At 74.1% G+C, this 43,037-nt stretch carries 40 protein-coding genes and 1 pseudogene (1 of these 41 cut by a window edge); 15 read left to right on the top strand and 26 right to left on the bottom strand.

Translation table 11 applies throughout. The annotated features are described in order from the left end of the window. Positions 1-121 precede the first annotated feature (121 nt). Both ACZ52J_RS01190 and ACZ52J_RS01185 read right to left on the bottom strand, forming a co-directional pair. Positions 122-286, bottom strand: a complete 165-nt coding sequence (locus ACZ52J_RS01190; RefSeq protein ID WP_465614931.1) for a hypothetical protein — start codon at positions 284-286, stop codon at positions 122-124. 86 nt (positions 287-372) lie between these two features. Then, entirely contained in the window at positions 373-747 is a 375-nt protein-coding gene (locus ACZ52J_RS01185) for a low affinity iron permease family protein (RefSeq protein WP_465614930.1), read from the bottom strand. 241 nt (positions 748-988) lie between these two features. Between ACZ52J_RS01185 and ACZ52J_RS01180 the strand changes: the two genes are divergently transcribed. Then, positions 989-2,041 (top strand): YihY/virulence factor BrkB family protein, encoded by a 1,053-nt coding sequence (locus tag ACZ52J_RS01180; protein ID WP_465614929.1) that lies wholly within the window; start codon positions 989-991, stop codon positions 2,039-2,041. Positions 2,042-2,131: 90 nt separating this feature from the next. Here the strand turns inward: ACZ52J_RS01180 and ACZ52J_RS01175 are convergent, their stop codons facing one another. The 3 genes from ACZ52J_RS01175 to ACZ52J_RS01165 all read right to left on the bottom strand — a co-directional run bounded on the left by ACZ52J_RS01175 (position 2,132) and on the right by ACZ52J_RS01165 (position 3,802). Continuing rightward, the gene (locus ACZ52J_RS01175) at positions 2,132-2,644 is read right to left on the bottom strand and encodes a hemerythrin domain-containing protein (RefSeq protein WP_465614928.1); all 513 of its coding nucleotides are present in this window, start codon (positions 2,642-2,644) and stop codon (positions 2,132-2,134) included. 121 nt (positions 2,645-2,765) lie between these two features. Then, positions 2,766-3,185: a hypothetical protein gene (locus tag ACZ52J_RS01170; RefSeq protein ID WP_465614927.1), complete on the bottom strand. Its 420-nt coding sequence runs from the start codon at positions 3,183-3,185 to the stop codon at positions 2,766-2,768. A 158-nt stretch (positions 3,186-3,343) separates the two neighbouring features. Then, on the bottom strand, positions 3,344-3,802 hold the full coding sequence (locus tag ACZ52J_RS01165) for an SRPBCC family protein (RefSeq protein ID WP_360510051.1): 459 nt from the start codon (positions 3,800-3,802) through the stop codon (positions 3,344-3,346). A 294-nt stretch (positions 3,803-4,096) separates the two neighbouring features. Between ACZ52J_RS01165 and ACZ52J_RS01160 the strand changes: the two genes are divergently transcribed. The 3 genes from ACZ52J_RS01160 to ACZ52J_RS01150 all read left to right on the top strand — a co-directional run bounded on the left by ACZ52J_RS01160 (position 4,097) and on the right by ACZ52J_RS01150 (position 6,138). Further along, complete coding sequence (locus ACZ52J_RS01160) at positions 4,097-4,984, top strand: Rieske (2Fe-2S) protein (protein WP_465614926.1); 888 nt, start codon at positions 4,097-4,099, stop codon at positions 4,982-4,984. Positions 4,985-5,225: 241 nt separating this feature from the next. Beyond that, positions 5,226-5,882 carry a HemK2/MTQ2 family protein methyltransferase gene (locus ACZ52J_RS01155; RefSeq protein ID WP_465614925.1) on the top strand — a complete coding sequence of 219 codons (657 nt, stop codon included), beginning with the start codon at positions 5,226-5,228 and terminating at the stop codon, positions 5,880-5,882. Next, entirely contained in the window at positions 5,866-6,138 is a 273-nt protein-coding gene (locus ACZ52J_RS01150; protein WP_360510048.1) for a CDGSH iron-sulfur domain-containing protein, read from the top strand. The genes ACZ52J_RS01155 and ACZ52J_RS01150 overlap by 17 nt, the downstream gene beginning before the upstream one ends. Here ACZ52J_RS01150 and ACZ52J_RS01145 read toward each other — a convergent pair. From ACZ52J_RS01145 to ACZ52J_RS01135, 3 genes are all read right to left on the bottom strand, one after another. Then, a complete protein-coding gene (locus ACZ52J_RS01145; RefSeq protein WP_465615282.1) occupies positions 6,076-7,155 on the bottom strand; it encodes an iron-containing redox enzyme family protein in 1,080 nt (359 codons plus the stop codon). The genes ACZ52J_RS01150 and ACZ52J_RS01145 overlap by 63 nt on opposite strands. A 303-nt stretch (positions 7,156-7,458) precedes the next feature. Further along, positions 7,459-8,136, bottom strand: coding sequence for an HAD family hydrolase (locus ACZ52J_RS01140; protein ID WP_465614924.1), 678 nt, complete (start codon positions 8,134-8,136; stop codon positions 7,459-7,461). A gap of 80 nt (positions 8,137-8,216) precedes the next feature. Further along, the gene (locus ACZ52J_RS01135; protein ID WP_465614923.1) at positions 8,217-9,245 is read right to left on the bottom strand and encodes a SigB/SigF/SigG family RNA polymerase sigma factor; all 1,029 of its coding nucleotides are present in this window, start codon (positions 9,243-9,245) and stop codon (positions 8,217-8,219) included. 266 nt (positions 9,246-9,511) lie between these two features. On the opposite strand from ACZ52J_RS01135, the gene ACZ52J_RS01130 reads away from it, so the two are divergent. Continuing rightward, complete coding sequence (locus tag ACZ52J_RS01130; RefSeq protein WP_360510044.1) at positions 9,512-9,835, top strand: plasmid stabilization protein; 324 nt, start codon at positions 9,512-9,514, stop codon at positions 9,833-9,835. Between the two features lie 100 nt (positions 9,836-9,935). Here ACZ52J_RS01130 and ACZ52J_RS01125 read toward each other — a convergent pair whose 3' ends face one another. Next, the gene (locus tag ACZ52J_RS01125) at positions 9,936-10,424 is read right to left on the bottom strand and encodes an ATP-binding protein (protein ID WP_465614922.1); all 489 of its coding nucleotides are present in this window, start codon (positions 10,422-10,424) and stop codon (positions 9,936-9,938) included. 301 nt (positions 10,425-10,725) lie between these two features. On the opposite strand from ACZ52J_RS01125, the gene ACZ52J_RS01120 reads away from it, so the two are divergent. After that, on the top strand, positions 10,726-11,961 hold the full coding sequence (locus ACZ52J_RS01120; protein ID WP_465614921.1) for a carboxylate-amine ligase: 1,236 nt from the start codon (positions 10,726-10,728) through the stop codon (positions 11,959-11,961). 13 nt (positions 11,962-11,974) lie between these two features. Then, the gene (locus tag ACZ52J_RS01115) at positions 11,975-12,976 is read left to right on the top strand and encodes a PHP domain-containing protein (protein ID WP_465614920.1); all 1,002 of its coding nucleotides are present in this window, start codon (positions 11,975-11,977) and stop codon (positions 12,974-12,976) included. A 68-nt stretch (positions 12,977-13,044) separates the two neighbouring features. On the opposite strand, the gene ACZ52J_RS01110 is transcribed toward ACZ52J_RS01115, so the two are convergent. Further along, positions 13,045-13,914, bottom strand: a complete 870-nt coding sequence (locus ACZ52J_RS01110) for a hypothetical protein (RefSeq protein ID WP_465614919.1) — start codon at positions 13,912-13,914, stop codon at positions 13,045-13,047. Positions 13,915-14,047: 133 nt separating this feature from the next. Beyond that, positions 14,048-14,989: a TIGR01777 family oxidoreductase gene (locus ACZ52J_RS01105; RefSeq protein WP_465614918.1), complete on the bottom strand. Its 942-nt coding sequence runs from the start codon at positions 14,987-14,989 to the stop codon at positions 14,048-14,050. A gap of 181 nt (positions 14,990-15,170) precedes the next feature. Here ACZ52J_RS01105 and ACZ52J_RS01100 point away from each other — a divergent pair, with 181 nt between their 5' ends. Then, entirely contained in the window at positions 15,171-16,430 is a 1,260-nt protein-coding gene (locus ACZ52J_RS01100; protein ID WP_465614917.1) for a cytochrome P450, read from the top strand. 110 nt (positions 16,431-16,540) lie between these two features. Here the strand turns inward: ACZ52J_RS01100 and ACZ52J_RS01095 are convergent, their stop codons facing one another. Next, positions 16,541-19,765, bottom strand: coding sequence for an ATP-binding protein (locus ACZ52J_RS01095; protein WP_465614916.1), 3,225 nt, complete (start codon positions 19,763-19,765; stop codon positions 16,541-16,543). 352 nt (positions 19,766-20,117) lie between these two features. Between ACZ52J_RS01095 and ACZ52J_RS01090 the strand changes: the two genes are divergently transcribed. Beyond that, positions 20,118-22,544 carry an RICIN domain-containing protein gene (locus ACZ52J_RS01090; RefSeq protein ID WP_465614915.1) on the top strand — a complete coding sequence of 809 codons (2,427 nt, stop codon included), beginning with the start codon at positions 20,118-20,120 and terminating at the stop codon, positions 22,542-22,544. A 190-nt stretch (positions 22,545-22,734) separates the two neighbouring features. Here ACZ52J_RS01090 and ACZ52J_RS01085 read toward each other — a convergent pair whose 3' ends face one another. Beyond that, positions 22,735-23,157, bottom strand: a complete 423-nt coding sequence (locus ACZ52J_RS01085) for a hypothetical protein (protein ID WP_465614914.1) — start codon at positions 23,155-23,157, stop codon at positions 22,735-22,737. Positions 23,158-23,334: 177 nt separating this feature from the next. Between ACZ52J_RS01085 and sigJ the strand changes: the two genes are divergently transcribed. Beyond that, entirely contained in the window at positions 23,335-24,330 is a 996-nt protein-coding gene (gene sigJ / locus ACZ52J_RS01080) for an RNA polymerase sigma factor SigJ (protein ID WP_465614913.1), read from the top strand. A gap of 219 nt (positions 24,331-24,549) precedes the next feature. After that, a complete protein-coding gene (locus ACZ52J_RS01075; protein ID WP_465614912.1) occupies positions 24,550-25,293 on the top strand; it encodes an SOS response-associated peptidase in 744 nt (247 codons plus the stop codon). Positions 25,294-25,432: 139 nt separating this feature from the next. On the opposite strand, the gene ACZ52J_RS01070 is transcribed toward ACZ52J_RS01075, so the two are convergent. From ACZ52J_RS01070 to ACZ52J_RS01020, 11 genes and pseudogenes are all read right to left on the bottom strand, one after another. Then, positions 25,433-26,206: a GNAT family N-acetyltransferase gene (locus ACZ52J_RS01070; RefSeq protein ID WP_465614911.1), complete on the bottom strand. Its 774-nt coding sequence runs from the start codon at positions 26,204-26,206 to the stop codon at positions 25,433-25,435. Between the two features lie 133 nt (positions 26,207-26,339). After that, a pseudogene (locus ACZ52J_RS01065) lies at positions 26,340-26,465 on the bottom strand (hypothetical protein); the annotation flags it as partial. 188 nt (positions 26,466-26,653) lie between these two features. Beyond that, on the bottom strand, positions 26,654-27,097 hold the full coding sequence (locus ACZ52J_RS01060; RefSeq protein ID WP_465614910.1) for a YcaO-like family protein: 444 nt from the start codon (positions 27,095-27,097) through the stop codon (positions 26,654-26,656). A gap of 164 nt (positions 27,098-27,261) precedes the next feature. Then, complete coding sequence (gene lanL / locus ACZ52J_RS01055; RefSeq protein WP_465614909.1) at positions 27,262-29,910, bottom strand: class IV lanthionine synthetase LanL; 2,649 nt, start codon at positions 29,908-29,910, stop codon at positions 27,262-27,264. Between the two features lie 78 nt (positions 29,911-29,988). Continuing rightward, positions 29,989-30,156, bottom strand: coding sequence for an SflA family class IV lanthipeptide (locus ACZ52J_RS01050; protein WP_465614908.1), 168 nt, complete (start codon positions 30,154-30,156; stop codon positions 29,989-29,991). Positions 30,157-30,481: 325 nt separating this feature from the next. Further along, positions 30,482-31,738: a sugar ABC transporter permease gene (locus ACZ52J_RS01045; protein ID WP_465614907.1), complete on the bottom strand. Its 1,257-nt coding sequence runs from the start codon at positions 31,736-31,738 to the stop codon at positions 30,482-30,484. Further along, positions 31,735-32,523 carry an ATP-binding cassette domain-containing protein gene (locus ACZ52J_RS01040; protein ID WP_360501970.1) on the bottom strand — a complete coding sequence of 263 codons (789 nt, stop codon included), beginning with the start codon at positions 32,521-32,523 and terminating at the stop codon, positions 31,735-31,737. The genes ACZ52J_RS01045 and ACZ52J_RS01040 overlap by 4 nt, the downstream gene beginning before the upstream one ends. A gap of 163 nt (positions 32,524-32,686) precedes the next feature. After that, a complete protein-coding gene (locus ACZ52J_RS01035) occupies positions 32,687-33,781 on the bottom strand; it encodes a sugar ABC transporter substrate-binding protein (RefSeq protein WP_360501968.1) in 1,095 nt (364 codons plus the stop codon). Between the two features lie 451 nt (positions 33,782-34,232). Next, positions 34,233-35,144 (bottom strand): phytoene/squalene synthase family protein, encoded by a 912-nt coding sequence (locus tag ACZ52J_RS01030; protein ID WP_465614906.1) that lies wholly within the window; start codon positions 35,142-35,144, stop codon positions 34,233-34,235. 138 nt (positions 35,145-35,282) lie between these two features. After that, complete coding sequence (locus tag ACZ52J_RS01025) at positions 35,283-35,828, bottom strand: hypothetical protein (protein ID WP_360501963.1); 546 nt, start codon at positions 35,826-35,828, stop codon at positions 35,283-35,285. A gap of 130 nt (positions 35,829-35,958) precedes the next feature. Continuing rightward, positions 35,959-37,197, bottom strand: coding sequence for a styrene monooxygenase/indole monooxygenase family protein (locus tag ACZ52J_RS01020; protein WP_465614905.1), 1,239 nt, complete (start codon positions 37,195-37,197; stop codon positions 35,959-35,961). Between the two features lie 213 nt (positions 37,198-37,410). Between ACZ52J_RS01020 and ACZ52J_RS01015 the strand changes: the two genes are divergently transcribed. Continuing rightward, on the top strand, positions 37,411-38,124 hold the full coding sequence (locus ACZ52J_RS01015) for an SMI1/KNR4 family protein (RefSeq protein WP_465614904.1): 714 nt from the start codon (positions 37,411-37,413) through the stop codon (positions 38,122-38,124). A gap of 132 nt (positions 38,125-38,256) precedes the next feature. On the opposite strand, the gene ACZ52J_RS01010 is transcribed toward ACZ52J_RS01015, so the two are convergent. After that, positions 38,257-39,294: an ArsR/SmtB family transcription factor gene (locus ACZ52J_RS01010; protein ID WP_465614903.1), complete on the bottom strand. Its 1,038-nt coding sequence runs from the start codon at positions 39,292-39,294 to the stop codon at positions 38,257-38,259. 126 nt (positions 39,295-39,420) lie between these two features. On the opposite strand from ACZ52J_RS01010, the gene ACZ52J_RS01005 reads away from it, so the two are divergent. Continuing rightward, positions 39,421-40,632, top strand: a complete 1,212-nt coding sequence (locus ACZ52J_RS01005) for an MFS transporter (protein ID WP_465614902.1) — start codon at positions 39,421-39,423, stop codon at positions 40,630-40,632. An 81-nt stretch (positions 40,633-40,713) separates the two neighbouring features. Here ACZ52J_RS01005 and ACZ52J_RS01000 read toward each other — a convergent pair whose 3' ends face one another. After that, the gene (locus ACZ52J_RS01000) at positions 40,714-41,364 is read right to left on the bottom strand and encodes a helix-turn-helix domain-containing protein (protein ID WP_465614901.1); all 651 of its coding nucleotides are present in this window, start codon (positions 41,362-41,364) and stop codon (positions 40,714-40,716) included. Between the two features lie 383 nt (positions 41,365-41,747). Here ACZ52J_RS01000 and ACZ52J_RS00995 point away from each other — a divergent pair, with 383 nt between their 5' ends. Both ACZ52J_RS00995 and ACZ52J_RS00990 read left to right on the top strand, forming a co-directional pair. Beyond that, positions 41,748-42,563, top strand: coding sequence for a slipin family protein (locus ACZ52J_RS00995; RefSeq protein WP_360502020.1), 816 nt, complete (start codon positions 41,748-41,750; stop codon positions 42,561-42,563). Between the two features lie 187 nt (positions 42,564-42,750). Further along, positions 42,751-43,037, top strand: the start of a protein-coding gene (locus ACZ52J_RS00990; protein WP_360501950.1) for an FAD-dependent oxidoreductase. It continues 1,078 nt past the right edge of the window; only the first 287 of its 1,365 coding nucleotides appear in the window; the start codon lies at positions 42,751-42,753; its stop codon lies off the right edge, out of view.

Raw genomic sequence — 43,037 nt, 5'->3', positions numbered from 1 at the left:
CGGGGCGAAGTCGGGGGGGGGCATGGGGGGCACCCCTCCCCTTGGAAGGCCCCCCCCCCCGCCCGTGCCGGGGGCGACGGTCCTGGCCGGGGCGGCCCCGGCCGGCGCGGGCGCGGGTCTGTCACGGCGCCCGGGTGTCGGCTGCGGGCGGCTCGGGCTCGTCGTCGTCCTCCCCCTTGGCCCGGACGTCCGGCGGTGTGGGGGCGGTGATGTTCCGCTGCTCCGAGGACCGCTCGCGCGTCTCGTCGTCGACCTGCGGGGTTTCGTTCGCCTCGGGAACGCTCATGGCAATCGTCCTTCCGTCAACGTGTCGGCCAGGGTGGCCTCCACCAGGGTGGCCTTCAGTGGTGCGGTGACCGCCGGGCTCAGGGCTCAGACCTCCTCCTCCTCCATGCCGATGGCCTTTTCGAGTGCGCTGCGGGCATCGCCCGGGTCCTTCCCGTCGGCCTGCCGCAGCAGGGCGGTGGCAATGGCGTCGAGTTTGCGCTGAACGGCGTGCTCCGCTCGGCGTTCGGCGTTCTTGAGCAGGGTCAGGAGCAGGAGGTTCAGCGCGGTCATGGTGTCCCCGACCAGGATCTGCCACTCCAGGGCCAGGCCGGCGGCGTGCACCGCCACGAAGGCCAGCACCAGGAGCACGCAGGCCGCGTAGAAGGCCGGGGAGCTGGTGAGGTTGGAGGCCGCCTCCGCCAACCGTTCGAACCGGCCCCGGCCCGTACGGCTGCGCTCGGATGGATGCTGGAAGGCCATGACGCCGTTCCCGTCGCCGGACCGGTCAGGACGCCGGGCGCGGCCGGCGACGCGGCGGCACCCTTCGCGCACCGCCCTGGGGGATCCCGTTCACGGCTGCCTCCTCGTCCCGTGCTGTGTTCTGCTGTCCCGTGCTGCGTCCGCTGTCGCTTCGCGCGTGCCCGGCCCACGGCGGAGCAATCCGTGCCGACGACCGGAGATCCGCGGGTGTCGGCCCGCGCGGCGGGGGCAGACGCCGGATGTGAACCCGATCGAACGAGCCCTGCGGGGCGTGGACGGTTTCCAGCAACGCCACCGGGCTTCCGGCGTGGTGGTAGGCGTCGTACGCAAGTACGGGGACGACCGCGGCGGGCTGCTGTCCGCCCTGATCACGTACTACGGCTTCGTCGCCCTGATCCCCCTGCTGCTCCTGCTCAGCACCGTGCTCGGATTCGTCCTGCACGGCCATCCCGGCGCCCAGCGCTCGGTCGTGGACTCCGCGCTCGCCGACTTCCCGATCATCGGCGACCAACTGCGCCAGAACGTCCACTCCCTCCAGGGCAGTGGCCTGGCCCTGCTCATCGGCGCGCTCGGAATGCTGTACGGGGCGCTCGGCATCGCGCAGGTCCTCCAGCACGCCATGGCCGAGGTCTGGAACATCCCCGGGGTGCAGCGGCCCGGCTACTTGCCCCGGCTGGCGCGCAGCCTGCTGCTGTTCGCCGTGCTGGGCACCGGGCTGGTACTGGGCACGGCGGCCGCCTCGCTGCTCGGCACCGCCCTGGGCGGGGTGCCCGCCCGGATCGGGGGCCTGATCGTCTCGGCGCTGCTGAACACCGCCCTGTGCCTGGCCTGCTTCCGGGTGCTCACCCCACGCGAGGTCCCCACCCGGGCACTGTGGCCCGGCTGCGCGCTCGCCGGGCCGCTGTTCACCGCCCTCCAGGCCAGCGGCTCACTCCTGGTCACCCACGAGCTGCGCCACGCGAGCCAGATCTACGGCTTCTTCGCGACCGTGATCGGTCTGCTCTTCTGGCTCTACCTGGCCGCCCAGGTCACCGTGTACGCGGCCGAGACCAACGTCGTGCTCGCCCGCCGGCTCTGGCCGCGCAGCCTGCTGCAGCCGCCGCTCACGGACGCCGACGAGGCGGTCCTGTCCTCCGTCGCCCGGCAGGAGGAACGCCGCCCCGAACAGCACGTCGACGTGTCCTTCCAGGAGGAGGAAGGGCCCGAGGGCGACGGGAAAGAGCCCGGAGACGGGAAGAAGTCGGGGGGCGGGAAGAAGTCGGGCGGCGGCGGCCGGGGCCGGGGGGACGGATGACCGGCCTCCCGGCCCTCAGACCTCGAGAACGGACCCCTCACCGGTGAGGCTCACTGGTGAGGGGTCGATTCCTTCCGCGTTCCCGGGCGGTCAGCCCTCCAGCGCGTCGGCGATGCGGCGCAGCACACCACCGGAGGTCGGTCGGCGCGGTGCGGTCTCGCGCACGGCCTGCATCCGCTCGCCGATCTCCCGCAGCTCATTGCGGCCGAGGGCGGCCCGGACCTTCGGGAACCAGTCGTCCTCTTCCTCTTCGATGTGCCGCTCGACGGCGTCGATCAGGACGGCGGTCTTGGCGTCGTAGCCGTCGTCGTCGGGGGCCATCCGGCTCAGCTCCTCGCAGAGCAGGTCGGCGACGTGGTGTTCCTCCTTGGCACGGTCCATGGTCTCGGCGAGCCCGGGCACCTCCTTGCGGATCCTGGGGTAGACCAGCTCGTCCTCCAGGTAGGTGTGGACGGTCAGCGCCTCGACGATCTGCTCGACCTTCTCGTGCCGCGCCTGCGCGCCGCCGTCGCCGTCGCCCTGGACGAGTCCCCGGTACTCGCGGAACAGGCGGCGGACTTCCTTGTGGTCCTCCCGCAGCAGGACGATGGCATCGTTCGACATCGTGTGTCTCCTTGTCGATGGTCTTCCCCCATCGCCCGGGCGTGTCCCCGGACGGCTCCCGGCCAAACGCGGCCCGGCGACGGGGGCAGCGCCCGCCCCGGACCGTTCCTCCGCGTTGCGGTCAGTGCTCGCCGTGGCCGCCGTAGCGCTTCTGCCACTCCCGGGCGCGGGCGTTGTGCCATTCCACGCCCTGCACCGCCTGGTGTTCGGACAGGCCGCTCAGTCGGGCGACCACGCTGATCGGGACGGGCTCGTCGCTGTCCGCGATGGCTCGGCAGACCTTGCCGGCCCACTGCTCCTCCTGGACGAAGGGGCGGTGGCGGTAGTCCTCGATCAGGGCGGCCAGGTGGTCGACCGAGCAGGCCATGAGGATGCGTTTGCCGTCCAGGTCCGGGTCAGTGGGGTGCAGCGCGGAGGAATCCGGCACCAGGGCGCCGAGCAGGTCGGCGTTGGCGACGGCCAGTCCGCAGTGGTCGCACAGGTCCAACTGGTCCGCGTCGTCGCCGGCGGGATCGCCGGTCGGTGGTCCGATGTCCTCCATGCCGCCGCGCCTACCCCGCGTGGCCGAGGCCAACCGGGCCGGTGTGGGCGGCGGCCCGGGAAGCGGCTCGTCGGTCCCCGGGTGTCGCGCACACCCGTGCGGCTCCGCCCCTGGGGACGGAGCCGCACGGGATGCTGCCGCACGGGACGGAGCCGGGATCAGCCGGGGCTGATCCGCCCCCGCCAGCCGCCTTCCTCCTGGCCGCGGTGCTCGATGAACTCCTTGAACCGCTTCAGGTCCCCCTTGACCCGCCGGTCGACCGCACCCATCGCGGAGCCGGCCTTCTCGACCATGCCCTCGGGCCGGAAGTCGATGGCCATGTTGATCCGGGTGCGCCCCTCGTCGAGCCGCTGGAACGTCACCACGCCCTTCTGCTCGACCTCGCCGTCCGTGGTGCGCCAGGCGATCCGCTCGTCGGGCAGCTGGTCGACGATCTCGGTGTCGAACTCGCGGCTGACGCCGCCGATGCTGGTGCGCCAGTGGTTGTGCCGGTCGTCCAGCTGGGTCACCGCTTGGACGCCCTCCATGAAGCGCGGGAACTCCTCGAACTGGGTCCACTGGTTGTAGGCGGTGTGCAGCGGGACGTCGACGTCGACCGATTCCTTCACGATGCTCATCCGTGGCCTCCTCGCTGGTACGGGCCGGGTCATTTCCCGGCCGACCGCGCGTCTGCCCGGAGGGCCCCGGTGTAACCGTCCCGGCCCCGGTCGGGTCCGGGAGGGCCGAGAGGGCCGAGAGGGCCGAGAGGGCCGGGACGGTGGTCAGCCCGCCAGGATCGCGACCGGGTCCCCCAGGCCGCCGACCCGGCCCGGCCTGCCCCGCGCGGCTACCCTGATCGGCTCATGACACCACCCGGCTGACACCACCCGGCTCCGGGGTTTGGCCGGCCCGTGCCCGGCTAGCCGCTCGGTATGGACACCTCACCCCTGCACACCCACCGCTGGTCCCGTCGGCTGCGCCGCGCCCTGGAGGCGCCGGAGCACTGGGACTTCCTCGACGCCCCGGCCCAGCCGCTCGCCGACGCGGCCGAGGCACTCCCGCTCGGGCCGTACCGCGACGCCCTGCACGGTGTGTGGCTCGGCCATCCGCTCCACCCGGCGCTGGTCCAGCTCCCCCTGGGCTGCTGGACGTCCGCCGCCCTGCTGGACTTCACCCCGGGCGGGCGCCGGTCGGCGGGCACCCTGGTGGCGGCCGGGCTGCTGGCCGCCGGACCCGCCGCGCTCGCCGGCTGGGTGGACTGGGCGCGGCTCGATCCGCCGCGCCGCCGCACCGGCCTGGTGCACGCGCTCTCCAACACCACCGGGGTACTGCTCTACGCCGGGTCGCTGCTGGCACGCTGCCGGGGGCACCGCGTCCGCGGCCGGGCGCTCGGCCTGGCCGGGCTGAGCGCCGTCTCGGCCGGGGCCGCGCTCGGCGCGCACCTGTCCTACCGGCAGGCCGCCGGACCGGACCGGGCCGCCGCCGTCCCCCGGTTGGCGCCGGCCGACTGGGTCGGCCTCGGCCCGCTGGAGGACTTCCCGGCCGACCGGGCCGTCCGCCGGACCGCCGGTGAGCTGGCCGTGGTCGTGGTCCGGGACGGCGAGAGCTGCCACGTGCTGGCCGAGCGCTGCGCCCACCTGTCCGGGCCGCTGTCCGAGGGCACCGTCGCCGACGGCTGCCTGCGCTGCCCGTGGCACGGCAGCGAGTTCCGGCTGCGGGACGGCCAGGTGGTGCACGGTCCGGCCACCGCGCCGCAGCCGGTGCTGGAGACCCGGGTGCTCTCGGGGCACCTGGAGGTGCGGCTGCCGGGGGCAGGGTGACCGGCGCCGGTTGGCTGGGGCAGGTGACTGGCGCCGGTTGGTTGGGGCCGGTTGACCAGGGCTGATTGGCTGGAGCCGGTTGACCGCGTCACCGGGCGGCGTTTCGCGCCCACGACCGGGGGGCAGCCGCCCGGGGAGCACGCCTGGAGGAAACGACCGCCGTCGTCCGATGGCCCGACCCGCGCCGCCGCGCCTGCCCGGGCCTGACGGTGCGGACGAAACGACCGGAAAGACACTCGTCATGCTGGTGCTTCGACCACCCGGGGTCTATCCCCCGCAGGGGGACACCCGGCTGCTGGCCCGGTGCGTGCGCCGGGAGCATCTGGACGCCTCCGGGCGGGTGCTCGACCTCTGCACCGGAACGGGGGCGGTCGCGCTGGTGGCCGCGCGGACGGGGGCGCAGGTCACCGCGGTGGACCTGTCCGCCCGCTCCGTCGCGACCGCCTGGCTGAACAGCCGCCTGCACCACCTCCGTATCCGGCTGCGCCGGGGCGATCTGCTGGCCCCGGTGGCCGGTGGGCGGTTCGACCTGATCACCGCCAATCCCCCGTACGTCCCCGTCGATCCCGCCGCGGGCGCGGCCGGCCGGGGCGCCGCGCTGGCCTGGGACGCCGGGCCGGACGGGCGGCTCGTCCTGGACCGGATCTGCCGGACGGCCCCCGGCCTGCTCGCCACCGGCGGTGTGCTGCTGCTCGTGCAGTCCTCGCTCGCGGACGTCCCCGCCACCCTCGCGCTGCTGCGCGCGGCGGGGCTGCGCGTGCACGTGGCGGCCCGGCGGCGGCAGCGGTTCGGGCCGGTGATGACCGCACGGGCCGCGCTGTTCGAGCGGCGCGGGCTGATCCGGCCGGGTGAGCGCGAGGAGGAGCTGGTGGTGGTGCGCGGTGTCCGCGAACGCTGACCGGGACGCGACCAGGGTGGTCGTCGTGCCGGGCGGTCCCCTGCTGGTCGAGGGCCCGGTGGAGGTGGTCCTGCCGGACGGCACGGTCCGGGTCTCCGAGCGCCCCGTGGTGGCGCTGTGCGCCTGCCGCCGGAGCCGGATCTACCCGTTCTGCGACACCAGCCACCGCAGGCGCGGCCGGCCGGGGCGGGGCTCAGGACGGACCGGCGGCCAGGGCGGGGCCGTCGGGCAGGGCGGGGCCGTCGGGCAGGGGTGAGCGGAGGGAGGTCCGCCCGGCCCGCCAGCAGTCGAGCAGGTGGTCCGCGAAGCGGCCGTCCACGACCGCGGCGGCGGCGATGCCGAACGCCACGTCCTTCGCCGACTCCGGCTCCGCGGCGACCAGTTCCTCGATGACCCCGCGCCGCACCAACTGCTCGTGGACGGCGTCCGCCTCGACGTGCTCGCGGTAGAAGAGGGTGCCGTCCGGGCCGCCGCCGAGCCGTTCGAGCGCCGCGGCCAGCCGGGCCGATCCGGGCGAGGAGGTGATCTCGATGGTGGCGAACTGCCCGACCGCCGCGAAGCGCAGGGCCCGGTGCAGGCCGAGGAGCGTCATCAGGTTGACCACCGCCAGGGTCGGCGCGGGAACCAGGTCCAGGTAGTGCCGGTAGCCGGGGTCCAGGCCGAAGGCCGTCATCATCCGGGCGAACAGCAGGGCGTGCGCCCGTTCGGGCCGTCCGGCGCCGTACTCGTCGTACAGGATCGCCATCAGCGCCGCCTGCGCGGGGCCGTGGATCCTCGGCAGCATCCACAGCTGCGGGTCCGCCTCCTTGAGGTGGTACAGCGAGCGGTGCACCAGGTACTCGCGGGCGTGCCGGAGTTCGCCCTCGGCCAGCAGGAAGTGCGAGGGACCGGTGCCGTCTGGGGGATCCGTCAGCGCCCGCTCCAGCGCCTCCCCCAGCGGCGGGACGGGGTCCGCCTCCGCGCGCACCTCGGCGAGGAACGGCCGTTCCAACGAGCGTCGCAGCGAGAGGAGTTCGGGGTCCCACTCCCAGCCGGGGTCGACGCCCGGCAGGCCCCGGTCGTGGAGTTCGTAGCAGAGGTGGAGAGCGAGCTGGTGGTCCTCGCCCCAGGGGTGGGTGAAGGGCCCGGGCGGCGCGAGCAGGCGTCCGGCGCCGGGCGCTCCCGCGCCCGCCAGCGCGAGCACCGCCGCCGACAGGGGCCCGCGCGGGGCGGGCGGGCCGCCCGTCGCCGCCGGGTGGTCGCCGAACCGTACGTCCCGCTGCCGCCCGTCCATGCCCTTCGCCTCCATACGCTTCGCCTCCATACGCTCCGCCTCCATACCCTCCGCCTCGTCGCCGCGCAGTACTCCGGGTCTGCGCAGTGCTCCGGGTCTACGCAGTACTCCCGGTCCGCAGGGTGCTTTCGGTCCGCCGTAGCGGGTGCCCGGGGTGCGCGGCCGCTAACGCGACGGGCGGGCCCCAACCGGACGGCGAGCGACCCGGATGCCCCGGCGAGCACGCACCTGCCCGCGAGCAGGGAGCCCCTGGGCGGCTCCCCCGCCGTACCGAGGGCCGGCGACAGGGCGGCCGTGGCGCCGTCAGCCCACGGGCCGTTGCACGAGCAGGCTGCTGTCGAGGTCGGCAAGCAGCTCGGCGGTGTCGCGGTGGACCTCGGCGGCGCCCGCGCCGAGGAGTTCCTGCGCGGAGAAGCCGCCGCTCTCGACAGCGACGCAGGGCACCCCGGCACGGTCGGCGGCGGCGATGTCCCAGACCGTGTCGCCGACGAACACCGTGTCCCGGGGGGCCGCGCCCGCACGGTCCAGGGCGGCTCGGACGAGGTCGGGCGCGGGTTTGGTGGCGGCCACGTCGTCCGCGGTGGTGGCGGCCGCGATCACGTCGTCGGCGTCCAGTGCGCGGCGCAGCACGGTCAGTTCCCGCTCGGAGGCGGAGCTGGCCAGGACGACCCGCAGGCCCCGGGCGGCGCAGGCGTGGAGGAGGTCGGCAGCGCCGGGCAGTGGCGTGATCGCGGGCCAGTGGGCGGCGTAGAGGGCGTCGTGGGCGGCGGTGATCGCGTCGTCGTCGCCGTGGTCGCGGTCCTCGCCGAGCAGGTGGTCGAGCAGTTGGTCGGCGCCCATGCCGATCGCCCGGTGGACCCGGGCGGTCGGGACCGTCCGGTCGTGCTGTCGCAGGGCTTGCCACCAGGCGAGCGCGTGGAAGTAGGCCGTGTCGAGCAGGGTCCCGTCGACGTCGAAGAGCGCCGCCGCGGTCGTGGTCACCTGGTCCTCCTTCGGTCCGCCGGACGTGGCCGTACGCTCGGGACGCTCTCGCTTAGCGCCCTCGGCGCCGGCCGACGGTCTCAGGCCGGGTCGTGCGGTCCGTCCGGGTCGTGCGGTCCGTCCGGGTCGCGAGGCGAATCGGCTTCCTCGGCCTCGTCGGCTTCCTCGGATTCCTCGACTTCGTCGGTCCAGCCGGGGGCCTCGCGGTCCTCCAGCTGTTCGCGCAGCCGCGTGAGGGTGGCGCTGAGCAGTCGGGAGACGTGCATCTGCGAGACGCCTATGCGTTCGGCGATCTGGGACTGGGTGCAGCCGTCCCAGAAGCGGAGCTTGAGGACGATCTGCTCGCGTCGCGGCAGGTCGGCGAGCAGCGGGCGCACGGCGGTGCGGAAGTCGACGAGTTCGATGCCCGGGTCGTAGCTGCCGAGCCGGTCGAGCAGGGCGCTGCCGCTCTCGTCGGCGTCCTGGTCGCGCAGCGCGTCCAGGGAGTTGGGGCGGTAGACCCGGCCCGCGAGCAGCCCCTCGGTGGCCTGTTCGACGGTGAGGTGCAGGCCCTCGGCGAGCTCCTCGGGCTGCGGCAGCCGGCCGAGTTCCTGTTCGAGGCGGTCCGAGCCGCGGGCGACGGTCAGGTACAGCTCCTGCATGCTGCGCGGCACCCGCACCGGCCAGGAGGTGTCGCGGAAGAACCGCTTGATCTCGCCGGTGATGGTCGGGATGGCGTAGGTGACGAACTCGACGCCGCGCTGTGGGTCGTAGCCGTCGACGGCCTTGATCAGGCCGATCGTGCCGACCTGGAGGATGTCCTCCATGTCCTCGGCGCGGTGCCGGAAGCGGGCGGCGATGAAGCGCACCAGCGGCATGTTGAGTTCGATGATCGTGCCGCGGACGTAGCTGTAGGCGTGGGATTCCCGGGCGAGGCCGGCCAGACGTTCGAACAGGGCGTCGCTGATTTCGCGGGCCTCCGTCTTCCCCATCGACCTCAGTTCGGCCTCGGAGGGTCTCGGCGGGAGGTCGGCAGGCAGATCCGGCAGGTCGGCGGGCAGAACGGGAGGCGTGACGGCATCCTGGCGGGCTGTTTCCAGTGAGGTGGACACTTGACTTCTCCTGGGCATCGGGGTGAACGCCCGGCGACGGGGCGCGAGCTTTCGTTCGCGCGTCGGGGGCTTCTTCCCCCAGGACCTGTGCCCGGCTTCTTCAAGCGCGGTCCCGGTGGCACCCGGCGGGTGCTGGAGCGGCCGGATCCGGTCGTGGCCGCTGCATGAGGTTCTACCCGACATACGACATTGAATTCATGTTTCGATCGTTTTTTTCTGATTTGTACGGGTAGTCGCGATCCCGTCACACCTCGAACCACCTCGGCCACGAAAGGAGGGGCATCATGCCCCGAGGATCCAGCCCCAAGCGGGAGCGCCAGTACGAGCACATCAAGGAGAGCGCGCTCGACCGGGGCGAGAGCGAGAAGCGGGCCAAGGAGATCGCCGCCCGGACGGTCAACAAGGAGCGCGCCCGGCACGGCGAGTCGGAGACCGCGAGCCGCAGCTCGATCAATGACGTGTCCTCCGGCCACCGCGGCGGGAAGCGCTCACACAGCGGTTCCCAGGGTCCGACCTACGACCAGCTGTACAACGAGGCCAAGCACCGCAACATCAAGGGCCGTTCGAAGATGAACAAACGCGAGCTGGCGAACGCGCTCGGCCACTGAGCCGAGCCGACCGACACCCGGCCGGCACCGGCGCCAAACCGGTGCCGGTGCCTAACCGGTGCCGGTGCCGGTGCCGCCTCCGGGGTCACGTCCTCCGGGGTCACGCCCCCCGGGGTCCCGTACGGCCCTCATGACCCGTCAGCTCGTGTTCTCCGCCATGGTCGACAAGAGGGACCGGGGCCGCCACCTCCAGCCAGACCCGCTTCCCGCCGCCCTCCGGCTCCGAGCCCCAGGACCGGGAGAGCCGCTCCACCACCCGCAGCCCGTGCCCGCCCGGCCGACCCGGGTCGGCGTACGGGCGCAGCCTCGGCGGCACCGGGCTCGCGTCCGCGACCTCGACCCGCAGCCGCTCGCCGTCCCAGCGCAACCGCAGCTCACGCGGGCCGCCGGGGGCGTGCATGCAAGCGTTGGTGACCAGCTCGGAGACCATCAGCAGGACATCTTCGACCACCAACTGCCGCTCCTCGTCGGCGGTCGGCAGCCAGTGCCAGGACCGCAGCACCTGCCGGCTGAACACACGGCTGCGCTGCACCGCACCGGCGCCGACCCAACTGCCGCCGCGGCCGGGGAAGACGAGCCTCCTGCTCACCTCCGCGCTCGGTGCCCCGACGGGGCGTGGGAGCGACACATGTCCGAAGAGGTCCATACCGTCCCCCTCACGCCGATCCGGGGTCGCCGGACCCACCCGGATCCCGCGGTGCCGGACCCGGCGGGTCCGTCCCGGAGGTGGCCCGGCAGGCCGCCTGGTCCTCGTCCATGACCAGCGTCTGCCCGGCGCTCCTGCGCCTACACGCGCGCCTGCACGCGCCCGGGCGCGGGGCCGGCAGCAGCCTCGGGCGCAGGCCCGTCGGACGACGTTTCGGCGCCGGCCGCCCGGCAAGACGCCCGCCATGCGGATCCACATCCCTCCGAGCCCCGGCCTCGCGACCGACGCCGGGCCCGGGCCGATCGACGTCAAGGGCGCCGCGTGCGGCGCACCCGCCCCGGGGCGGCGAGCCGCGGTCACCGGGGGAGCAGCCAGGCCGGTTCTGCCCACCTTCGGGGTGGAGGAGGAGTTCCTGCTGGTCGACCGGCACACCCGGCTGCCCGCCGAGCGTGCGCCCCAGGTCATCGCGGACGCCGCGACCGTGCTGGGCGAGCAGGTCCAGGCCGAGTTCTTCGCCGTTCAGGTGGAGGTGTGCACGCAGCCTGCCACCCGGCTCGACGAGTTGCGGGCCGACCTCGTCCGCCTGCGCTCGGTCGTCGCGGCCGCGGCGGCCGACGCCGACTGCCTGCTGGTGGCCTCGGGCACGCCGGTGCTCGGCGACCCGCGGCCGGGCCGGGTCACCGACGACCCGCGCTACCGGGCGATGGCGGCCCGCTACGAGGGGGTGGTCGACGGCTACGCCGGCGCGCTCTGCGGCTGCCACGTCCACCTGGGGACGGTGAGCCGCGGACAGGCGCTGGCACTGGGCAACCACCTGCGTCCCTGGCTTCCGGTCGTCCAGGCCATCGCGGTCAACTCCCCGTTCACGGACGGCCGGGACAGCGGGTACGCGAGCTGGCGCACCGTCCGGTGGGCGCGCTGGCCCACCGTCGGCCCGGCCCCGGTGCTGGACGAGGAGCAGTACGAGGCCCTGGTGGCCGCCCTGGTGAGGTCCGGCGTCCTGCTCGACCGCCGGATGGTCTACTGGTACGCCCGGCCGTCGGAGCACGTCCCGACGCTGGAGGTCCGGGTCGCCGACGTCAACGCAGACCTGCGGACCGTCCTGCTGCTCGCCGCGCTGCTGCGGGGGCTCGCCGTCGTCCTGCTCGACGAGATCGGCGAGGGACGGCCGGCCCCCGTGTGTCCGGCCGCGGTGGTCCGCGCCTCCCACTGGCAGGCCGCCCGCAGCGGTCTGTCCGGGAACGGCGTCGACCCGCTCACCGGACGGCACGTCCCGATGGCCGCGCTCGCCGACCGCCTCCTCGAACGGGCCGCCCCCGGCCTGGCCGCCGCCGGTGACCTGGCCACGGTGGAAGCCGCCCTCACCCGGATCCACCGGCACGGCACCGGCGCCGACCGCCAGCGGCGCGCGCTGCGCCGCCGGGGCCGGCTGACCGCCGTGGTCGACGAGCTGGCGGCGCTCACCCTCGCGGCGCCCTGAGGCGGTCACGGCCGTGGACCCGACCGAAGCGCTGCGGCGGATCGCCTTCCTGCTGGAGTGGAACGGAGCCTCGCCCTACCGGGTCCGGGCGTTCCACACGGCCGCCGACGCGGTCCACGGCCTGGCGCCCGGGCCGGTGGACGCCGCCCGGGTCCGTCGGCTGCGGGGCGTCGGACCGGTCACCTCCGAGGTCATCGCGCAGGCCTCCACGGGCGTGACACCGCCGTACCTGGCCCGGCTGGAGGCCGAGGCGGGGCCCGCCGCGGCCGCCGGGTGGCAGCTGCTCGGCGCCGCGCGGGGCGACTGCCACCTGCACTCCGACTGGTCCGACGGCGGCCGCCCGATCGGGGAGATGGCCGAGGCCGCCCGCACTCTCGGGCACCGCTGGGCCGCGCTCACCGACCACTCGCCCCGGCTGACGATCGCCCACGGCCTCGAACCCGAACGGCTGCGGCGCCAACTCGACGCGGTCGCGGCCTGGAACGAGCAGGACGGCCCGTTCCGGCTGCTGACCGGGATCGAGTGCGACATCCTCGAGGACGGCTCCCTCGACCAGGAGCCGGACCTGCTCGGACGGCTCGACCTCGTGGTGGCCTCCGTGCACTCGAAGCTGCGCGCCGACCCGGAGCCGATGACCGCCCGGATGCTGGCGGCGGTCCGCGACCCGCGCACCGACGTCCTCGGGCACTGCACCGGGCGGATCGTCACCGGGCGGGGCCGGCCACCGTCCCGCTTCGACGCCGAGGCCGTCTTCACGGCCTGCGCCGAGGCCGGCACGGCGGTGGAGATCAACTGCCGCCCCGAGCGCCGCGATCCGCCCGACGAGCTGCTGCGCCTGGCGGCCGAGACGGGCTGCCTGTTCGCCGTCGACACCGACGCCCACGCGCCCGAGCAGCTCCACTGGTTCACCTCCGGGTACGCCCGCGCCGCCCGCCTCGGCCTCGGCCCCGAACGGCTGGTCACCACCTGGCCACGCGAACGCCTGCTGGCGTGGGCGGGACCGACCCGGGGCTGATCACGCCTCCGTGCCCGGGCAGCTCTGGCAGCTCTGGCGGGTCCGGGCCCAGCCGGGTCAGCAGGGGGTCAGCGGCCCGATCGTCGGCTCCAGTCCAGGTACTGCCGGCGGACGTACCCGCGCGGGTCGCCGTCGGCGGTGACGCCGTCGTGGTCGGCCAGTTGCTCGGCCGCGAACCGCGCGCCCGCCACCTCCTCCAGGTCCGCGTCGCCGGTGCCCACCGCCAGCCGGTCGCACAGCGCGGCGCGGCGCAGCAGGTACTCGCGCCGCCGCCGGGGCGGCTCGTTGCCGCTGCGCCGGTACGCGTCGAGGTGCCGGTTCTCCTCCGCGACGGCGGGCGCGTCCGCGTACGCCTCCCCGGGCGTGGGCACCGTCCCGACCGGCACGGTCCGTGCGGGTGGGGGCGGGAGCGGCGGCAGGCCGTGGGCGGAGAGCACGGCGTCCGCGAACTCCGGGCGGTCGACGGGCAGGCCGTGCCGGCCGAAGAGGGCGAACAGCTCGGCGAGGGCGCGCGGTTCGACTCCACGCGGCCGGTCGTCGTCGTCGATCGTGAGTTCGCCGAGGAGCGGACCCCAGAACCGGCCGGGTGGGTCGACGAGCCGCAGCCGCAGACGGACCCGATGGGCGCTGTTCTCCTGCTCCTCGTCGAAGTCCATGGCCATCCCCCGGATCTCCGACCAGGTGTAGTGCTTCGCGACGAGCAGGCGCACCACGGTGAGGCCCGACTCCGTCTCCCGCAGCCAGAACGTGCGCGGCGCGCCGACCGTCACGGCGGCGACGATTGCGGCGCCGATCAGCAGGGTCGTCCCGACGCTCGTGGCGCCGGTCGAGCTCAGCACGATCGCCGCGATCAGGGCCGGCAGGCAGCCGACCCCGATGACGTCCGCCCGTCGCCGCATGAACGCCAGCCGTATCAAGGCCAGTTGTCCCGTCGCCATCCCGCCCCTCCCCGGTCGTGCTCCCACCCTCGCGGTCGGCGCGCGGCCCGGACAAGCGCGGGCCGGCAGCTGTGACGGCTCCGTGACGAACCCGCCCGCCACACCGGCCCGCTGCCCGCTGCCCGCTGCCTCCCTACCTCCCGCGCAGGCGCCGGACGAGGTCGCGGGCAGCGGCCGGCCAGCGCGGGTACTCGAAGGTGAAACCGGCCTCGAGCAGCCGGGTCGGGACGACGCGGCGGCTCTTCAGCAGCAGTTCGGACTCGGAGCGCAGGGTGAAGGCGCCGATTTCGGCCATCCAGCGCGCGGCGGGCAGGGCCAGCGGCATGCCCCAGGCCGTGCGCAGGTCGCGCATGAACTCGCGTTGGGGCAGCGGGTGCGGGGCGGCGAGGTTGACCGGACCGGTCAGCTCCTCGTGGGCGATCAGGAAGTCGACGGCGCGGGCGAAGTCGTGTTCGTGGATCCAGGAGACGTACTGCGCGCCGCCCGCGATCGGGCCGCCGGCACCGAGGCGGGCCAGCCAGGAGAGCGAGTCGAAGGCGCCGCCGCGTTCGGCGCCGAGGACGACGGCGGTGCGCAGCGCGACCTTGCGGGTGGCCGGGGTGTCGGCTTCCGCCTGGGCCGCTTCCCAGGCCCGGGCGATGTCGATGCTGTACCGCCAGGAGGCCGGGGCGTCGGGTTCGGCGCCGCCGATCAGGCCGTCGTGCTCGCCGTTCGGGGCGTCGTGGCGGTGGGCGTAGACGGTGGCGGTGCTCATCTGCAGCCAGACGGCGGGCGGGCGGCGCGCGGCCGCGACGGCCAGGCCGACGGCGCGGGTGGAGAGGACCCGGGAGTCCATCATCTCGCGCCGGTTCTCCTCCGTGTAGCGGCAGTTGACGCTGCGCCCGGCGAGGTTGACCACGACGTCGCTGCCGTCGATCTGCTCCGCCCAGGCTCCGAGCGTGCGCCCGTCCCAGCCGACCTGCCGGGGTCGGTCGGGTCTGCGGCTCAGGGTGACCACCTGGTGTCCGGCGGCGGTCAGGCTGCGGTCGAGCAGCATGCCGAGGGCGCCGGCTCCTCCGGGAATGACGACCTTCATGCGTTCCCCCTCTTCTTCTCGGGCCAGCCTAGCCCAGAGTTCTGAACGCGTTCAATTGCTCGGGTTCCCTGATTCCTGACACCACGCTCGCATCCTGAAACCGCGCTGAAACCGCGCTGAAGGCGGCTCCCGGCAGGCTCTGGGACGTCGGAAGCCCCACCTCACGAAACGAGAAACCCACGTGACCAGCACGCCCGCCACCCCCGTCCGGCTGACCCCCGAGGACATCGAGAACCCCGTCGGCGCCTACGCCGCCTTTCGCGAGCAGGCCGAGCTGCCCCACGTCGTCCTGCCCGGCCTGGAGAGCCCGGTGCGGCTGGTCACCCGCTACGCCGACGTCAAGGCCGCGCTCACCGAGCCGCGCCTGGTCCGGGACCGCAGCGGCATCGCCGCCCCGGCCGGCGCCGAGTCCGACCCGCAGGACGAACTGCTGGCCGCCGCCTTCGAGGGCTTCCCCGCTGACTACGCCAAGTACCTCTCCGGCCACCTCGCACTCTTCGACGGCGAGGACCACGCCCGCCGCCGCGCCCCGCTCACCCGCGCCTTCACCGCCCGCCGGATCGCCGCCCTGCGCGGCTTCGTCGAGCGCACCGCCGCCGAGCTGATCGCCGGCCTCGCCGCCCAGGACGAACCCTCCGACCTGCTGGGCGAGTTCGCCTACCCGCTCACCACGTACGTGGTCTGCGAGCTGGTCGGCGTCGAGGCGGCCGACCGGGCCAGGGTCTGCGAATGGATCCGCGACTTCGCGTACGGCGACGGCAGCCGGATGGTCGAGGGCCTGGTCGGCATCGTCGACTACGTCAAGGAGCTGATCGCCCGCCGCCGCGCCGAGCCCACCGAGGACCTCATCTCCGCGCTGGTGCACGACACCCGCGACGGCGAGGAGCCGCTGGCCGAGGACGACCTGGTGACCGTCGTGTTCCTCCTGATCAACACCGGCATCACCCCGCCCGCCCTCTTCCTCGCCCACGGCTTGCTCGCCCTGTTCGACCACCCCGACCAGCTCGCCCGGCTGCGCTCCGAGCCGCAGCTGCTGGAGCGCGCCGTCCCCGAACTGCTGCGGTACATCAGCCTGGTGCGGATCGGCGCCACCCTCTACGCCACCGAGGACTTCGAGTTCGCCGGGACGGCGCTGAAGGCCGGCGACCCGGTGACCGTCGCCCTGCTGGCCGCCGACCACGACCCGCAGGAGTACGGCGAGACGCCCGAACGGCTGGACATCGCCCGGGAGTTCGGGCGCGGCGACGGCCACCTGGCGTTCGGCCACGGCGCGCACTACTGCCTCGGCGCGGCCCTCGGCCGACTGGTCACCTCGGTGGTCCTCGACCAGGTGCTCATCCGGCGGCCGGACGCGGCGCTCGGCGTCGGACGGGACGAGCTGCAGTTCGGCCACTGGCCGGCCGACGGCTTCCACCTGCTGCGGCTGCCGGTGCGGCTCTGAGCAGGGGCGCCCCGCCAGGGCCCCGGGACCGCACCAGCGCCGACGCCTCCGCCGCCAGGGCGTCAGGGCATCAGGGAGTCAGCGAGTCAGGGAGTCAGGGAGTCAGGGAGTCAGGGTCGCACCAGCGCCAGCGCCTCCGCTGCCAGGGTGGCCCGGTCCAGCGCCGCGTACCCGGTGACCGCCCGGTGGTACTCCCCCGCGTCGGCCCGCTCGGCGTCGCGCCGGGCCGGGGCCGATCCCATGGTCGGCTGGAAGCTGCGCAGGCAGCGGAAGCGCTCGGCCAGCGCGACCATCCGCACCCCGGCCCCGGTCCGATCGGCGTCGGACTCGCGGGCACCCCGGTCCAGCGCGGCCAGGCCGAGCGCGAGCAGCTGTGCCCCGGCGAGCGGGCCCGCCACCAACACCGCCTGGCCGTCCTCGCCGTCGCCGGCCAGCAGTGCGGCCAGCCGCTCCGGGAGGGCGGCGGCCAGCGGCGCGACCCGCTCCAGCTCGCCGTGCCGGGCGTGCGCGGCCACGCAGACCGCCGCCAGTTCCAGCGCCCAGGACGGGTCCGTAAGGGGGCCCGCGGGCGGCTCCGCCCCACGGGCCGACAGCCCGGCGGCCCGCCGCCACAGCGCCAGTCCTGCCGCCGACTCGCCCCGGGCGAGCGCCAGTTCCGCCCGGACCCCAAGCTCGGGAGCCACCAGGTCGACCGCCTCCTCCGGCCGGTGCCGTACCGCCAGCTCCAGCCAGTGCTCGGCGCCGTCCGAGTCCCCGGCCTGCAGGCTACCGATCACCATGCCCCAGCGCAGGCCCAACATGTCCTTCCAGTCGCCGAGTTCGTCCAACGCCGCGATCGCCGCGCGCAGCAGCGGCAGCGCCTCCGAACCCCGCTCATCCTGCAGGTACAGCTCGCCCAGGCGGGCCGGCGCCAGCACCCGCAGCCAGGGCACCCGCAGCGACTCGAAGGCCGCCAGCGTCCGCCGCGCCGAGGCGATCGCCCGCTCCACCTGCCGTGCGCCCTCCCACCGGTAGCCGGCCACCGCCTCGGCCACGCCCGCGAGCAGTGGCTCGGACGCGGCGCACAGCTCCGCCAGCCGGGTGCCGTCCGGGCCCAGCACCTCGGGCACGGCCGCCATCACGGCGGCGATCGCCCGCACGGGGGTGTCGGGCACGGCTGAGGGCAGCCGCCGCAGGGTGGCCAGCAGGCGCAGCGCGCCGGTGCCGGCGCCGAGGCCGCCGCCTGCGGTGAGCAGGGTGTTGACGGTGCTCAGGGCAGTGAGGGTGCGCACTGCATCCGCCAATTCCTGGGCGGTGTCGGCCCGTTCGAGCTCGGTCCAGTGCCGGGAGACCGGGCCGCCGGTGTCCTCGGCCAAGGCCAGCAGTCGGACGTAGTTGCCCTCGGTGGTCCACAGCGCGGCGAGGACGGCGGCGATCGCGGCGATCGCCGGACCAACCCCGGTATCCCCGACATCCCCGGTGCCCCCGGCGTCTCCCGCGCCCCCGCCGTTCTCGGCGTTCTCGGCGGCGAGGGCCAGTCGCAGCGCGCGGACCAGATTGTCCTGCTCCGCCCGGATCAGCCGCCACTGCGCCACTGCCGCAGGACCGAACGGTCCGTCGTGGTGAGCGAGGCCGAACTCCCGTGCCCAGTCGAGGAATCGGCTGGTGACGGACTCCTCCTCCCCCTCGTCCGCGCGCTGGGCGGCGCCGAACTCCCGTACCGTCTCCAGCATCCGGAAGCGCCCGCCGGTCGGAGTGTCGACCAGTCGCAGCCACGACTGGTCGACCAGGTCCTCCAGCACGGTCAGCGCGTCGGGGTCGTCCAGCAGGTGCTCGGCGGTCCGGGCGGTGAAGCCGCCGGGGAAGACGGAGAGCGCGCGCAGCGCCGCCCGGCCCGGCGCCTCCAGCAGGTTCCAGCTCCAGTCGACCACCGCCTGCAGGGTACGGTGGCGCTGCGGCGCGTCCCGGGGACCGCCGCGCAGCAGGGCGAAGCGGTCCGCCAGCCGTCCGGCGATCTCGGCCACCGACAACACCCGCACCCGGGCCGCCGCCAGCTCCACCGCCAGCGGCAGCCCGTCCAACCGGGCGCACAGTTCGGCGACCGGCCCGGCGGGCAGTTCCACGTCGGGGCGCGCGGCGCGGGCCCGCTGGGTGAACAGTTCGACGGCGGCGTCCCGGCCCAACTCCGGGAGCAGGTAAACCGATTCGGCGGAGATACCGAGTGGCGCACGGCTGGTGGTCAGCACCCGGACGTCCCGGCGGGCGGCCACCAGGGCGTGCGCCAACTCGGCGGCACCGCGCACCACCTGCTCACAGTTGTCCAGCACCAGCAGCGCCGGCCCGGGGCCCAGCGCGCCGGAGATCCCGGCCGGATCGCCCACGCCGAGCGCCGCCGCCACCTCCCCGGCCACGTCCTCGTCCGCCACCACCCCTGCCAGCGGCACCAGGTGCACCACCCGCTGCGCCGCCTCCCGCGCCATGGCCGCCGCCAGCCGGGTCTTCCCCAGCCCGCCGGGGCCCACCACCGACACCACCCGGGCGGTCCGCAGCAGCTCGGCCACGGCGGCGAGGTCGGCCTCCCGGCCCACCAGCGCGTTCGGCTCGTGCGGCACCCCGCGCCGCACCGGGGCCGCCTCACCGCGCAGCAACTCCTGGTGCAGCGCCCGAAGTTCGGGCCCCGGGTCGGTGCCGAGCGTGTCCCGCAGCCCACGGCGGTAGCGGTCGTACCGGCCGAGCGCGGACGCCGCCCCGGCGGTCCGGGCCTCGCAGCGCAGCAGCTCCAGCAGCACCTCCTCGTCCCGAGCCCGGCCGGTCGCCTCCACGGCGAGGGCCTCCACCGCCTCCGCGTGCCGTCCGGTCCGCGCCAGTGCGAGCGCCCGCGCCCGCCGCAACGCCCGGTAGGTGCGCGCCCGTTCGGCACGCAGCACGGCGACCGGGTCCGCCCCCGCGGGTTCGTCCGCGATGTCCCCCGGGCCCCAGAGCTCCAGCCCGGCCTCGGCCTCGGCGAGTGCCCCGGCATGGTCCCCGGCCCGCGCCTTCTCCGCGCAGGCGGCGGCGTGCAACAGCACCGCCGAGGCGTCCACCCGCTCCTCCCCGAGCCCCAGCCGGTACCCGGTCGGGGTGCTGACGATCAGCTCCGCCCCGAACCTCGCCCGCGCCCGCGACACCAGCACCTGCAGCGCCTTCCCCGGCCGCTCGGGCCCCTCCTGCGGCCACAGCCCGTCCACCAGCCGCCCGCTGCCGCACCCACCACGCACCTCCCCCGCCAACAGCGCCAACAGCCCCCGCAGCCCGGGCGCGGTGACCTCCTCTCCCCGGCAGGAGACCGTCGACAGAATGCGCAGCTCGATCGTCACCGCGCCAGATTAGCGATCAGGAACGATCATGGCTTTCCCAGTACTTGACCCGACCGAACAACCGCGGTCTCTGCACGGAGCATTGTCCGTGCCTCTCGCCGGAGGACACGCTCGCCGCGCTCGGGCGCAGAGCCCGGACCGCGCGGCCTCGCGGGGGCCCCTGCCCACCCCCGTCGGGCAGGGGCCCTCGCCGCTTCTTTTCGGACAGCCGGTGCCGCACGGCCCGTTGACGCGGCTTGTCTGAACATGTGAAATGTCACCCATCACACGCGATGCACCATCCAGCGATTTGAACGTTCAAACAGTTTCCCGACCACCCAGCACCCCGCCCCCGACCGGAAGAGGATCCGCCATGCCGCCCCGCACCCGCGCCTTACCGTCCGGTCTCCTGCTCCTGGCCGTCCTCGCCGCCCAGGCCCTCGGCAGCGTCCCGGCGTTCGCCGACGACCCGGCGTTCGCCAACAACCGGGCACCGCTCGTGGACGGCGGCAGCTACGTCCTCGGCTCCGCCCTGGACGGCAGCTGCCTCGGCCCGCAGTACGCGCAATCGGCCCCCGGCACCCCCGTCGTCGGCGCGGACTGCCAACGACTGCTCAGCCAGCGCTGGCAGCTGCGCCGCACCGGCGACGACTACCTGCTCGTCAACGCCGCGAGCGGCCGCTGCCTCACCCTCGACGGCCCGGGTCGCCCGCCCGCCACCGCCGACTGCGGCACCGCCCCCGACGCCGAGCGCTTCACCGTCTCCCGTGGCCCCCGGGGCACGTACACCCTCGCCGTACGCGGCACCGGCGCCTGCCTGAGCACCGAGCCCACGCCGACGCCGACTTCGACCGCTACTCCCACGGTCGCTCCCACCCCGGCGCACGGCGGCTGCGACGCCCGTCCGGCCCACCGCTGGACGCTCACCCGCACCGAACCCCTCGTCCTCGCCAACCCCGGCTTCGAGCAGGGCGCCGACGGCTGGACCCTCACCGGGCACACCGGCATCGCCACCAACAACCCGCACGGCGGCGCCCGCCTCGCCTACCTCGACGCCGGGCCCGGCTACGCGATCACCCACCAGGCGACCGCCGCCGGCGCGGGCAGCTACGACCTCTCCGCCTGGATCGCGACCGGCGGCCCCGGGGGCACCCTCTCGGTCAGCGTCAACGGCGCCGTCGTGCGCTCGCTCACCCTCCCCGAGCAGTCCACCTACGCGAAGTACACCCTCCCCCGGATCCGGGTCGCCGCCGGCGACCGGCTCGTCCTCACCGTCGGCTCCTCGCCCACCGGCTGGGTCAACGTGGACGACGCGGCCGTGGCCCCGTCCGCCCCCAACGACCCGGTCGCCACCTCTTCCGACCCCGAGGTCGCCGCCCTGTTCGACTGGGCCAAGACCAAGGCCAACAGCTGGGTGCAGCAGGCCGGCACCACCGGCGTCCTCGACATGGACGAGAACCACCCCGGCGGCACCGGCAGCACCGCCTACGACACCACGTACTGGGCCGGCTACCCGTTCCGATCCGCCTTCTACAGCCGGGACTTCGCCCACCAGCTGGTCGGCGCGCACCTGCTGGGCCTGGACGCCGAGAACAAGACCATGCTGCGCGGCTTCGCCGCCTCCGCCACCGAGGTCAACGGGCTCTACCCGGTCTGGGCGCTCAACTTCGACGCCCGGACGTACGGCGCCATCGACTACCGCGGCCCGAACCGCTTCGTCCGCGAGCTGCCCGCGCCCTTCGAGCTCGTCCAGAAGGCCGGTGAGGCCTACCGCTGGACCGGCGACCGCGACTACGCCGACGACCCGGCCCTCGGCACCTACGTCCGCAACACCCTCGGCCCGTTCATCGCCGGCCACCCCGGCCCGGTCGACAACGGCGGCCTGCCGATCCCACAGGCCACCAGCCGCAGCATCTTCGCCGGCACCGCCAGCTACGCCGAGAACGCCGCCGGGACCTACGCCGAGGCCGGTGACGCGCTGGGCGCCCAGTACCAGGCCTACCTCGCCGCCGCCACGCTGGCCGACGCCCGGGGCGACGCCACCTCCGCCGCCGGCTACCGGCAGGCCGCCGAGGCGCTCCGCTCGTACGTCAACTCCACCTGGAGCGTGGACAGTCAGCACCCCGGCGAGGTCGTGCACGGCTACGACACCGCCGGTCGGCCGGTCACCGGCTGGGGTTACGAGGCGAGTGTGCTGATGCCGGTCAAGCGGCTCATCGACCCCGGGCCCCGCCGGGACGCCCTCCTCGCCGCCGTCGACGCCGCCGACTCCGGCCCGGAACGCTCGGTCAACCTGGAGGCCTACACCTACCTGCCGGACGCCTTCTTCGCCAACCAGGACGGCACCACCGCCTGGAAGTGGATGCGGTACGTCTACGAGAGCGTCGGCGCCCAGCACGCCAGCGGGCAGATGCTCAACGGCGACTACCCCGAGGTTCCGTTCACCCTGCTCGCCCAGACCGTCCAGGGCCTGCTCGGCGTCGAGCCGGACGCGGCCACCGGCACGCTCGCCACCGCCTCCCGGCTACCCGCCTCGATGGGCTGGCTGCAGGTCGCGTCCATTCCGGTCGGCGACGGCACGGTGACCGTCCGCCACGACGGCGAACGGGCCAGCACCGTCACCAACACCGGTACGAAGCTGCTCACTTGGGAGGCCCGCTTCCGAGGGCCGCACGCGCGCGTCACCGTCGACGGCCAGGCGCGGGAGGCGCACACCAGGGTCGTCGACGGCGTCACGTACACCTACGCCACCGTCACCCTCGCCCCCGGCCGCTCCGCGACCGCGGCGGTCACCGACTGACCCCCGCCACACCGCTGACCCCCACACCGCACCACCCGCGGCCGGCCGGCCCCACCCGGCCGGCCGCGGCTCCCCCAAGCTTCCTGACGGGCTGTCGCATCCCCCACACCCGCAGGAGTGCGCGCATGCACCCCCCCGCCGACCCGCTCGGCAACGGCAACGCCCTGACCCCGCCGATGGGATGGCACCCTCAGCTCCTGAGCCACCCCGACCGGGTGCCGGCCGCCTGCGCGACGCGGGCGGCCGGCACCCGCACCAGCACCGCCACGCTCAGGCCGAAGATCAGCACCCCCAGCGGGACGTGGACCGACGGAACGTGCGCGATGCCCAGGACCACCTGCGCCGAGGCCAGCACCAGGAAACCGGACGCGTACAGGATCGGCCGGGGCGATCCGCCACCCGGCCGCCACGCCAGGATCGCGGCCAGCACGTACAGCATCGACGCCCCGTACATCACCCGCGCCCCGACGCCGTGCAGCACCTCACCGTAGGAGGTGGACAGCAGCAGGCCGGCCGTGACCGCCTGGAAGAGGACGGCCGCGGTCTGCAGGGCGATCGCGGCCCGCAGGAACGTGACGCTGCGCGGTTCTGCTGCCGTCGTCGGTGTGACCATGACGCGGTCCCCTCTTCTGCCTCGCGGCGGTGATCGATAGTGTCTCGGTCAACCGACGACGCAGGGCCGCCGAGTGTGAGGTCCGGTCCGGCCTCACAGCCCGGTGCGCTTCCTCGTCGACACGGCGAGCGCCGCGACGGGCTGAAACGACGAGCGGACCAGGGAGCGGCCCCGACCATGAGCACCCCCTCCGAGCCCGGACCCGACCGGTCGCACGACGGACCGCAAGACCGACCGCACGACAGTCCCTTCGAACCGGACCTGAGCGTGATCGTCGGCGAGCGGCGGCAGCTGATCAACCTCGCCTACCGGCTGCTCGGTTCACTGGCCGAGGCCGAGGACGCCGTCCAGGAGACGTACGCCCGCTGGTACGCGATGCCGCGGGAGCGGCAGGAGGCCGTCGCCGCGCCCGGCGCCTGGCTGACGACGGTGGCCACCCGCGTCTGCCTGGACCTGCTCGGATCGGCGCGGGTCCGGCGCGAGCGCTACGTCGGCGAGTGGATACCCGAGCCGCTGCCCGACCGTACCGAGTGGATCGGCGGGCCGGGCGGCGGCCGGGAGAGGGCGGCCGACCCGGCCGACTGGGTCACCCTGGACGAGTCGGTGAACATGGCCTTCCTCGTCGTCCTGGAGGCGATGACCCCGGCCGAACGCGTGGCGTTCATCCTGCACGACGTCTTCCGGTACCCCTTCCCCGAGGTCGCCGAGATCGTCGGCCGCACCCCCGCGGCCTGTCGGCAGCTGGCCTCCTCGGCCCGCCGCAGGGTGCGCGGCGCGCAGCCGCCGACCGTCCCCAGGGCCGGGCAGGCCGGTCTGGTGCGGCACTTCAAGGAGGCCTGGGAGGCCGGGGACATCGAGGCCCTGGTCGGCCTGCTCGCCCCCGACGCCACGATGGCCGCCGACGGCGGCGGCCTGGTCGGCGCCGTCCTGCGCCCCGTCCTGGGCGCCGAGCGGATCGCCCAGTACCTGATCCACATCGCCGACAAGGCCCCCGGGCTCACCCTCCTGGAGCGGACGGTCAACGGCCGACCCGGCCTGGTCGCCCAGCACGCCGGTGTCACCGCGACCGTGGCGGCCTTCGGAGTGGACGTCGGCCGCATCACCCGCATCTGGGCGGTCCGCAACCCGGAGAAACTGCGCCCGTGGACGGAGCACGGGCAGCTCCCCCGCTGAGGCCCCCGCCACGGCTCGTCCACCACCGGCTGCGCGCCTCGCCCCAGCTGCGGCTGCCACCACGCCCACACGGCGGCCACGAGCCGCGCCGACCCCTGCCCCTTCGGCCCGGTCATGGCCCGGATGTGATCCGGATGTGATCCGGATGTGGCCCGGATGCGGTCCGGTGATGGCCCCGTCGCGGCCCGGTTGTCCGTCGGGGGTGGCAGGCTGGGGGGCATGTGCGGCCGCTTCGTCTCCACCACCACGCCCCAGGACCTCGTCTCGCTCCTCGGAGAACTCCGCTGGGACCCGGCCGAGAGCTTCGCGCCGAGCTGGAACGTCGCCCCCACCGACCCGGTCCCCGCCGTCCTGGAGCGCGTCGACCGGGACACCGGCGAGCTGCTGCGCCAACTGCGCCCGCTGCGCTGGGGACTGGTCCCGTCCTGGTCCAAGGACCCGTCCGGCGCCGCCCGCATGATCAACGCCCGTTCGGAGACGGTCGACACCAAGCCCGCCTTCCGCAAGGCCTTCACCGCCCGGCGCTGCGTCATCCCCGCCGACGGCTACTTCGAGTGGCGCGAGATCCCCGCCACCGCCGACCGCAAGAAGTACAAGCAGCCGTACTTCCTGAGCACCGGCGGCCTGATGCTGATGGCCGGCCTCTACGAGTTCTGGCGCGACCGCACCCGCCCCGACGACGACCCGCTCGCCTGGCTCGCCACCGCCACCGTCATCACCACCGACGCCACCGACAGCGCCGGCCGCATCCACGACCGGATGCCCCTCACCATCACCCCCGACGACCTCCCCGGCTGGCTCTCCCCCGCCCACACCGACCCCGCCGAACTCCACCACCTCCTGCGCCGCCCCGCCGACGGCGACCTGCGCGTCCGCGCCGTCTCCCCCACCGTCAACAGCGTCCGCAACAACGGCCCCGAGTTGCTGGAGAGCGCCCCCGACCCCCTGGGCCTCGCGGACTGACCCGTCCTGACCACGCCGCCCGGCTCTTCGCGCCTTCGCACCTCCGCCAATGGTGGTGCGGCTCGACGCCGGACGTTCCTCAGCGGTCCGCAGAGCCGCCGAAGGCGCGTAGTGAGGGAATCGCGCCGGTTCGTCCGGGTCAGGTGCGCTCGAAGCCGTGGGTGTGCCCGATGACCTCGAAGCCACGGCGCGCGTACCAGTTTCGCGGCCAGTCGTCGGACTCCGCGATCAGGAAGCGCGTGCCGCAGCCGGCGTCCGTCGCACGGCGCAGGGCGGCGGCCAGGACGGCATCGGCGTGGCCGCGCCGGCGGTGTGCCTCGGCGGTGAGCAGGTCCTCGACCTGGGCGATCCCGAGGACGGGTTCGAGGTAGAGGTCGGTCCAGGCGGCCACCTCGCCGTTGTCCGCCCGTGCGCCGAGGAGCTGGACGCGTTCGGCCCCGCGCCGGGACGTCACCCGCCGGTCGACCAGCGACCGGACCACCTCCTCGCCCGCCGCCGGGAGCGCCGTCCGCCAACTCGCCGAGAGCGGCTCCCGGATCGCCTCCAGGTCGACCTCCTCGACGCGGCGCCCTTCGCCGACGGCGGGGGTCGGGCCGGTGTGCAGCATCACCAGGTAGGTGCTATGCCGGTACCCGGCCCGCCGGAACGGCTCGACGCACGCCTCCCCGAACTCCCCGTCCAGTACGGACACCAGACGGAACGGCCGCTCGCCCATCACCTCGTCGACGAGGCCGGGCAGGGCGGCCGGCTCCGTGTCGGTGCGGTCGACGAAGACCTGGTTGTTCGACCACGAGCCCGCGAAGCGGTCGTCGAACACCGCGAACCCGCCCGGGAGTTCGACCGTACGCTCGGCCCGCCGACGCGCGAACCCGGCCAGGAAGGCGTTGATCCGCCGCACTTCGTCATCCGACATGCCAGGCACTCTACGGCGTCCCGCCGACCGGGCCGCAGCGGGCGCGGGCCCGCCCATCTCCACCTCCCGATCGTGGTCCTGCCTCCAGGACGTGGGCGGCCGGACGCGAGCACCACCGGTTGGTGCCACGGCTTCACGCCACCGCCGGCCGACCCAGCGGGAGGAGGTACTGGATGGGCTCCTCCCGGTCGTCGAGGCCGAGGAGTTCGTGGGCGAGGTCGTCCTGGAGGCCGCCGAGGGGGGTGGTGCCGAGGCCGTGGGCGGCGGCAGCGCGAGCGCAGGCTGTGCCAGAGCATCGTGGGCAGGCGGTGGGTGGTCATCGCGTCCTTCCCGGACGGCTGGGCGAACAGGGACGGCTGGCGGGACGGGTTCGGGCCAGAGGGACGGGTGCGGCCAGAGAAACGGGTGCGGCCAGGGAAACGGGTGCGGCCAGGGGAACGGGTGCGGCTAGGGGAACGGGTGCGGGTGGAGCGGCAGTTCGTCGTGGCGCAGCGGTCCCGGGGCGCGGCCGAGCCGGTGCGGGACCTCGAGCAGCCGTGGCAGGCCGCGGGTGCGGCGGTTGACGTGGCCGAAGGTCATCGGCAGCGTGCCGGGCACGATCACCTTGGCGCAGTGCAGGCCGAGCCGGTCGCGGGCGCCGGGCTCGGCCTGGGTGACCACGACGACCTCCAGGTCCTCCCCGGCGAGCCGGGCGACGGTGCGTTCCAGCAGGTCGGTCAGGTCGGTGACCGGTGCGGGGGTGCCGGGCAGGCGCTCGGTCCAGGGCACCGGGGGCGGGCCGGTGAAGAGGAAGTCCAGCCGGGGCTGCGCCTCGGGCAGGGCGTTGAGGCCGACGTGGTCGTCCAGGCTGACGACCAGGTCGGGCCGGTAGTCCGTGCACCGGCGGCGCATCCCCGTCGCTCCTTCAGCCGCGCTTGAGCGATCCGCGACCGACGTGCCACGTGCCACGTGCCACCGCCGAAGGTGCCTGACATCCCTTTCATCACCGGGAGTTGGGAGCACACCGAAGCGCGGGTGCGGCCGGTCCGCACCCGCGAAGACCCTCCAAAGCCTTCTCAGCGCAGCGGCAGCAGCCCCGGCACCGGGCCGCCGCGCCGGGACAGGCGGCGCAGGAACGTGGCGACGCCGGGGGTGCCGACCGCCCAGGCGCGCGCCTCCGCGTCCGGTTGCCGGCCCGGGAAGACCGGCCGGTTCGGCGGGCCGCCGGCACGGGTGAGGAGGAGACCCGCCAGGTCCTCGGCCGCCGCCCAGTGGCGGGCGTCTGCGGTGGCGTCCGCCAGGTCGATCAGGAGGTCCCCGACACCGGCCAGGCCGCAGCAGCGGAACACCTGGGCGGTCCTCGGAGCGACGGTTCGGCAGGTGGCGGCGGCGTCGGCGGCCAGGGCGAGCAGGTCCTCGTCGCCGTACCGGAGGCCGGCCTGGACCAGCAGCGTGCCGAGTCCGGCCAGTCCCCGGCACCAGGAGAGGTAGCGGCGGGTCGCGCCGGGCCGGCGGGCGGCGTCCGCGATCCGGGGGAGGTCGGCGGCGAGGCCGTCGACGATCCGGCGGGCGGTGTGCTGCGACGCCTCGTCGGGCATCGCGAGCAGGAAGTGGGCGACGCCGGCCCGGCCGTGCGCGAAGCCCTCCGCGAGGGCGGCGGTGCCGGGGTTGGGCGGGTCCTCGGGTTCGTCGAGCGGTCCGGTCGTCAGCCGTGCGGCGCAGCGGGCGGCAGCCGCGCGGTGCCGGTCGGCGCGCTGCCGGTCTCCCGCCGAGCCGACGGCCGCCGATCCGCCGACGGCCGAGCCGACGGCCGCGAGCAGCAGGTGCCCGGTGCCGATCCCGGCCGCACCGGCGATCTGGTCCGTCCCCACGCCCAGGCCGGGCGCGGCGCGCAGACCGGAGGGGAGCGGTTCCGTCCCGAGTGCGGCCGCCGCTTCGGCGAGGAACAGCTCGACGCCCGTACGGCCTTGGTACAGGGAGTCGTCGAGGCGGTCGAGGGCCGGGTGGGCGGCGGTCCAGCGGGCGAGGTCGGCGGCGGCGGAGCGGGCGTCCGGGCGGTCCGCGTGCTGCAGCAGTTCGAGGCCGAGCCCGGCCGCGCCGTCGTAGAGGGAGAGCAGGGTGCGGGGCCTCTCCGCGCCGGGGCCGGCGGCGACCAGCTCGCGGGCCATCCGTACGCACGTGGTGACGGTGTGGTCGAGGGCCTCGTCCGGCAGCGCGCGCCCGGGCCGCGTCGGCCGCCGCCGTACGGGAGCGGCGTCCGCACGCGCGCGGCGCAGTCGCGAGGCCGCTGCGGCGCGCTGCGCCGGGTCGAAACTCAGCAGCCCCGCGACCAGGTCCACCACCGGGTCGGCCTCGGGGAGGGCGGCGCGCAGGCAGGCGAGGGTGCGGTCGCGGTTGGTCGCCGGGTCGGGGTCGATGACGACCGGGTCGAGGCCGGTGAGGGCGTAGTGCAGGGTGGTGCCCAGCGCGTAGTGGTCTTCGGTGGGGTCGTCGCCGGTGCCGCCCGGCAGTCCGTAGCCGGCGGTGGCGCCCGGTGGGCGGTCGCCGGCCAGGGCGCTCACGCCGAAGTCGACCAGTGCGGCACGGCCGTCGGGGTCGAGCACCACGTTGGCGGGTTTGAGGTCGCACACCACCACGCCGCGCGCGTGCACCGCGTCGAGGATCCGCAGCAGCCCTCGCGCCAGTGTCCACCCGTCGCGCCCACCGTCCCCGGGGCCTGCGACCGCAAGGGCGCTGTACGGGCCGGAGGTGAGGACGTCACGGCGCAGGTCCCGTCTCCCGCACGCGCCGCTGACCAGGTATTCGTCGGTGCCGTGCCGGAAGTAGTCGACCAGCGGCGGCACTCCGGGCACCCCGGCCAGTGCGGCGAGCACTCGGCGTTCGTGCCGCAGCCGGCCGCGTGCGTCGGTGCCGGCGCCGTCCTCGGCGACGAAGGCCCTGGCCTGTTTGACCACCACCTCGCGCCCGGTGGCGAGTTCGACCGCGCGGTAGACGTGGCCGCTCGGCGCGCGGGTGATGCCCGCCGTGATGCGGTAGCGCCCGTCGCCGACCCGGGTGGTCGCCGGACGGGCGGGGGCGTCCGGCGGGGTGAACGGGTCGCTCGCCCAGGGTGGTTGGCGGTAACGGGCTTCGGCCAGGCCCGGGAACGGCGAGCCGTCGGGGCCGGTCATGCCGCGTTCCGCTTCGTCGTCCGTGACGCGGAACGGTCCGTAGCGGTAGTACAGCGGGGCGTCCGGCCGGATCCGGCGGTCGCTCACCACCGCGGGGCCGGCCCATCCGGTCAGGGCCCGCGCCAACTCCGTTGCCAGGGCGTGGACTTCGTCCGGCCGGGGGTAGAGCGTCACGGCTTTGCCGACGGCGGCGGCGCCGTGGCGGCCGCTGTTGAGTTCCTGCAGCACCGCGGCGCTCCGGGCGAACTTCGCGTCGCAGGTGTGGCGCAGCAGGATCGGGACCACCACGTCCAGCAGGTCCGCCAGTTCGCCCGGGCGGGTGGACACGTGCAGCTTCCATCCGTGGGCCAGCTCCGGCATCCGCGGGTCCTGGAGGTACCACCACGGCCCGTCCTCGCGCAGTGGCCCGCGCGGGACGGGAGTGGCGGCGGCGAGCGCCTCGCCCCTTCTCGGCGGCGCCTCACCCCTCCGCTGCGACGCCTCGCCGCTTCGCAACAGCTCTTCGACTCTGCGTCGCAGCGACTCGGCGGAGCCGGGGTCGGGTGGTGCGTCCATGGTTCCGTCCCTTCCCCGGTTCCGCTTCGTGCCCGGCTGATCGCTCGGGTCAGGCGTTCATCTCGCAGGGGAAGCGGGTCAGAAGTCGACCTCGCACGGGAAGCGGGTCGGAACGTACGTGACCCACGGGTCGGCGAGACACGCGACCGGCGTGAGGTCCGCGTCGAGCTCGTCCTCGAAGGTGAGGGTGTCCTCGTCGATGTCCAGCAGGCCTGCGTCGCGGATGTCGGTCATCACTGCGCTCATGTGGATCCTCCCGGTGATTCTGGTCATTGGGATCTCTGACTGGGCTGCCTCATGCTAGCCACGCCCACCGGGCCGTCACAGGGGTCGGACAGACCTGGCAACTCGCCTACGACAAAGGACGGTTCCGTTTGTGGACGCCGTCTGCGTCCACCCTCACACCTCGCCGCCTCCGCCCGGGTCCGCCCTCGACGAGGCGGTGAGCCGTCAAGCCCGGACCGGAGCAGTCAGCGCGGGCAGGGTTGCTCCCGGCCGGTACGACACGGCGGGCCGGCCCGGTACCCGAGGGGTGGGTACCGGGCCGGCCCGTGCCGCGTGTCACGCCGGGTCAGCGCGCGGCGGTCTTGCGGGTGCGGCGGGAGACGGAGTCCAGGACGACGGCGGCGAGCAGGACGGCACCGGTGATCATGTACTGAATGGCCTGGTTGACGTGGACCAGGTCGAGTCCGGTGATGATCGACTGGATGACCAGGATGCCGAGGAGCGCGGACCAGGTCTTGCCGCGCCCGCCGAACAGGCTCGTGCCGCCGATGACGGCCGCGGCGATGGAGTTCATCAGGACGTTGCCGCCGCCGAGGATCTTGTCCGCGGAACCCTGCTGGGAGGCGATGAACAGGCCACCGAGGGCCGCCATGCCGGCGGAGATCATGAAGACGGAAATCCGGATCCAGGCGACGTTGATGCCCGCACGGCGGGCGGCCTCCACGCCACCGCCCACGGCGAAGACCTGCCGGCCGTAGCTCGTGCGGCGCAGGACGAAGTCGGTGATGACGACGACGGACAGGAAGACGAGCAGGGGCAGCGGCAGGCCGCGGTCCTGGTTCAGCATGTAGGCGGCGGTCAGCGCGATGACGGCGAGGACTCCGGTGCGCAGCGCGATCTCGCTCATCGGGCGCGCGGCGAGGCCGGCGGTGGCGCGGCGGCGGGCGTCGAGGATCTGCCCGGCGGCGAAGAGCGCGACGCCGAGGACGGCGAGGCCCCAGGTGTAGGCGATGTCGCCGTCGCCGAGGAAGTACGTGTCCAGGTTGGCCACCACGCCGTCGTTGACGACGTTGACGGTGCCCTTGTCGCCCAGCACGTACTGCTGCAGGCCGCTCCAGGCGAGCAGGCCGGCGAGCGTGACGACGAAGGCCGGGACGCCGATCTTGGCGAAGAAGAAGCCGTGCAGGGCGCCGATGGCGACGGCGGCACCGATGGCGATGAGGCAGGCGACCCATTCGTTGTAGCCGGAGCGCACGGACAGGACGGCGGCGATCGAGGCGGAGACGCCGGCGACGGACCCCAGCGAGAGGTCGATCTCGCCGAGGAGGAGCACGAAGACGATGCCGACGGCGATCAGGCCGGGGCCGACGATCCACTTGGTGATGTTGGTGAGGTTGTCGGCGTTGAGGAAGTCGCCGGTGATGCCCTGGAAGATGGCGCCGATGAGGATCAGGCCGAGGACGACGGGCACGGAGCCGAGATCGCCGTTCCTCATCTTCCGCTTGAACTCGGCGAGGTAGCCGGCGAGGCCGGCCTCGCGGACGAGCAGGCGGGGGTCGACCGCGGGGGCGGCCGGGGCGGGGGTGGTCTGTTCGGTGGTCACTTCGCTTCTTCCGCGATTCGGGCCTGACGACGGGTGACGGCGTTCTCGGTGGCGCCGGTGATGGCGGAGATGATCACCTCGTGCGAGGTGGTCGCCACCTCGAAGACGCCGTTGTTCCGGCCCAGGCGCAGGACGGCGACGGTGTCGGCGACGGCCTTGACGTCGGCCATGTTGTGGCTGATCAGGATGACGCCGAGGCCGCGGTCGCGCAGGCGCTCGACGAGGTCGAGGACCTGGGCGGTCTGCTCGACGCCGAGGGCGGCGGTGGGTTCGTCCAGGATGACGATCTTGGGGTCGCCGACGAGTGCACGGGCAATGGCGACCACCTGGCGCTGGCCGCCGGAGAGGGCGGCGATGGGGATGCGCACGCTCGGGATGCGGATGGAGAGGGTGTCGAGGAGTTCACGGGCGCGCTTCTCCATCGCGACCTCGTCGAGCGTGCCGAAGCGCTTCAGCTCACGGCCGAGGAAGAGGTTTCCGACCACGTCGAGGTTGTCGCACAGCGCGAGGTCCTGGTAGACGGTGGCGACGCCGAGGGCCTGGGCGTCGTGCGGGCGGCCGATGGAGACCGCCTGGCCCTCCCACTCGATCGCTCCCTCGTCGATCGGGTGGACGCCGGCGATGGTCTTCACCAGCGTGGACTTTCCGGCGCCGTTGTCGCCGACCAGGGCCACCACCTCGCCTGCGTGCACCTCCAGGTGCACGTCGGTGAGTGCCTGGACAGCGCCGAAGCGCTTGGAGACCCCGCGCAACGCCAGTACGGGTGCGCCTGTCACGTGAACCATCTCCTTCTTCCCGCGCGCCGTGATGGTGGGTCGGCGGCCGGGGTGGCCCGCGCGCCGTGCGGGCGGGCGGGTGAGCGTCAAAAGGGGTTGTCGGGGCGGGCCGAGGTCCGCCGCGGCTGCGGGCGGGCTCCCCGGGGATGCGGGGAGCCCGGCCCGGGCGGTGCTACTTCAGGCCGGCGGTGGCGCAGGCGGCGGCGTAGTCCGCGGTGCAGATGTCGGCGGCCTTGTAGAGGCCGTCGGCGATGACGGTGTCGTTGATGTTGGCCTTGGTGACGACCTTGGGGTCGAGCAGCTTGGCCGGGATGCCCTTGTCGGTGGCGCTGTCGACGCTGGCGGTCGCGACGGTCTTGACGTCCTTGCCCTGCAGGAGGTCGACGGCCAGTTCGGCAGCGCTGTCGGCGAGCGGCTTGTAGGCCTTGTAGATCGTGTAGGCCTGGTCGCCGTTGACGATGCGCTGGATGGCGTCGAGGCCGGCATCCTGACCGCCGACCGGGACCTTGATGCCCGCACCCTGGAGCTGGGTGATGATGGCGCCCGCCATGCCGTCGTTGGCGGAGTAGACGGCCTGGAAGCCGTCCTTGCCGAACTGGGTGATCGCGGCACCGATCTTCTGACCGGCGACGGTGGGCTTCCACTCGCCCGACTGCTCGTAGACGACCTTCTTCACCTTGCCGTCGAGCACCTTGTGCGCGCCGGACTTGAACTGGCCGGCGTTCGGGTCTGCGTCGTCGCCGTTGATCATGACGATGTTGGCGTCGGCGGCCTGCGCGCCGAGCGCGTCGACCAGGGCCTGGCCCTGGAGTTCGCCGACCTTCTCGTTGTCGAAGGAGGCGTAGGCGGCGACCGGGCCGGTGGCCAGGCGGTCGTAGGCGACGACCTTGACGCCCTTGGCGGCGGCCTCCTTGACCCAGGACTGGGTGGAGGTGGCGTCGAACGCGTCGAGGACGATCACCTTCACGCCCTGGGCTATCAGGGTGTCGAACTGCTGCTTCTGCTTGGCGGCGCTGCCCTCGGCGTTGTTGTAGAGCACCTTGCAGTCCGCGCACAGGGCCTTGACCTTGGCCTCGATGAACGGCTTGTCGAAGGACTCGTAGCGGGTCGAGGACGCGTTCTCGGGCAGCAGCAGACCGATCGACTTGGTGTCACCACCCGCGGCGGAGTCCTTCTTGTCGCCGCCGGCCTTGCCGCAGGCGGCCATGGACAGGGCCATCGAGACGGCTGCGGTGGCGATAACGGCGCGACGCATCGTTGCGTTCATGTGGGGGTGCCTCCCTGACGTCGCCGCGACGGTGCGGCGGAGTGGGAGGGAGTCAACCCGCAGATGTCAGATGGAGTCAAGAAGTAAATCCAAGACGAGATCATGTTGGCTTTTTTGTTATCTTCCTGAACGCATGAAGCGCCGGGTTCTGCACCCGTGAACACGCAGAGAAGCATGAACGGGACTATCGGTGACGAAATCGACTGCAGGCCGGGCGGACTGCCGGAGGCGCTCCGCGGGCTGGGTGCCCTGGGTGCGGAGCGGCTTCCTACGGGGCTGGTGCGTTCAAGATGTGTCGACCGGGGTATAGTCCGCGGGTCGGCTACGGACTCCGCCGAGGAAGCCCCGTCGGGCAGGCATCTGCCCTGACCCGCGCTGCCGGCCCGACTCGCCTGCCCGGAAGGCTTTCTGGCGGAACGTCAGCGGCGGCTCGCGTGAATGGCTCGGCCCGTCAGTCGCGGAGCCGCCGGGCCCGGAGGTACTCGCGGCCGAGCAGGCGCAGCGCGGCGGCCTTGGCGGGGCTCGCGGAGCGGCGGAGCAGCGCGCCCAGGTCGGCGCGGGCGGCGGCGCTGATGAGCTCGTCCACCCCGAGGAGGCAGCGAACCATCGGCCGGTGGGCGGGCGGCACCAGCTCGATGACGGCCCTGCCCTCGGCGAGTGTGCGGTCGGCCCGGTCGAGCAGGTCGCCGAGCAGCGTCCGGACGGCCGGCAGGTCGCGGGCCTGTTCCAGGTCGGCCCGGGTGACGCCGTGCTCGCGCAGGGTCTGCTCGGGGACCGTCAGCCGGCCCTCGGCCAGGTCCTCCGCGAGGTCGTTGACGAAGTCGAGCCGCTGGGCGCCGTCGATGTAGGTGCGGCAGGCGGCGCGGAAGACCGCCTGGTCGCCGGCCGGGCCGAGCAGGCCGGCGACGACCATGAAGCCGGGCAGCGAGTACCCGTCCACGTACGCCTGGTACTCCGCCTCGGTGGCGAACCCGGTGAAGTCGAGGTCCGCGTCCGCCGCGGCGAGGAAGTCCAGGACGCGCTCGCGCAGGGCGGGGTGCGCGCCGACGCTGTTCAGCAGGGGGCGCAGCTCGGGGTCGTCGGTGCGGCCGGCGGCAAGGCTCTCGGTGACCTCCCGCTGCCAGCGGGCGGACGCCGCCCGGCGCTGCGCGAGGGGGCCGCTGTCGAGCAGGGTGTCGGTGCGGTGCATGAAGGCGGCCGCCGCGATCACGTGCGGGACCGTGCGGTCCGGCAGCAGCAGGCCGGCCGCCAGGGTGACCTCCCGCTTGTACCGGGTGACCTGTTCCCGCTGCCGGCCGTAGTCGGCCCGCAGTCCGGGGTCCTGCACGCCGGCGGCGTCCAGCGCCCGCTCCCACCTGCCCACTCGGTCCACCCAATCACTTGTTCGATCGGGGCCGAGCGTAGTCGGTGGGAGCCGGGCGTCCTATTCGAGACGCCACCCGAGACGGTCGCCACCCGAGGCGCCGAACGCCCAGGGGCCGAACGCCCGGGGAACGGACGGTCAGCGCTGGCGGATCGTGGAGAAGCCGCAGGCGGGGGTGCAGAGGGTGACGATGCCGCTGTAGCGGTAGGTGGTGCGGCCCTTGGTGACGCTGTGGACGGTGACCTTCTCCCGCAGGTTCAGTTCCCGGCAGCGCGGGCAGGCCGCGCTGACCGGCTTGCCCCAGGGGCGGTTCGGGTCCAGCTTGCTGTAGGAGACCACCATCAGGACGACGGCGAGGCCGGCGCCGCCGAAGCCGATGTACCGCCACACGCTGCTCGAGGACTCCCGGCGGTCGATCATCTCGTCGTAGGAGTAGGTGCCCCCGCCGCCGTGGTTGGACCAGATCCGGCACTCGCTGTCCCGGGTCATGGTCTTGCCGTCGCAGGTCGGTGCGGAGTTCGGGTCCGACTTCCCGACCACCAGCGCCAGGAAGAGGCCGACTGCGGCCAGCAGGCCCAGCACGACCACGGCGGTGGTCCGGCTACGGCCGGTGTGCAGCCGTTTGCGCTCGTTGTACGCCGTATCGATCACTGCCTGGGCCATGTTGCCCCCGTCGACCGCCACCACGTGTCTCCTGTTGTCCGGATGTCCGTACGGCTCGCGTCCCGAGCCGCATACCCGCTCGGCGAGGGGGCGACACGAACCCACCATGATCAACGCGTGTTCGCACCCGATTCGGAAAGGTTGTGACCTTTCAGTTATCGGCCGTGACCGAGGCCAGGTAGGCGGCGGCCTTCGCCGGGTCGAGGAACCACCGCTCCACGTCCGCCGGATCGTTGAAGTTGTTGGCGAACCGGTCGGCCACGGCCGGGTGTTCGCCCGCCGCGACGAGCAGGTCGAGGACGTGCGGGGGCGGCGGGGCGAGCATCGCGTTGGTCCAGGTGGTGACCGGGCCCGCGGTCTCCCAGAAGCCGTCGAAGGCGGCCTGCTGGAAGTCGCGGTCGAAGGGCTTGTCGCCGTGGGCGAGGATCGCCGCCAGGTAGCCCGTCGCGCACTTGGCGGCGTTGTTGGCGCCCTGCCCGGTGATCGGGTCGTTGGTGACGACCACGTCCGCCACGCCCAGTACCGTGCTGCCGCCGGGCAGTTCGCCGACGGGGTGGCGGACCACCGGGGTGAAGCGCCCGGCCAGGGTGGCGCCGGCGTCGGTGAGTTCGACGCCGGACCGCGCCCGGTCGTACTCCCAAGGGGTGAAGGTCTTCATCAACTCCAGGGTCACCCGCAGGTGTTCCGCCGGGTCGCGGATCCCGTCGAAGGCGTCCGCCGGTCCGCCCGGCACGGCCTCCCAGAGCAGGATGTCGCAGGGCCCCGACACGGTCAGGGCCGGCATCACGAACAACTCGGCGATACCGGGCACCACGTTGCAGCGCACCGCCGGGAAGTCGTGCTCGGGGCGCGGCGCGAGCCCGTGCACGTAGGCGGCGGCCAGCGCGCGCTGCGGCCGCTCGTGCGGCGAGCGCGCGTGGTCGCGCTCGAACAGCGAGCCCAGCGGGCCCTTGCCGGAGGCGATCAGCACCAGGTCGTACGAGCCGGCCAGGTGCTGCAGGTCGGCGGCGGTCACCTTGCGCAGCTCCACCCGGCCGCCGCGTTCGGCGAAGGTCTCCAGCCAGGCGGACATCTTCAGCCGCTGGTCGACGGAGTACGCGGAGGCCTCCAGCCGTCCGACCCAGTCGATCACCCGTGCCGACTCCGGCCCGGTCACCGACACCCCGACGCCCTCGATCCGGGGCGCCTCGTCGGCCCACAGGTCCAGGCCGAGGGCGCGTTCGGTGCGCAGCGCGGAGTCGAACATGCACTGGGAGGAGAGCACCCGCCCGGCCCGCACCTCCTCCGCGCTGCGGTCCGTCAGCACCGTCACGTCGTAGCCGTGGGACTGCAGCCCCAGGGCCAGTTGGAGTCCGGCCTGCCCGGCGCCGACGATCAGAACTCTGCGCATCGCCCCTGCTCTCCTGCTGGCACGTCCCGGTGGTGGTACGTCCCGGCATCGCGTACGTCCCGGCTCGGCGGCCGGCTCCGCCCGGTTACCCAGTGGCCTGGATACCAGTCATCGGCGCGCGCGTCCACGGGCCGAGCAGGGACCGTACGCAACGCCGGGGGCCGCCGGGGGTCCGCCGGGATCCGGCTCCAAGCCGCCTGACACAATCCGATCATGCGAACAGCGGAGGTGGACTGGGGCGACGTCCGGCGGCGGGCGCTCGCCCTGCGGGCGATGCGGGAAGCCGAACAGGGCGGTCCGCGTCCTCCCCTTCCGCCGCCGCTGACCGAGGCCCACATCCGGGAGGCCGAGGAACAGTTCGGCCTCGCCTTCCCCGCCGACTACCGCCGGTACCTGCTGCACGTCAGCGCGGGCAGCGAGCACAACCGCATCCGCGAGCTGCACCGCTCCGACCACGGCTGGCGCTGGCGGGGTGACCACGACACCCTCCTCGCCCGGCTCGGCACCCCGTTCCCCGACCACGACACCGCCCTCGCCGCCGAGGAGGAGGTCTGGGACCGCGCTCCGAAGGAGGGGGACCACGCCGACCCCGCCGCCTTCGCCGCCGCGCACGCCGCCTGGAGCGAGGAGGCGGAGGCCGCCGCCGAGGCCCGCGTCAGCGGGGCGGTCTTCCTGGTCGCGGGCGGCTGCAGCTTCTCCACCCTGCTCGTGGTCAGCGGCCCGCAGCGCGGCACGATGTGGTTCGACGGCCGGGGCACCTGCGACCGCCTCAACCCGCTGCTCACCGACGACGACCGCCCGGCGACCTTCACCGAGTGGTACCTCGACGACCTCGCGCACGCGGAGCGCCCCGACTCGCCGGAGAAGCGGGCCCACACCCCGATCTCCGGCCGCTGGTTCGACGACTGGCGGCAGTACCGCTCGTAGACGCCCCTCCTGAAACGCCGCCACGAACCCGCCGCTACGAACCCGCTGCTACGAACCCGCCGTTACGAACCCGTCGCCACGAACCCGCCGCTACGAACCCGCCGCTACGAACCCGCCGCTACGAACCCGCCTTTACGAAACCGCCGCGCGCCCGGCCACCAACTGGTCGCCCAACGCGCTGCGCCGGTACAGGACGTGCCGCCCGTCGCGGGCCCGGGCGACCAGGCCCGCCGCGTACAGGACCCGCAGGTGCTGGGAGACGGCGCTCGGCGTGACCCGCAGCCGGCGGGCGACCTCCACGGTGGCCGACGGCTCCGCCAGCAGAACCAGCAGCCGGGCGCGCGGCGCGCCGAGCAGCGCGGCCAGGGCTGACGGGCCGGTCGGGGAGGCCAGGCCGGTCAGGCCGCGCAGCCCGATCAGGCCCTCGGCCGGCGGGGAGTCCCACAGGGTGGCCACGCCCCGGCTCGGGTAGACCAGGCTCGGCGGCTCCTCCGGGCTGAGCGGCGGCGCGGGCTTGTGCGCGAACACGGACGGTATGAGCAGCAGCCCCCGGCCCGCCGCCGCGACACGGTGCCGGCTGATCATCCGGTCGATGTGCAGCACGCCGCCTCGCCAGCGCAGGTCCGGGTGCATGTCGGCGAACAGCAGGCGGGCGCCGCCGAGGGCGAGCCGCCGAGCCCGGTACGTCATGTCCGCCTCCAGCACCAGGCGCATCGTCGGCCACTCCGGCGCGATCGCCGACTCCCAGTACCGGCGCAGGAGTTCGCACAGGGCGTCGCGCAGCCCGGCGACCGCGTCGTCATCGCCCTCCGCCGCGACCCGCAGGGCCTCCGGCACCGGGTCCGGTGCGTGCGTCAGCAGCAGGTCGCGGCGGACCAGGGCCGGGGAGGTCCGGCGCACGACCGACAGCTCCTCCTCGAAGCCCGGCGCGAAACTCCCGGGAATCGGCGTCAGGAAGTCGGGGACGGTGCGCCGGCGGGCGACCAGGGACATCAGCAGCCCGGCGTCGAGCGCCCCCAGCCGGCCGAGGACCGACCTGCGCCACGGCAGGTGCAGCGCCGACAACCCGGGGTCCTGCAGCACCCGCAGGCTCAGCACGGCCTCGTGCAGCGGCGACAGCGCGAACCGGGTGTCCGCGAGGTCCTCGACGTCGAGTACGAAGCTGATCATCAAGCACCACGCTACATCGATTGGCGGCGCCACGACGATGCCGTGCACTGGCGCCATGACACCGACGACTCCGCTCACAACTCCCGTACGGCGCACCGCCGCCGGAGCCCCCGCGCGGGGTGACGGATGACCCGCCGACTGGTCCTGCTGCTGTCCGTCACCTGCGCCGTCGCGGTCGGCAACCTCTACTTCCCGCAGGCCGTCGGCCCGCTGATCGCCGCCGGACTGCACGTCCCCCCGGACGCGGCGGCCCTCGTCGTCACCGCCACCCAGCTCGGCTACACCGCCGGAATCGTCCTGCTCGTCCCGCTCGGTGACCGGCTCCCCCACCGCCCGCTCCTCGTCACCCTGCTCACCCTCACCGGCCTGGCCCTGCTCGCCGCGGGCTGCGCGCCGACCCTGCCCGTCCTGGTCGCGGCGAGTGCCGCCGTCGGCCTCACCACGGTCGCCGCCCAGATCGTCGGGACGCTCGCGGCCGGCCTGGCGGGCCCCGACCGCCAGGGAAGGGTGACCGGCGCCCTGCTCAGCGGGTCCACCGGCGGCATGCTGCTGGCCCGCACGTTCAGCGGCACCCTCGGCGAGTGGCTGGGCTGGCGGGCCCCCTACCTGGCCGCCGCCGCCCTCACCCTGCTCCTCGCCGCCGTCCTGGCCCGCACCGTCCCGGCCACCGCCCCCACCTCCCACGCGCCGTACCCGGCCCTGCTCGCCGCACCGCTGCGCCTGCTGCGCGACGAGTCCGAGCTGCGCCGCTCCTGCGTCTACCAGGCGAGCGTCTTCGCCGGGTTCTCCGCCGTCTGGACCTGCCTGTCCCTCCTGCTCACCGGCCCCACGTACGGGCTGGACGCCCGGGCGGTCGGCGGGCTCGCCCTGGTCGGCGCGGCCACCGTGCTCTGCACCCCGTACGCCGGCCGGCTGGTGGACCGCCACGGCCCCGACCCCGTGAACCTGGTCTGCCTGCTCGGTGTCCTCGTCTCCGCCGCCGTCCTCACCGCGGGCGGCCGGGGCGGCCCGCTCGGCCTGGCCGCCCTGACCGTCGGCACCCTGCTGCTCGACGTGGCGATGCAGTGCGGCATGGTCGCCGGCCAGACCCGGGTCAACGCCCTGCGGCCGAAGGCCCGAGGCCGCCTCAGAACCGCCTACATGACCTGCGCCTACCTGGGCGGCAGCGCAGGCTCCTGGCTCGGCGTCCGGGTGTGGAACCGGACCGGCTGGTGGGGCGTGTGCACACTCCTCGCCGAACTCGCCACCCTCGCCCTGGCCCGCCACCTCGCGGCGGTACGCGGCGCGGGCCGCACCCGGTCACCTGCCGACGGTGAGCAGCGGTGCCTGACCCGATGACGGACGGACGCGCCCCGACCCCGCGGCAGCGCCGACACCCCGTCCCACCCCGGCCACCCCTTCGCCCGGCGACCCGCCGCCTCAGCCCGAGACCAGCCGGCGCCCGGTGATCTCCTGCGGGCGGATCCGGACCCAGCACGGCCGGTCGCCGCCCGCCCACGGTGCCGCGCCGGGCAGGCCGGCCAGGCGTTCCAACTCGTCCGGGTCGTCCACGTAGTGCGCCGGGCCGAGGGCGAGCACGCTCCAGCCGCGGCCGAGGTACTCGTCGATGTGGTCGACCTCGAAGGAGACCACGGCGCCCTCGTCCGGGGCGGTGCCCGCGTGCGCGCCGGTGCGGTAGGCGAAGGAGGCCCGGTCGACGACGTAGTTGACGGGCAGGACCTGCGGTCCCGGCTCGACCGGCAGGCCGATCCGGCCGATACCGTGGGTGCCGACGAGCTCCCAGCATTCGGCTTCGGTGAGGTTCTGCAGCCGGGGGCGCGGGCCGGGGCCGCCCTGTCCGGGCGGAGAGTCGGTGCGGCCCTCCAGGATTTCGGCCCGGCTGCTGCCGAGGGCGGCAGCGATCCGCAGGAACCCTCCGGGGTCGAACACGGGCCCGGCTTCGAGCAGGTGCCGCAGGTAGCGGGGGGCCATCGCGGCCCGGCGCGCCAGGTCCTCCTCGCTCAGGCCGAGTTGCTCGCGCCGTTCGGTGATCCGGCGGGCCACGGCGGCGGCATCGGGGGTGTCGTTCACGGTGGTGACTCCTCGGCTGGCCGGGGCCGTCGGGTTGGCCAGGGCGCACCCATCCAAGCGTCCGGCCTGCGGCAAGTCGAGCAACAGCGCGGCCCCGTGCGTGTCGGTGAGCACCGTCGACGGCCCGGGTTCCGACCTCGATCGCGCGGGCCCGCACCGGGCCGGCAGCAGACCGCCACCCCGACCGGCCACCGTCCGCTAAAGATCTGTCAAAACCGCTGTGCACACGCCTGTCACCCCTCCCTCCCCCGGCGCATACTGTCCTGCGCGGCTCGCAGCGCGCGACAGGGCCCATCCGGTCCCGGCCCGGCTGCGCCGCGACGGGGGAGGTCGAAATCGTGGCAGTGGTCGTGATCGTGGTCGTGGTGCTCCTGCTCTGGCTGATGACCGGCGTGCGGGTGGTGCAGCAGTACGAGCGCGGTGTGGTCTTCCGGCTCGGGCGGGTGCGCGAGCAGGTCCGTGAGCCGGGCGTCACCCTGCTGATGCCGGTGCTGGAGCGGATGCGCAAGGTCAACGTGCAGGTCATCACCATGCCGGTGCCCGCGCAGGAGGGCATCACCAAGGACAACGTCTCGGTCAGCGTCGACGCGGTGCTGTACTTCCGCGTGATCGACCCGATCAGGGCCACCGTGGACGTGCAGAACTACGCCTTCGCCATGCTGCAGGTCGCCCAGACCTCGCTGCGCTCCATCATCGGCAAGAGCGAGCTGGACGACCTGCTCTCCGGCCGGGAGAACCTGCACCAGGGGCTGGAGGTCATGCTGGAGAGCCCGGCCACCGGCTGGGGCGTGCACATCGACCGGGTGGAGATCAAGGACGTCAGCCTGCCCGACTCGATGAAGCGCTCGATGGCCCGCCAGGCGGAGGCCGACCGCGAGCGCCGGGCCCGGATCATCACCGCCGACGGCGAGTTCCAGGCCGCGGCCAAGCTCTCCGAGGCGGCCGCCAAGATGGCCGAGACCCCGGCGGCGATGCAGCTGCGGCTGCTGCAGACGGTGGTCGAGGTGGCGGCGGAGAAGAACTCGACGCTGGTGCTGCCGTTCCCGGTGGAGCTGCTGCGCTTCTTCGAGGCCTCCGCCGCCCGGATCGCCGACGGCTCGGCCGGCACGGACGGCACAGGCGGCTCGGACGCCTCGGCCGTCAGGGCCCCGGCCCAGCCGCCCGCCGTTCCGGCGCAGCCCTCGGCCGACGGGAGCTGACCGCGCGCTGCCCGACCGGTGACCGGGCGGGCGGCCCGCGCCGCCAGCCCGGTCACCGGTCGTCGCCGTCATAGCTTGTCTCTATGACCTCATAGACCGGAACCGACTACACCCCCGTCCCACCACCGGGTTGGCTGCAAGGGTCCAGACCACCTCCCGCTGCGCCCGACCGGAGGGACCGCCCGTCATGCCCCGCCCGATCAGAGTCGCGATCGTCGGTGCCGGCCCCGCCGGCATCTACGCCGCCGACGCCCTGCTGAAGTCCGACGCCGCCCAGACGCCCGGCGTCTCGATCGACCTGTTCGAGCGGATGCCCGCCCCGTTCGGCCTGATCCGCTACGGCGTCGCGCCCGACCACCCGCGCATCAAGGGCATCGTGTCGGCCCTGCACCAGGTGCTCGACAAGCCGCAGGTCCGCCTGTTCGGCAACGTCGACTACCCGTCCGACCTCGCCCTGGACGACCTGCACCGGTT

The organism is Kitasatospora sp. NPDC034035 (genome assembly GCF_055575755.1).
The sequence above is the reverse complement of the archived record's forward strand: the minus strand, read 5'-3'. Positions and strand labels throughout refer to the sequence as shown.

Excerpts from the sequence above, each read along its gene's own strand:
- lanL (WP_465614909.1), bottom strand. The coding sequence starts at position 29,910 with ATGGACGCACCACCCGACCCCGGCTCCGCCGAGTCGCTGCGACGCAGA.
- ACZ52J_RS01190 (WP_465614931.1), bottom strand. The coding sequence starts at position 286 with ATGAGCGTTCCCGAGGCGAACGAAACCCCGCAGGTCGACGACGAGACG.
- ACZ52J_RS01170 (WP_465614927.1), bottom strand. The coding sequence starts at position 3,185 with ATGGAGGACATCGGACCACCGACCGGCGATCCCGCCGGCGACGACGCG.
- ACZ52J_RS01145 (WP_465615282.1), bottom strand. The coding sequence starts at position 7,155 with ATGGACGGGCGGCAGCGGGACGTACGGTTCGGCGACCACCCGGCGGCG.
- ACZ52J_RS01050 (WP_465614908.1), bottom strand. The coding sequence starts at position 30,156 with ATGAGCGCAGTGATGACCGACATCCGCGACGCAGGCCTGCTGGACATC.
- ACZ52J_RS01035 (WP_360501968.1), bottom strand. The coding sequence starts at position 33,781 with ATGAACGCAACGATGCGTCGCGCCGTTATCGCCACCGCAGCCGTCTCG.
- ACZ52J_RS01040 (WP_360501970.1), bottom strand. The coding sequence starts at position 32,523 with ATGGTTCACGTGACAGGCGCACCCGTACTGGCGTTGCGCGGGGTCTCC.
- ACZ52J_RS01060 (WP_465614910.1), bottom strand. The coding sequence starts at position 27,097 with ATGCGCCGCCGGTGCACGGACTACCGGCCCGACCTGGTCGTCAGCCTG.
- ACZ52J_RS01070 (WP_465614911.1), bottom strand. The coding sequence starts at position 26,206 with ATGTCGGATGACGAAGTGCGGCGGATCAACGCCTTCCTGGCCGGGTTC.
- ACZ52J_RS01020 (WP_465614905.1), bottom strand. The coding sequence starts at position 37,197 with ATGCGCAGAGTTCTGATCGTCGGCGCCGGGCAGGCCGGACTCCAACTG.
- ACZ52J_RS01175 (WP_465614928.1), bottom strand. The coding sequence starts at position 2,644 with ATGTCGAACGATGCCATCGTCCTGCTGCGGGAGGACCACAAGGAAGTC.
- sigJ (WP_465614913.1), top strand. The coding sequence starts at position 23,335 with ATGAGCACCCCCTCCGAGCCCGGACCCGACCGGTCGCACGACGGACCG.
- ACZ52J_RS01075 (WP_465614912.1), top strand. The coding sequence starts at position 24,550 with ATGTGCGGCCGCTTCGTCTCCACCACCACGCCCCAGGACCTCGTCTCG.
- ACZ52J_RS01155 (WP_465614925.1), top strand. The coding sequence starts at position 5,226 with ATGCTGGTGCTTCGACCACCCGGGGTCTATCCCCCGCAGGGGGACACC.
- ACZ52J_RS01185 (WP_465614930.1), bottom strand. The coding sequence starts at position 747 with ATGGCCTTCCAGCATCCATCCGAGCGCAGCCGTACGGGCCGGGGCCGG.
- ACZ52J_RS01015 (WP_465614904.1), top strand. The coding sequence starts at position 37,411 with ATGCGAACAGCGGAGGTGGACTGGGGCGACGTCCGGCGGCGGGCGCTC.
- ACZ52J_RS00995 (WP_360502020.1), top strand. The coding sequence starts at position 41,748 with ATGACCGGCGTGCGGGTGGTGCAGCAGTACGAGCGCGGTGTGGTCTTC.
- ACZ52J_RS01090 (WP_465614915.1), top strand. The coding sequence starts at position 20,118 with ATGCCGCCCCGCACCCGCGCCTTACCGTCCGGTCTCCTGCTCCTGGCC.
- ACZ52J_RS01135 (WP_465614923.1), bottom strand. The coding sequence starts at position 9,245 with ATGCCCAGGAGAAGTCAAGTGTCCACCTCACTGGAAACAGCCCGCCAG.
- ACZ52J_RS01120 (WP_465614921.1), top strand. The coding sequence starts at position 10,726 with ATGCGGATCCACATCCCTCCGAGCCCCGGCCTCGCGACCGACGCCGGG.
- ACZ52J_RS01010 (WP_465614903.1), bottom strand. The coding sequence starts at position 39,294 with ATGATCAGCTTCGTACTCGACGTCGAGGACCTCGCGGACACCCGGTTC.
- ACZ52J_RS01105 (WP_465614918.1), bottom strand. The coding sequence starts at position 14,989 with ATGAAGGTCGTCATTCCCGGAGGAGCCGGCGCCCTCGGCATGCTGCTC.
- ACZ52J_RS01110 (WP_465614919.1), bottom strand. The coding sequence starts at position 13,914 with ATGGCGACGGGACAACTGGCCTTGATACGGCTGGCGTTCATGCGGCGA.
- ACZ52J_RS01005 (WP_465614902.1), top strand. The coding sequence starts at position 39,421 with ATGACCCGCCGACTGGTCCTGCTGCTGTCCGTCACCTGCGCCGTCGCG.
- ACZ52J_RS01165 (WP_360510051.1), bottom strand. The coding sequence starts at position 3,802 with ATGAGCATCGTGAAGGAATCGGTCGACGTCGACGTCCCGCTGCACACC.
- ACZ52J_RS01130 (WP_360510044.1), top strand. The coding sequence starts at position 9,512 with ATGCCCCGAGGATCCAGCCCCAAGCGGGAGCGCCAGTACGAGCACATC.
- ACZ52J_RS01160 (WP_465614926.1), top strand. The coding sequence starts at position 4,097 with ATGGACACCTCACCCCTGCACACCCACCGCTGGTCCCGTCGGCTGCGC.
- ACZ52J_RS01085 (WP_465614914.1), bottom strand. The coding sequence starts at position 23,157 with ATGGTCACACCGACGACGGCAGCAGAACCGCGCAGCGTCACGTTCCTG.